This window comes from Blattabacterium cuenoti, from assembly GCF_014252255.1.
In the GTDB taxonomy this organism is placed as follows: Bacteria; Bacteroidota; Bacteroidia; order Flavobacteriales; family Blattabacteriaceae; genus Blattabacterium; species Blattabacterium cuenoti_J.
In genome coordinates this window covers 1-57,671 of the sequence record NZ_CP059213.1, presented here as the reverse complement: position 1 = coordinate 57,671, position 57,671 = coordinate 1, and the positions used below count along the sequence as shown (strand labels likewise).

The window sequence follows — 57,671 nt, the reverse complement described above, 5'->3', positions numbered from 1 at the left end:
TACAGGTCTTTCCATAATTTTATGCATTCCTAATATAGCACTTTGTGGTGGATTTATAATTGGAGTAGATAACATTGATCCAAAAATACCTCCATTTGTAATTGTAAAAGTACCTCCTGTCATTTCTTGTATAGAAATTGTTCCATTTTGAACACGTATTGATAAATTATTAATTTCTTGTTCTATACCTCGAAATGATAAATGTTCCGCATTTCTTATGACAGGAACCATTAACCCTTTAGGTCCAGATATTGCAATACTAATATCATAATATTCAAAATTTATTTTTTCTTTTCCATTAATCATAGCATTAACGTCTGGATACATTTTTAATGCTCTAATACAAGAAATAGTAAAAAAAGACATTAATCCTAAATTAACTCCATGTTTTTCTTTAAAAATATTTTTATATTTTTTTCTTATAAAAAAAACTTCTTGCATATCGACTTCATTGAAGGTTGTAAGTGTAGCTGTTTCATTTTTTACAGATATTAATCTTTCAGAAAGTTTTCTTCTTAAAGAAGAAAGAGCAGTTATCTTTTTTGATCTATATATTGGAATATGTCTACTCATAGACTTAAAATTAGGATTCTTATCAAGAAAAACAATACAATCTTCTTTTGTAATTCTTCCATATTTTCCTGTTCCTTTAATAGATTCTATAGGAATATTATTTTCTTTTAATATTTTTTTTGAAGATGGAGAAGGAATTTTAATATTTTTATTATCCTTATCCTTATAAATTTTTTTTGTATCTATTTTTATAGATTTTTTAGAAGTGTCAATTAAGCATAATATATCTCCAACTTGTATTTTTTCTCCTTTTTTTACCATTGAGGTAATTATTCCATTTTCTTCTGCAGAAACTTCTAAAGTTGCTTTATCTGAATCTATTTCTGCTATTGTTTGACCTTTATTAACATAGTCTCCATCTTTTACAAACCATGTGGAAACTTCTACTTCTGTAATTGATTCTCCTGGAGAGGGGACTTTTACTTTTGTTATCATAAAAAAGCTTTTTTTAATATTTCATTTTGAATTTTTAAAAAATCTATATAAGATCCTGTAGATGGACTAGAATTTTCAGATGGAGAAATTAAATTAAATGATATTATATTTTTCAATTTTCTTAAAATAAAACTCCATAATCCCATATTTTCTGGTTCTTCTTGTACCCAATAAATTATTTTTTTATTTTTATATTTAATAAGTAAATTTTCAATTTTTTCTATTTTTAATGGGTAAATTTGTTCTATTCTAATTAATGCTGTATTGTTATTTTTTAAAGATTCTTTTTTATTTAATAAATCATAATATATTTTTCCAGAGCAAAAAATTAATTTAGTTATTTTATTAAAATCTTTTACATAAGGATCATCTATAATTTCTTGAAACTTTCCTTCAGAAAGTTTATCTATTGTAGATAAGCATTTAGAATTTCTAAGTAAACTTTTTGGCGTAAAAATTATAAGAGGTTTACGATATTTTAATTTCATTTGTCTTCTTAAAAGATGATAAAAATTAGCTGGAGTAGTACAATTAACTACAAATAAATTATTTTTAGCACAAAGTTGTAAATATCGTTCTATACGTGCAGAAGAATGTTCTGGACCTTGACCTTCATATCCATGAGGGAGTAATAAAACTATTCCATTTCGAATTTTCCATTTATTTTCTCCTGATGAAATATATTGATCTATTATAATTTGTCCTCCATTTCCAAAATCTCCAAATTGAGCTTCCCATAAGGTTAAAACATAAGGAGAATACATAGCATATCCATAATCAAAACCCAATACTCCATATTCTGAAAGAGGTGAATTAAAAATTTGTATTTTTCCTTGTCCTATACGTATATTATTTAAAAGAATAATTTCTTCTTCTTCTTCTGTTTTAATAATAGCATGACGTTGAGAAAATGTTCCTCTTGCTACATCTTCTCCTGATAAACGAATATGAATTCCTTCATCTAAAAGTGTTCCATAAGCAAGTAATTCTGACATACTCCAATCTACTAATTTATTAGTAATCATTTTTAATCTATTTCTAAAAATAGATTCCGTTTTTTTAAAAAATTTTTTATCTTTTGGGAGAGAAAAAATTTTATGAGATATATCTATAATTTTTTTCATTGAAATTCGAGTATCTACCATTTGAAAAATATCTTTATTAGTAGATACTACAGGAAAATTTTTCCATTCTTCTTCTAAAAAAGAATTCAAAACATTCCATTTTATATTTTTTGCTTCATTATATCCTACATTTAGAATATTTTTATATTCTTTTTCCATATTTATTATATCATTATTATTAATGATTCCATTTTTTTCTAATTTTTTTTTATATAAATTATAAGAATTGGTATGTTTAGAAATAGCTTTATATAAAGATGGTTGAGTAAATCTAGGTTCATCTCCTTCATTATGTCCATATTTTCTATATCCAAGTAAATCTATAAAAATATCTTCATGATATTTCATTCTAAAATCTACAGCAAAATAAATTGCTTTTATAACAGATTCGACATCATCTGCATTAACATGTAATACTGGAGAAAGAAGAACTTTTGCTATATCAGTACAATAAATACTAGAACGTCCTTCAGTATAATTTGTAGTAAAGCCTATTTGATTATTAAGTACAATATGAATTGTTCCTCCCGTTTTATATCCTTTTAATTTAGATAATTGAATTACTTCATATACAATTCCTTGCCCTGATAACGCGGCATCTCCATGAATTAAAATAGGAATAATTTTTTCTGAATTACTATTTTTATTATAAACTATATCTATTTTTGCACGTGTAATTCCTTCTACAATTGCATCTACAGATTCTAAATGTGAAGGGTTAGGAACTAAATGTAGTCGAATATATTGTCCTTTACGAGTTTTTCTAATTTTAGAAAATCCAAGATGATATTTTACATCACCAGAAAAAGTTTTTTCTTTATATTCTTTTTCTTGAAATTCACTAAATATTTGAGAATAATTTTTTTGAAAAAAATTAGAAAGAATATTTAAACGACCTCTATGTGACATTCCTATTATAAAGTCTTCTGATAAATATTTACTAGAAGTATATTCTATCATTTCTTCTAATCCAGGTAATAAAGATTCATTTCCTTCTATAGAAAACCTTTTTTGACCTACGAATTTTGTATGAATAAAATTTTCAAATGAAACTGCTTCATTTAATTTTTTTAAAAAAAATTTTTTTTCTTCTGCAGAAAATTGCAATTTTTTTTTTTGAAACCATCTTTCAATCCATTGAATTTTTTGAGGATTAGAAATATACATATATTCTATTCCTATAGATCTACAATAAATATTTTTTAAATAAAAAATTATATTTTTTAATGAACTTTTTCCAATTCCTATTAATTCACCAGCGTAAAAAGACATATCAAGATCTTTATCAGATAGCCCAAAATTTTTTAAATCTAAAGAAGGAAAATGTTTTCTTCTTTCTCGTATAGGATTTGTATTAGTAAAAAAATGACCTCTTTGTCTATAAGTATTAATTAAGTTATATACTAAAAATTCCTTATGAATAATCTCTTTATTTAAATTAATAAATGTTTTATCATTTTCTTGATTTATTGATTTATCATAAGTTTTATAGTTTTTTTCTCCAAAATCAAATCCATTAAAAAAAGCACTCCAACTTAATTCTATTGAATTAGGATCTTTTTTATACTTATTATATAAAAATTCTAAATTTTTAAAATGTATGGTATTTAAAAAAGAATATTTATCACTTATAGAGTCACTCATATACTATTTTTTACTTTTTAAATTTCAAATTTAAACATTTTAAATATCTATCAAAGTTTATTTGATTTTTTATATTTTTTGTATTTTTTAAAATCAAATTCAATCCATTTTTTTCAGTTCCTATAGATGTAGCAAAAAAAGATTTCCCCCAATATTTTCCTTTTATATAATATGCAATTTTATCTATTATTTTATGGGCATGAATATTTTTTTTTTGAATTATGGAATCTGAAATAGATATAAAAATAATTGGTTTTTTTTCTTTTATAAATCCAATAATCATAAATAAATCAGGTATTTCATGTCTTAAATCTAAAACTATTTTTTTAATAATATTTATATCTAATTTTTTTTCTTGAATTGGGTCTATATCACATATATAATTCATTGAAGAAAATGAAATTTTTTTTAAAAAAAACTCTTTTTTTATTATTTTTATTTGTTGTAAACGTATTTCTGATATTTCTTTTTTTAATTTTTTATTAGATTCTTGTAAAAGAAGGAAGCTTTTTAAAGGATATTTTGTATATTTTTTTAAATATTGATATTGATCATGAACTGATTTTAAATATTGTATTGCTATTTTTGAAGTAATAGCTTTAATTCTTCGTATTCCATATGATATAGAAGATTCTGATATAATTTTAAAAACTTGAATTACTCCAGTATTTTTTACATGTGTTCCAATACATAATTCAGAATTTTTATCAAAAGTTATTACTCGTACTTTTTTTTCATATTTATTTTCAAATGTTTCATTTGTATGAAAAAAAATATTTTTTTGAGCTTCTTGAAAAGAAGAAAATATTTTTTCTTTTAAAAAAATATCAGAAAATATGAGTTCTTGAACTATATTTTCTATTTTATTCAATTCTTCAATAGTTATTTTTTGATAATGAGAAAAATCAAATCGTAAATATTCATCTCCTATATAAGAACCTTTTTGTTGAATATGATTTCCTAATATTTTTTTTAAAGCAAAATGTAATAAATGGGTAGATGTATGATTTTTTTCAATTTTTTCTCTTCTATTTTTATTAACTATAGCTTGAAAAGAAGAATAAATATTTAAAGGTAATTTTAAAGCGTAATGTATAATAATAGAATTTTCTTTTTTAGTATCAAAAATATTAACTTCATCAGTTTTACTTTTTATAATACCAGTATCTCCTAATTGCCCCCCTCCTTCAGGATAAAAAGGAGTTTTTGAAAATACTAATTCATAATAATGATTTTTTGTTAATTTATTTTCTATTTTTCTATATTGTATAATTACAATATCACATTTTATAATATTATATCCTATAAAATTTATATTATCATGAATAAATTGGTGATTATGTACTTTTATCCAATCTTTTTTTATTATTATATTATTTTCTTTTTTAGATCTATTTTTTTGTTCTAATAATTTTTTATGAAATAATTTTTCATCAATTGATAAATTATTTTTTTCAACTAATATTTTAGATAATTTTATAGGAAAACCATAAGTATCATATAATTGAAAAATAGTTTTTCCATCAATAATTTTTTCTTTTTTTTCTTTAGTTTTTTCTATTATATATTGAATTTTTTGACTTCCTTTTTCAATAATTCTTAAAAAAGATAATTCTTCTTCTTGAATAACATTTTTTATATATTCTTTTTTTTTTTCTAATTCTGGAAAAGAATTTTTCATTCTTTTTACTAAAGAATCTACAAATTGATAAATAAAAGGTTCTTTTTTATAGAAAAAACGATTTACATAAATTACAGTTCTTCTAAGAATTTTTCTTATAATATAACCAGATCCATTATTTGATGGTAATACACCATCTGATATAGAAAAAACAATAGATCTTAAATGATCTGCTATTATATGTATAGATACTTTTTGATGAAAATCTTTTTTATAAATTTTTCCCAAAGATTCTTTTATATTTTGAATAATTGGATAAAAAATATCAGTTTCATAACTAGAAAATTTTCCTTGCAATACTGTACATAATCTTTCTAATCCCATTCCTGTATCAATATGTTTTATAGGAAGTTTTTCTAATTTTCCATCTGATTTACGTAAATATTCTATAAAAACAAGATTCCAAATCTCTATAACTTTTGGATGTTTTTTATTAATGAGATATTTTCCATGTAAAATTTTTTTTTCTTTTTCATTACGTAAATCTATATGAATTTCGGAACAAGGTCCACAAGGACCTGTTAATCCCATTTCCCAAAAATTTTCTTTTTTTCCAAAAAAAAGAATATTATCTTTATTAACGAAATTTTTCCAATATTGAAAAGTTTCATTATCCATGGATAATCCTTCTTTTTCGTCTCCAGTAAAAATTGATATATAAATATTTTTTTTTGGTATATTATATACTGTAATTAATAATTCCCATGCCCATTCTATTGCTTCTTTCCTAGAATAATCTCCAAAAGACCAATTTCCTAACATTTCAAACATGGTATGATGATAATTATCATATCCTACATTTTCTAAATCATTATGTTTTCCAGTTACTCTCAAACATTTTTGAATATTAACTATTCTTGAATGGTTTGGTTTAACATGTCCTAAAAAATAATCCTTAAAAGGATTCATTCCTGCATTAATAAAAAAAAGTGTTGGATCATTTTTTGAATAAATAGGAAAAGAAGGAATAATTTTATGTTTTTTTTTTTGAAAAAAATTAAGAAAAGTATCTTTTACTGATTGATATTTCATATCATTTATTTATGTATTTATGAATTTTTTTTTCTATAATATTTAGGAGATTGTTCTATAGCATCCATAATTTTTTCCATAATATTTTCAGTAGTATCTTTTTTTAAATTTAATGGAATAGGTTTTTTAAATTTCATTTTTTGTAAAACACCTTTTTTTTTAATTTGAATTCCTTTTTTATCATAAGCTTTTTGAAATCCATCTATTACAATAGGAACAACAATAGGATTGTATTTTCTAATTACATGAACAATTCCTCTTCTTCCAGGGGCAAATTCTTTAGTAGTTCCTTGTGGAAAAGTAATTAACCATCCATCATTAATAGCTATACCCATACGAGTTATTTCAGATATATTTACGGTACGATTTACTTTTTTATTTCCTTCTCTCCATGTTCTTTTTACAGTTATTCCTCCAGAATAAATAAATAATTTTGTTAAAAAACCTTTATTCATAGTTTCTTGAGCTGCTACATAATATAAATTTACTTTTGGATTTAAAAGATAAATAGGATTTTTTATACTATTAATAAATCCATTTTTCACACTACAAAATACATGAAACATAGCAAAAATATCTGCAAAATATGTTTGATGATTTGAAACAAATAGAACTTTTTTATCAGGTAAATCTTTAATATACTCCGTTCCTTTTAATTGTAATTTATTAAATCCATTATAACGATTATAAGAAATACAACCAAAAGTAAAAATTAGAAAACGTTTTATAAAATGTAAATTGCCAAATGCATCTCTAAATAAAGTACTTTCTTTTTTTTTCAAATTTTTCTTTTTTGTTTTTTTAAAAAAAGATAAATGAAAATTCACTGTTTATTTATTTTTTCGTAATGTTATGAAATTTTTCAGAATAATAAGCAAAACTTGTTACAATAAACAAGATTATTAAACTATAATATATCCAATAAGGAACAGATATAGGATCTTCTTTTGCATAAGAATGCAACCCAGATAAATAATAATTTACACCAAAATAAGTCATTATAATAGAACTTATTGAAATAATACTATAAAAATTAAAAATAAATATATTTTTCATAGATGGTATTAAACGAATATGTAATACAAATGCATAAATCATAATACTAATTAAAGCCCAAGTTTCTTTTGGATCCCAGCTCCAATATCGTCCCCAACTGTTATTTGCCCAAACAGATCCTAAAAAAGTTCCTATTGTTAATAAAAAAATACCTATAATAAGACACATTTCATTAATAATAGTTAATTTTTCAATATGATTTTGAATTTTTTTTCTATAAAAACGAAGATATGCTTTTAATATATATAAAAGTAATACAAAAAATCCTAAAAAAGATCCTGTAAAAAAAAAACCATAACTTGTTGTTATTGTTGCTACATGTATAATCAACCAGTGAGATTTTAAAACTGGTACTAAGTTTGTTATTTCTGGATCCATTTTATTCGATATCATTAATAAAATAGATGCTATTAAAATTGTTATTCCTAAAACAAATCGATTTCTATAAAATAGAAAACCTATTCCTACTAAACAAAAACTAATAAAAATAGCTGATTCATATCCATTAGTCCATGGAGCGTGTTCTGAAATATACCATCTAAAAATTAGACCTAAAAAATTTAAAAAAAATAATAATAATGAAATTAGAAAAAATATTTTAGATAAAAAATTTAAATATTTTTTTTTGAAAAAAATTTGAAAAAAAGAATTAATAATAATAAATATTCCTAAATAAGCATATAAAAAAGATAATAAATTAAATATGTTTAATTTATTATAAATAATTTCTATAGATATTTTATTTTCTGAAGGTAAAATATCTTTTGCATATTTTTTTTGATAAAGTCGTATTTTTTCTATTTCATGATCTGCTATACTCCAATTTTTTTCATTTTGAGCATATAATAAAGATTTTAAATAATTATTATACATAGATAAACCAGAATAATTGAATTTATTTGAATCTGATATCATCCAACTAGACCAAGTATTATTGACATCATTTGGTATAGGAAATATACGAAGATATTTTCCCTGAAAAATTTCATGAATAATTCCTACACATTCACTAAGTCTCAGTACGGATTTATCATATTCATTTCTTTGTATTGGATTTTTAGAAAAAGCTTTTTCATAATCTTTTTGAAGAATAAATTTTAAACTTGATGTTTTTATATCTAAAGTATAAAGATCTATCAGAGATACATAACATTCTTTATTTGCTTTAACTTTATTTAAAAATTTATATCCTCCTTTTTTATCTACTTTAATAAAAGGAATTTTTGTCCAAAATATATTATCTTGAAGAATAGATATAAACCATTGATTAGCATCTAAATTCTCTAAATAATTTTTTTTATATATTCTTCTAAGAAGTTCAATAGCTATAGTATTAATCGGTTTTATTCTTCCTTTATTATCTTGTACTAATAAACGACCAAAGTTTTCACTATGTTTTTTTGGAATATGAATAGCTTCAGAAATATTTTTTAATGAATCTTTTTTAAGATTATGTATTTGAGCAAAAGAAACATAATTATTTCCTAAAAAAAATAATAATATAAAAAATAATATTATATAATTGTTTTTATATAAATTTTTTAATTTATTTATTAAATAATGAAATCTAGTCCCTTTCCAAAATAAAGTCATCAACATACCTATACTCATAAAAATATAACCTATATAAGAAAAATAAGTTCCTAAATAATCATTATTAACAGAAAAATAAGTTCCTTTTCCATCTGGATCATATCCAGATTGAAAAAATCTATATCCCTTATAATTTAAAACATTATTCATATAAATCAAATAATTTTTTCTTTTATCTTTATCTATAAGTGTAATATCACTCATAAAAGATGAAGGAAACCCAGATCCTGGATAATTTTTTATTTTAAAATTATTTAATCGTAATAAAAAAGGAAGATTAAAAAAAATAGATCCATATCCAATAGATATTTTACAATCTTTAAATAATAAGGAATCACTCATTTTTAATGTATTTTTTCCTCCTAAAAATGTTACAAATTTAGATTGATTCAAAAAAGATATTTTTACTGTAATAGCATTTAATAAATTATTATTATTATCTTCATCTTTTTCACATGATTGAATATATTCTAATTTTCCTTTAATAATTCCTTCAGGAATAACCCAATGAATCATACCATGATCTGTTTTTATTCGATATAAATATTTTTTTCTTAAAATATAAGATGTATCCTTTAATAAAAAATTAGTTTTTCTATTAATCATATTTATATATTCTCCTGAATAAGAAGATTTAAAAAATAATTTATTTTTTTTTTCAAAAATTTTTATACCAAAAGGTATTTCTTTATTTAAAGAAAATATTATACCATTTATTTTTAAAATATTGCCATTTTGAATAAAATTTTCGATTCGACCTATTTTATTATTTGAAATAATTTTAATAAATTTATTTTCTTTTTTTCTTTTAGAAAGTATAACCTTAGCACAAGGAATATAATCTATAATTTTTATTTCTAAAGGATTATTATTAAAATAAAATTTTTTTTGATATTTTTTATGATAAGGGGAAATAATATAATGATCATGATAATATGTAGTATAATTACCTTGATTAATTTTTAATTTAATATAATTTTTTCTAGAAATAATTTTTTTATTGATTTCTCCTTCTCTTATAGACATAATACCTTCAAAACTATAATATCTAGAAAAAATTCCTCCTATAAAAAGAAATATAAATGATAAATGAAAAATAAAAAGAGGAATTTTATGATAATTCCATAATTTATATTTCCATATATTTCCCATTAAATTTATTACAATTAATAACATTACAAATTCAAACCAAATAGATTCATAAATGAATATTTTAGCAACATTTGTTGAATATTTTTTTTCTAAAAAAGTAGCTATAGCCATAGATATGGCAAATAATAAAAATAAAAAAGAAGTTATTTTAGTAGAGAAAAAAAATTTTTTTAACGATTGCATATTATATTAATTATTTTTTTAATATAAAAACGAATTATTTTATTAAATTATATTTTAAAATCAATTTTTTATATTTTTATAAAAATGTTATATATATATGATTAAACCATCATAAGCTAAATAAACATTTTTTGGTAATTGTATTTCAATTTCTTCATGAAATCCTAATATATGACTAATGTGTGTTAAATATGTTTTTTTAGGACAAATTTTTTGGATTACATTTAAAGATTCTAAAATAGCAAAATGAGAAGTATATTTTGATCCTTTTTTTAAAACATTTAAAATTAAAATATCTAATCCTTTTAATTTTTGAATTGTTTGAATAGGTATATTACTAGCATCTGTAATATATGCAAAATTTTCTATACGAAAACCTAAAATTGGAAGATTCCCATGCCATATTAATAGAGGAAAAATTTTAAAATTTTCTATAAAAAAAAAATTGATACAATCATCTAATTCATGTAAAAATATTTTTGATTTATAATTTTTTTTTGTAAAAATATAAAAAAATCTTTTTTTTATAGTTTCTAAAACTCTACGTAATCCATAAAAATGGATAGAATTATTCATTGTAAAAAAAATATATTTTATATCATCTAATCCACCTATATGATCATTATGTTCATGTGTAATAAAAATAGCATCTATTTTATCATGATAACTCCGTAACATTTGATAACGAAAATCTGGACCACAATCAATTAAAAAATATTTTTGATTTTTTTCAATCAAGACGGAACTTCTCAATCTTTTATCTTTTGGATTTTTAGATAAACATACTGGATGTTTAGATCCAATAACTGGAATACCTTGAGAAGATCCAGTTCCTAAAAAAATAATTTTCATATAATCAATTTTTATTTTTTTTGAATATATTGATTGATTATATTTGTTTGTATTTCATTAATAAGATTTTTTTTTTCTTTTAAAAATGCTTTAACAGAATCTCTTCCTTGACCTAATTTAATATTTTTATAACTAAACCAAGATGCATTTTTTTTAATAATTCCTAAATTTACTCCTAAATCTAAAATTTCACCAATTTTTGAAATTCCTTCACCATACATAATATCAAATTCAGCCGTTTTAAAAGGAGGTGAAAGTTTATTTTTCACTACTTTTACTTTTGTTCTATTTCCTAATATTTTTTCTCCATTTTTAATTTGATTTCCTTTTCTTATATCTAATCGTATTGATGAATAAAATTTTAAAGCATGACCTCCTGTAGTTACTTCTGGATTTCCATATACACCTATTTTTTCTCTTAATTGATTAATAAATATGAGTATACTTTTTGATTTTCCTATACTAGAAGTTAGCTTTCTCAAAGCTTGAGACATTAATCTAGCTTGTAATCCTATTTTAGAATCTCCCATTTCTCCTTCTATTTCACTTTTAGGAGTTAAAGCGGCTACAGAATCAACTACTATCATATCAATAACACTAGATCTAATTAAATTATCTACTATTTCAAGTGCTTGTTCTCCATTATCTGGTTGAGATATTATTAATTCTTTAATATTAACTCCTATTTTTTTAGCATAAATACAATCAAAAGCATGTTCAGCATCAATAAAACTAGCAAAACCTCCTAATTTTTGAGATTGATTTATTGCATGTAATGCTAAAGTAGTTTTTCCAGAAGATTCTGGTCCAAATATCTCAATAATACGACCTTTTGGAAATCCTTTTATACCTAAAGCTATATCTAAACTTAAAGATCCAGAAGAAATAATTTCTAAATCTTCTATATGAGAATCTCCCATTCGCATAACAGTTCCTTTTCCATATATTTTATCCATTTTTTCTAAAACAAGTTCTAATGATTTTCTTTTTTTATCAATTTTTTCGTTCATAATTTTGAAAATATTAAGGGAGATTTATAAATATAAGTCTCCCTTTGTCTATAATAATCAATTTTTTAAATTTTTTTTTTATTATATGTATGATGATGATAATATGTATATATATAAATATTATGTTTTTTATAATAATTCATAACATAATTAATAGCAATAAATTTTGGAATATAATTTTGAGTTTCTTTTGGAAAAAATTCCCATAATTCCCAAAAATTTTTTATATTTTTATTATTTTTCAATATTTTATATACAGTACCTGGACCACAATTATAAGCAGCTAAAACTAATTCCCAATTTTCTATTCTTTTATATAAAAATTTTAAATAACGAAAGGCTGCTTCAGTTGATTTTATAGGATCGTTTCTTTCATCATAAATTTTATTAATTTTTAGATTATATATTTTACCAGTTTTAGGCATAATTTGCCAAATACCTTTTGCTCCTGCTTTAGAAATAACAATAGGATTTAAATTTGATTCTATAATAGATAAATATTTTAATTCTTTTGGAAGATGATATTTTTCAAGTTTTTTTTCGAACATAGGAAAATAAAAATTTGATAATGAAATAATTTTTCCTATATATTTCCCCATACGAAGATAACTTTCTACAGCAGCATGTACTATGCTAGTATATTTCAATATTTTCATTTTAGATTTTTTATTTAAAAAATAAAATCTTCTTTTTAATTCTTCAGTATTGATATTAGTAATAATAATATTTTTTTTATATTTATAAGGATTATGATGAGAATGAGGGTGATGATGATAATAATGAGGATGATGATGATGATGAGGGTAATTATAATGATGAGAATGATGAGAATGTCGATTATGACGATAATTATGACGATAATTATGACGATAATTATGACGATAATTATGACGATAATTATGACGATAATTATGACGATAATTATGATTATGATGAGGAGGATGATGTTGAGGATGATGTTGAGAATGATGAGGAGAATGATGAGGAGGATGATGAGGAGGATGATGAGGAGGATGATGAGGAGGATGATGAGGAGGATGATGTTGAGAATGATGAGGAGGATGATGTTGAGAATGATGAGGAGGATGATGAGGAGGATGATGAGGAGGATGATAAGGAGGATGATGAGGAGGATAATGAGGAGGATGATGAGGAGGATGATGAGGAGGATGATGAGGTAATTTTTTTATCAAAAAAAATCTTTTCTTTTTTAGAAGCATTTTTTCCAAAAATTTTTCTATGTAAATATTATTATAATTATTATTATTATAATCATTATTATAATCTAATTTATCTAATTTTTGATTATAAGTTTTTTGATAAAAAAATGGTGATAAATATGGAATAATCAAGCTTTTTAATATTAACATAAAAAACATAATATTTCTTATCGTTATCGTTTCCATTATTAATTTTTCAAATTATAGAAAAAAAGTATTAATGAACAAACGCAAAATGAAAGAAATTTTTTTATTTTTCTTCAGTTTCGGAATCTTTTCCTTCAGAAGCTTTTTTAAATTCTTTCAATCCTGTTCCTAATCCTTTCATTAATTCTGGTATTTTTTTACCACCAAAAAGTAAAAGTGCAAGAATGACAATAACCACTATTTCTGTCGTTCCAAAAGTTCCAAGTAATATTAAAAAGATCAAAAGTAAATCCATTTAATGGGATATTTTATCAAATATAAAAAAAATTATCTATTGTAAATTTATTTGATATTAATTTTTTTTAACTAAAAATAGAATAATCTCCTAAACTAACTTCTTTTGTTTTTCCAATATAAGAAGTATGATTTCCTATCATAGAATTATGAAAATTTGCATATTGAATTTTTGTATAATTCTGAATTAAAGATATTCTTATATTACTATTTTTAATTTTTGTATTTTTTCCTATTGAAACATTAGGACCTATTATACTATTTTCAATACTTGTATTTTTATCAATAGAACATGGTTCTATAATTAAACTGTTTTTTATAAAAACTTGTTTATGAATTAATGGAATATTATTATATTCAATAGATAATATTTTAGAATTAGAAGAAATAGTTCTTTTTTTATTTCCAAAATCCATCCAAATTTGAACTTGTTTACTAGTAAATTTTTCTCCTTTTTTTCTCATATTTTCTAAAACAGATGTTAATTGATATTCCTTTTCATTTTTATATTTATTATCATATGACATAGATTTTAATTCTTTTTTTAATAAAAGACTATTTTTAAAATAATAAATACCTATAATGGCTAAATTGGAAACATAATTTTTTGGTTTTTCTATAAAATGAGTAATATTTCCATAACAATCACATTTTACTACTCCAAATAAATGAGGATTTTTTACTTTTTTTGTCCATATGATATTATCTACATTATTAATAATTTCCTTTTCTAAAGAAGTATTATAAAATAAAGTATCGGAAAAAACAATCATTACTGGTTCTCCATTTAATGAATTTTTAGCCTTTAATAAAGCATCAGCTGTTCCAAGTGGAATAGGTTGATAATATATAATAGGTTTAATTTCAAAATTATTAGCTAATTTTATTAATTTATTTTCAATATTTTTATTTTCTCCATAATTTCCTATAATAAAAATAATTTCTTGAACGGAAAAATTTTTTATAAATTTATATAAACTTTCTATTAATCTTTTTAAAATTGTTTTTCCTGCAATATATATTAATGGTTTTGGTGTACATAAAGTATGCGGATACAAACGAAATCCTTTTCCAGCCATAGGAATTATAATTTTCATAATCACATTTTATATATTTTAATTATTTTTTTTATATTTTTATATTCCAGTACTTCCAAAACTATTATTTCCTCTTATGCTAGTATTTAAAAAAATACATTTTTCCCATTTTATTTTATTTTTTTCTTGAAATATATTTAATATAACTAATTTTTCATTGGATTGAATTTTTATAGTTTTAAATAAAACGTTTATTATAAGAATTTTAATTTCTTTATATAAAAATAAATTAGTTTTATTTTTTTTCTCTTGTGTAAGATGAATAATACAAATAGCTTCTATTAATTTTTTTTTTATCCAAAAATTATAAATCATTTTTGGATAAAATTGAATAAAAATACCTGTTGATATCAATTTTCTTTCTAAAAATTTAATAGAAATAGATTTTTCTATATTAGCAATTAAAATTAATTGATATCCATTTTTATTTTTGTTATACAAAATTTATTTTATTATTTATTTTTTAATGAAATTAATAAATATTTTTTTTTCCAATAAAAAAATAATTATTAAATAAATAAATTGAAAAATAAAACTAAATATTATTTTTTTTTGATTATTTATTATAAATACTAATAAAATTGCAAATAAAAAATGAATTATAACATTTATTTTTTTTTTAAAAAATTGAAAAAAAATTGTTTTACCCCAAAAATATAAAATAATTAACATAGATCCATATGAAACAAAAGTACCCCAAGCAGGAATTATAAAATTATTATTCTTATAAGGAAGAAAAATAAAAATTATATTAAATAAAAAAGTAATTAATACTCCTATTAAAGATATATAAGTACCAATAATAGGTTTGTCTATTATTTTATAAAAAATAGATAAATTTGTATAAATTCCTAAAAATAAATTTGCCATCATTATTATAGGGATAATAGACATGGCAAAATGATATTTTTGATCAATAAAAAATCCTATAAAAATAGGAATATTTCCACATATTAATACATAAAAAATTAATCCAAAAAGAATAAATATATAATTTATTTCTTCATAATAATATTTTGCATTAGAATCACCAGATTTTTTAAAAAAAAAAGGTTCAATTCCTAAACGAAAAATTCTTATATATAAACTCATAAAAGAAGCTATCTTATAACAAGCAGAATAAGATCCATTAATTTCATCAGATACCCATCTTTTAATCAAAATTTTATCAAGATTTTCATTAATAGAAAAAGCAATAGTTCCAAACATAATAGGAATACCATATTTTAACATTTTTTTAGCAAGAATTTTATCAAATTTTCTAATAATTACTTTTTTAAAAAAAATAGGAAATACTAAAAATAAATTACTTAAAGATGATATCATATTTGCAAAAAAAATATAACCAGTTCTATCTGTATAAGAATTTATCCATTCAAAAATAAAAAAAAAATAAGTTTTTTTTATAAAAAAATTATTAGAATAAAAAAACATATAAATTGTTAAAAATGATTGTATTAATATTTTTATTAAATTTATAATAGTATATTTTAATGGTTTTTCATTTGCACGAAGCCAAGCCATAGGAAGGATGCAAACTGTATCCAAAAATATAATAAAAAAAAACATAAAAAAATATTCTGGATGATTATGATATCCAGCAATAGAAATTAAATATTTAATTGAATGAATAGAAATAATTAAAAAAAAAGATGTAATAAATAATTGAATTATAACACCTGTTGAAAATACAGTTTCTTGATTATAATTTTTTTTATATAAAAATCTAAAATAAGTATTTTCTAATCCAAAAGAAATAAACCCGATAACTATAAAAGATAAAGAATACATATCTGTATAAAGAGAAAACTCTTCTTTTTTCAAAGAAATAGTAAAAAATTTTAAAAAAGCATAATTAATAATTTTAGGTAAAATTGATCCAATGGAATAAATAATTGTTTGTTTTGCTAATCTTTTATACAAATTAAATACAAAATTAAAAATTAAAAGTTTCTAATTTCTATATTTTTTTTTATGCGTGTGTTAATTTTTTTATAAAATTTTGCATATTAAATGGATATTAATTATTAAGTAACTTTAATAAAATATTTACATATAAAGAAATGTACTATAAAAATAATTCAGAAGAATTTATATTATATGCAACTAAGCATAAAAAAATTAACAGTTTAACGATAAATAAATATATTCAATCAATGACACCTTATATCGTTGAAGAAAGAAAATTAAATGTTGCTCAAATGGATGTTTTTTCTCGTTTAATGATGGATAGAGTTATTTTTTTAGGAACTCCTATAGAAGATCAAATAGCTAATATTGTACAAGCTCAATTATTATTTTTACAATCTGTAGATTCTATAAAAGATATACAAATTTATATTAATTCTCCAGGAGGAGATGTTTATGCAGGATTAGGAATATACGATACAATGCAAATTGTAGAACCTGATGTAGCTACTATTTGTACTGGAATGGCGGCATCTATGGCTGCTGTTTTACTTTGTGCAGGTGTGAAAAATAAGAGATCTGCATTAAAACATTCTAGAATCATGATTCATCAACCTATAGGAGGGACACAAGGACAAGCTTCAGATATTGAAATTACAGTTCGTGAAATTGTAAAATTAAAAAAAGAACTTTATGAGATTATATCAAAACATTCAGGAGTTTCTATGGAAAAAATAGAAAAAGATTCAGATAGAGATTATTGGATGACTTCTAAAGAAGCAAAGGAGTATGGAATGATAGATGAAATTTTAGAAGGAAAAAAATGATCACGACAGGATTCGAACCTGTAACCTACTGCTTAGAAGGCAGTTGCTCTATCCATTTGAGCCACGTGACCTTTATAATTATAATCGGGGTAGCAGGATTTGAACCTACGATCTCCTGGTCCCAAACCAGGCGCGATAACCAAACTACGCTATACCCCGTTTTTTTACATTTTACATTGCGGAGAATGTGGGATTCGAACCCACGCGGTATTATATATACCGACAGTTTAGCAAACTGTTCCGTTAACCACTCCGGCAAATCTCCAAAAATAACAATCTAAAATAGATATATTATATTAAATAAAAAAATAATTAAGTATTAGGATATTCTATTCTAGTATGATAAATATTTATTAATTTTTTTTTTAAAACTTTTTTTACTTTTTCTATTTCTTTTAAAGTAATATCTGCATTAGAAAATTGATTTTCTTTTTTTTGTTTATTAATAACATTTTCTACTAATTCTTCTAAAATTTTATAAGATGGATTTTTTATACTTTTAGAAGCTGCTTCTACAGAATCTGCAATCATAACAATAGCTGTTTCTTTAGAAAATGGTTTAGGTCCAGAATATTGAAACTGTTTTTTATCTATTTTAATATTTGGATATTTTTCTATTTGTTTTTTATAAAAAAAATGAATAATACTATTACCATGATGAGTACGTATAAAATCAGTAACAGAATCAGGTAAATTATATTTTTTTGCTAAATTAATTCCAATTGAAACATGCGATAAAATAATTTTAGCACTTTCTTTTGGACATAATTTATGATGTGGATTATTTATATTATGTTGATTTTCTATAAAAAAATTAGAATTTTTTATTTTTCCTATATCATGATAAATAGATCCTATTTTTACTAATAAAGAATGAGCTCCAATAGCTACAGCTGCTTCTTCTGCAAGATTTGCTACCGTTAAAACATGTTGTAAAGTACCTGGAGCTTTTTGATATAATAATCTTAATATTGGAGTATTAGTATCAGATAATTCTAATAATGAAATATCAGAAGTAATATTTAATAATTTTTCAAAAAGAAATATTAATGGATGAACAAATAAAGTTAAAATTCCATTAAAAAAAAATAAGTAAAAAGTATTATAAGAAATTTTTTCTAAAGAACCTTCACGTATTAAAGTGAGTAAAATAAAAATAATTATATAAGTAAGAATAATTTTAATCACAGCAATAAAAAGATTTGCCATTTTATAAATATTATTTTTTGTTAACATTACCATAAATCCTGTAGTTACTTGAATAAAAAAAAATTCAAAACTATTCGGAATTATTAAGGATAATAATAAAATTGTTGTCATATGAATAATGATACTCAAATGAAAATTGAAAAAAGCGCGTATACTTATAGGAAGTATACAAAAAGGAATTATATATAATATTTTAGAATGATATTTTAAAATTAAAATAGTAATTAATGATATGAATAATATATTAATAAATAAAAAATTTATAATCCTATTATTTCTAAATATTTTATTATGAAAATAAAAAATATATAATATAAATAAAGTGAATATAATACTTATTATAAAAAAATATCCTATAATAAGACAATAATCCTTTTTTTTATTCCATATTTTATTTTCATATTCTTTTTTGAAAGAAGATAAAATTTGAAATTTATTTTCATTTATTATTTCATTTTTTCCAATAATTTTATCTCCTTTTAAAAAGGAATATTTTATATTATTGATAGATTTAATTTTTTTATGAAAAAAAAATTCAGTATAATTTTTATTATAAAAAAAGTTTGGAGTAATAATTTTTTTCAAAATTTTTTTTAAAGTATAAACATGATAATTTTTTTTTGATAAATTTTTATTAATAATATTACTTACTTTTTTATAAGTGTATATTTTTTTATATAAAATGGGAATCCATTTTTTATTTTTATAAAAAAAAATTATATTAATTTTATTATTTTTTATATTATATGGAATATAATCTATATATCCATATTTATATATAGTATTTATTATTTTAAAAACAATTTGATAATTTTTCTTATTTTTATTTATAAATGAAATTTTTTGAATCTTTTTTTTTATATTATTAACTATTTTATTCTTTTTAAGAAAAAATATTTCTTTATTATTTTTCAATATATTTATTTCAAAATCAATATCTTTACTATTTTTTTGAATAATAAAATCAAATGGACAAAATAAATCTTTATAAATCCAATTTTTTCCTTTTGAAAATTTATATTGAAAAATATCTTTTTTTGGGAAAAAAAATGTTAATGATAAGACTGCAATAATTGGAACTAAAATCTTATATGCAATATTTTTATGTGTATAAAATTTTAAGAAATTAGTCATTACCTAAAAATTGAAAATATGCAATTTTTTCGGAAGGATAAAATTTATATTTCAAGAAGAAGTATTATAAAATAATTATAATAATTATAAATTATAAATATAAATTTATATTTATATGATGAAACATTATTAGATTATATTTTTTTTTTATAAGATGAAGATGATTGATTTTTTTGTAAAATATTAGATAATAATCTATTTTCATCATTGATACTTTCTTCTAAACAAATAGTAGATTCTGTTCTAAGAACTCCTTTAATTTCTCCAATTTTAGAAATAACATCTCTAGCATCTGAAGGATCTTTAGCAATAATTCTACAGAAAAGATTGTATTTACCCGATGTAATATATAATTGTACTATATTAGGAATTTTTTTTAATTCTTCTTTTACCAATTTAGATTCACGAGAATCTGATAAAATTCCTACAAAAGCTATTAGATGAAATCCTAACGATTCATATCCAATAATCAAAGTGCTTCCTTTTATAATTTCTGCATCTTCTAATTTTTTAACTCTAACATGAACAGTTCCAACAGATAGTGGTTTTATTTCTTTACTAATTTGTTTACTTATTTCAGTATATGGAGTTCTAGCATTTATATTTAATTTTCTTATAATAGTATTGTCTATTTCATCGGTATTATATCTTAAAATCATTGTTTTATATTTTTATTTTTAAATAAAGGTATTAAAAATACCAAGATACAAAACTTTCTTTTTAAGAAATATATTCTTGTTTTTCAATTAGTAATATGATAATATCAATGATATTATTTTTTTTATTTTTAATATTTAATTGGTTTATTAATTGGTTCATATATATATGAATATAATAGTATTTTTTTTAATTTTTTAAAAAAAATTTTAAAAATAGAAAAATAAAAAAAATTATTTATAATATTATTTTTTACAAAAAATTTTCCTAAAATTAAAATATATATAAATTGTATTGTTTTTTCTTCAAAAGAATTTAATTTATTTAATAATTTTTGTTGAATTTTTTCATTACTTTTAGGAAATAAAATATCCATTTTTATATTAAGTTTATTTATTTTTCCATAAATATGAATTATTAATTCTGTAAAAATCATATTCTTATTATTTTCTGAAAATTTTTTTAAATGAATATAATCATTTATGTTGAAAATATATTTATTTTCATAAGCAATTAAATTTATATTAGATTGATTAAAATTTTTTTTCCAAGAAATAAATCCTCCTGGTTTTATTTTAAATTTTTTTTCTAGTTTAATAATTGGTATTTTTTCTTTTTTAGAAAAATGATATAATCCATCTATTATAAAATATTTTCCATTAGTTTCAATATTTTTTTTATATTTTTTTCTTAAAAAAAGATAACCTTCTCCTTTTAATTCAAAAAAATTTTCTAAATTTTTATTTAGAAAAATTGATACTTTTGTATTTTTTTTTATATTTATTTTTAGATTTATATCTATTAATAAATAATTTTTTTCTTCTATTTTGTAATTTTTATTTGGTATACTTTTATGTTTTTTTTTATAATTAGGATTAATATATAAATGAGAAGAATTTAAAATTTCTCCATTTTTCATCAAAACATTAACTTTATTTTCTTTTTTTATTATTTGAATTTTTCCATTTATTAATATTTTTCCAAATAAAAAACGATTTTGTTTTTCATTTGTGTCTAAAACAAGTAAATTTTTTGTATTTATAAAAAATTTAAAATCCCATTTTATAAAATTTTTATGTAAAAAATATCCATTTATATATCCTTTAGTATTATATTTAGTATCCTTAAAAAAAGAAGAAGACAATAATATGCAATATTTAGAATAAATATTTATATAAGCATTATTTATTATTTCATAATCTATATTAATTGAATTTATTTTTATTCCAAATTTTTTAATTTTTATTCTTCCACAATAATGTGGATCTTTTATATTTCCAAATATTCTTATCTTTCCTGTAAGAAAACCTCTTATTTCACTATTAATTTTTTTATAAAAAAAAGAAAAATTATCTATTCTGAAATTGATAATATCAATATTAAAATCTATTTTTGATTGATTTGTGTATTTATTATTGATATTTCCATATATTTTTAAAATATCTTGATTATTTTTTTTCAAGTATCCATTAATATTATAATTTTTTATATTTTTATTATAAAATGAATGAATATAAAAATTTCCTAAAAAAATTTTTTTAATTGAAAAATTTGTAATTTGTATATGGATATTAGGTTTTATTTTATTATAGTTGTAATCGCTTTGACATAAAAAAAATCCGTTAACTAAACCATCTGTATTATTTATTATTTTTTGTAATTTTATATTTTTAAAATAAAAATGAAATATTTTTGTTTTATTTTTAATAAAAAATGCATTTATAATAATTTTTTGTTTTTCTGAAAGAAAAATAATATTATGAATGATATATATTTTTTTAATAAAGTCTATTTTTATTTTTCCTAAATTATTATTATCTATATTAATATTCCAATTATATCCATTAATATTTAATTTAGAATATAAAGGTAAAAAAAGAAAAAAATTTTTTTCTTTTTTACAAAAAAAATTTAATATTTGTTTTTTATATTCTTGTTCTTTTAATTTGAATAAAAATTTCAAATTAATAATCCAAAAATTACCTTGATTTTTTAAAAAAAATATATTTATTTTTTTACAAAAAAAATTTTTATAAATAATTTTTTCTGCATGAATTTGTATTTTCTTTTTTAAAGAAGAATCAACTATTATAAATAATTTATGAAAAATTATTTTATTTGATTGAATTTTTTTTATAAAAAAAATATTTTCAAATTTATCATTATTTTTTTTTCCTGAAATTATAATATCAGAAAAAATTTTTATGTTTTTTTTATATTTTATGAATTTATAAAAATATTTTTTTATTATAAAATTATAATTTATAGAAAAAAATCCTCTTTTTTTATAGGATTTTTTTAAATAAAAAATTTCTTTTTTCATTATATGAAATAAATCTTTCCATTTAAAATATCCATTAATATTACCAATAATAATATCATATATATTAATATTAATTTTTTTGAATTTTTTATTATTAATTAATATTATTTTGATTTTTTTATTTATTTGATTTTTTTTATTATTTTTATTATTATTTATTATTATATCTATTTTTTGATATTGTAAATTAATTTTTCCTTGAAAATTAATTTTATAATCTTCTGAATGAGATGAAAATAGATTTATAAAAATTTTTGATAAATTTTCTTTAATTTTTAATAAAATCCATAATTTATAAAATGAATATTTATTTGTAAATAGTGGAATTTTTGATGGAATGAAAAAAAAATTTTTTTTATTTTTATTTAATAAAATTTTTAATATATATTTTTTTTCTATTAAAATTTTACCTATATATTGAATATTATGATTTAAAAAATTAATATAAGTTGATATTTTTGCTATTAAAAAATTTTTTTGAATAATTCCTTCTATTTTTAAACTTATTTTTTTTTTTATTATAATAGTTAAATTACCTTTATATATCCATGGTTTAAAATTAGAATTAACTTTTTTGAAATTTAATTGAGAATAAAAATTATATGGAATAATTTTATGAGGATAAAATTGAATAAAAGTTTTAAAAAATTTAATTTTTTTACATTTATTATTAAATAAATAAACATGAATTTTTTTTGCAAAAAATTTATTTTTTTGTGAATATTTGATAAAAATATTAGATAAAAAAAATTTATTATTTATACCATGAAATTTTCCATTTATATTTCCTTGAAAAAATAATTTTAAATTTAAAAACCATTTTTTATAAAAAAATCCTCCTAAATCATATCCTAATTTTGATCCTTTAAAAATTTTACATTTTATATTTTTTTGTAAAATATCAATATAAAAAATACCTTTTAAAAAACTATTAGATGTTTTTATAAAAAAATTATGAATTTCTAATCTTTTTGGATAAAAATATATTAAATTACAAAAGAAATTTTTTATAAAAAATTTCTTTTTATTTATAAAAATTTTAGATTGAAAAGATAAAATAGAAGCTTTTATTTTTTTCTTTTTTATTATAATATTTTTTATATAACTAGAAAAAAAATAATTAAATTCTTTTTTAGAATTTATATATCTAAAATGAGATTTATTTATTTTTAACTTAGAACAAGTAATAATTTTTATTTTATTAAATTTTTTATTATTTAAAAAATTTTTAATAAAATAAAAGATATTATTTTCTTTTTCTTTAAAATATTTTTTTACAAAGAAAGAAGAATTTTCAATAACTATACTTTGTATACTTAAATATTTATAATTAATAAAAATTAAAAAAAATAAATTATTAATATATATTTTACATTTATATAAATGAATAAAAGGAAAATAATGATGATCTTTTATTTTTACATCATATAAAATTAATTCTTTTTTAAGAAGATTAAATGAAATATGTTTTATATAAATTTTATTACCAAATTTTTTTTTTACTTTTTGTAATAAAAATGTTGATACTTTTTTTTGTATTATTTTTTGATCATAAATATTTATAAAATAAATAAATACACATAAAAAAAGTAAAAAAAAGAGTATTATTTTTTTTTTTGTAAAAAATTGATATAAAAAAACATTATTCATTTTCAAATATATTCTTATTTTTTTATGAAAAAAAAACCTATTATTATTGGTATAGAATCATCATGTGATGAAACAGCTGTTTCTATCATTCAAAATAGATATGTATTATCTAATATTGTTATTCATCAATATATTCATAAAAAATATGGAGGTGTAGTTCCAGAGTTGGCTTCAAGATTACATGATAAAAATATGATAATTGCAGTACATAAATCTATTCATTCAGCAAAAATTAAAAAAAATGAAATTGACGCTGTATCTTTTACTTTAGGCCCAGGATTAATAGGGTCTTTATTAGTAGGGGCTTCTTTTGCAAAATCATTTTCAATGGGATTAGATATACCTTTATTAACTGTAAATCATATACAAGCTCATATACTTACTCATTTTATAAAAAATTCTAATATTAATAACTATTGTCCTAAATTTCCATTTTTAAGTTTAGTAATAAGTGGAGGTCATACTCAAATAGTTAAGGTAGATGATTTTTTTCAAATGAAAATATTAGGATCTACTTTAGATGATGCAATAGGAGATACGTTTGATAAAATAGCTAGAATATTGGGATTTCATTATCCTGGAGGACCTATGATAGAATTATTTTCTAAAAATGGAAATTATAAAAAATTTTATTTTTCAAAACCATTAATTAATGGTTTAAATTTTAGTTTTAGTGGATTTAAAAGTCATATTTTACAATTTATTAAAAACAAATTAAAAAAAAATCCATTGTTTATAAAACAAAATATATCTGATATTTGTGCATCTATTCAAAGAACAATAGCAGAAATACTTTTAGAAAAAATGCAAAAAGCGACTCTAAAAACTAATATTTTTAGAATCGCTTTAGCTGGTGGAGTTTCCGCTAATTATGAAATTAGACGAATGTTTATATCTTTTGCAAAGAAGAACAAAAAATGGGAGATATTTATTCCTAAAAAAGAATATACTACAGATAATGGAGCAATGATAGCAATTACAGGATTATTAAAATATGAAAAAAAATTATTTGATAATATTTACGTTTCTCCATATTCAAAATTTAAAGAATTTTAAAAAAAACAATGTTGTAAACTATTTAATTACATGTACATATTAAATTTCTATCTCCGTATCCATCATTAATACGATTTACGGATGGCCAAAATTTTCTAGACCTAACCCAATATAATGGATATGCTGCTTTTTCTCTACTATAAGAATATTTCCAATCATTATTGGTTAATAATTCTATACTGTGGGGCGCATTCTTAAGAACATTTTCTTTTTGAGAATATTTTCCATCTTGTATTTCTTGAATTTCTTTACGTATATTAATTAGTGTTTCAATAAAACGATCTAATTCTTTTTTAGATTCACTTTCCGTAGGTTCTATCATCATACATCCTTCTATAGGAAAAGATATAGTAGGAGCATGATATCCATAATCCATCATTCTTTTTGCTATATCTAAAACATCTATTTCTAAAGATTTAAAAATCCTACAATCTATAATTAATTCATGTGCAACTGTATCATTTTTTCCTACATATAATATATTATAAAATTTTTTTAATTTTTCTTTTATATAATTAGCATTCAATACGGATATTTCTGTACATTTTTTAAGTCCATCTGGACCTAATAAACGAATATAAGCATAGGAAATTGGAAGTATTAAAGGAGATCCATATGGAGAAGAAGATATTGTTAATTGATTCTTTTTATTTTCTTTTTTTTCTAATAAAAAAGGATGATCAGGAAGAAAAGGTTTTAAATGCGAAGATACGCAAATAGGACCCATACCAGGTCCTCCTCCTCCATGAGGAATAGCGAAAGTTTTATGAAGATTTAAATGACAAATATCTACACCAAAATGTGCTGGTTTAATTAAACCAACTTGAGCATTCATATTTGCTCCATCCATATATACTTGACCTCCATTTTTATGAATAATATCTATTATTTCTTTAATATTTTCTTCATATACACCATGAGTAGAAGGATAAGTAATCATTAATACAGATAAAAAATCTTTATATTTTTTTACTTTTTGGAGTAAATCCTTTATATCAATTGATCCATCATTTTTTGTAGAAATCAAAATAATTTTCATTCCTGCCATATTTGCTGAAGCAGGATTCGTTCCATGAGAAGAAGTAGGAATTAATGCTATATTTCTTTGAAATTCTTTTAATGAATAATGATAATATTTAATAACCATTAATCCAGTATATTCTCCTTGAGCTCCAGAATTAGGTTGTAAAGAAACACCAGAAAAACCAGTTATTTCTTTTAAATATTTTTTTAAATTACGAATGATAAAATGATATCCCTTTGCTTGTTTATTAGGACAAAAAGGATGAATATTTCTCCATTCATATTGACTTAAAAATAATAATTCTGTAGCAGCATTTAGTTTCATTGTACATGATCCAAGAGGTATCATAGAATGATTTAAAGAAAGATCTTTTTTTTCTAACCTTTTTATATAACGCATTATTTCATTTTCCGAATGAAATTTATGAAAAACTTCATTTTCTAAAAAATTAGAAGTTCTTTTTAAAGAATTAGGAAATTTATACTTTTCATTAATTTTTTTTTTGTTATTAAATTTTTTTCTTTTTTCATTTTTATAAACTTCATAAAATATGGATAATATATGATCTATATCTTTTTTACATGTAGTTTCATCTAAAGTAATAGTTAAATAATTTTTATTGACATATCTAAAATTTGTTTTTTTAATTTCTGAAAATTCTTTTAATTTTTTAATAGAATTTGTTTTAATTCTAATAGTATCAAAATAAAATGAGTTTACTTGAGAAATATTATTTATATTATTAATTAATAAAAATTCTAATTTCTTAGAAAATTTATGAATACTTTTAGCTATTTCTATTAATCCTTCTTTTCCATGATATACGGCATACATAGAAGCCATAATGGCTGGAAAAACTTGTGATGTACAAATATTAGAAGTTGCTTTTTCTCTTTTAATATGTTGTTCTCTAGTTTGTAAAGCCATACGAAATGCTTTTTTATTTTTTTTATCTACAGATATTCCAATAATTCTACCAGGTAAAAAACGTTTATATTTTTCATGAGTGGCAAAAAAAGCGGCATGAGGACCACCATATCCCATAGGAATACCAAAAGATTGGCTAGATCCTATAACAACATCAGCGCCCCATTCTCCAGGAGGTTTTAATAAAGATAGAGATAGAATATCTGTAGAAACAATTACTGATATATTTTTTCTTTTTGCATATTCTATTATATCACTATAATCATATATTTCTCCTAAACATGAAGGGTAAGATATGATTAATCCAAATATTTTTTCTCCATTATATTTTTTTTTTAGTAAATTTTTATGATTATCTTTTATAATAGGTATTCCTAAACCAAAACATCTCGTTTTTAAAACTGAAAAAGTTTGTGGAAATATTTCATCTGAAATAAAAAAACAATAATTATTATTAATTTGTTTTTTTTTTATTTTTTCTTGATAAATCATAAACATTGCATCTGCTGCAGCTGTTGATTCATCTAACATGGATGCATTACTTATTTTCATTGCAGTAATATCTGAAATCATAGTTTGAAAATTAATCAAAGCTTCTAAACGACCTTGAGATATTTCTGATTGATAAGGAGTATAAGGAGTATACCAACTTGGATTTTCTAAAATATTTCGTTGAATAACACTTGGAGTAATAGTATTTTTATATCCTAACCCTATATAGGAACGGTAAATTTTATTTTTTTTACTAATTTTATTAATATGATTTAAATATTGATATTCAGAAATAGAATTAGGAATATTTAATTTTTTTTTAAAACGTATTTCTTTAGGTATAACTTTTTTAATAAAATCATTAATAGAATAATATTGCAATTCTTTCAACATATCGTTAATTTCATTAGAAGATGGTCCTATATGTCTAGAATAGAATTTTTTTTTTTAATGTAATCTTCTTTCATAAAGAATAGAAATTGTGTTTATATTTAAATATTACAAATTTAGGTAAATATTCAAGTAAATAAGATAAATTAACATATAAAAATAACATGAAAATTACTATTATTGGAGCAGGAAATGTAGGATCTTCTTGTGCTAGTCTATTAGCTCAAAAAGATATAGTTCAAAAAATTATTTTATTAGATGTTAAAGAAAAATTTTCTGAAGGAAAAAGTTTAGACATATCTCAAATGCTTCCTATTATAGGATCAAATACTAAAGTTATTGGAATTACTAATGATTATTCAAAATCCAAAAATTCTGAAATAATTGTTATTACTTGTGGTATACCTAGAAAACCTGGAATGAATCGTGATGATCTTGTTCAAATCAATGCGAATATTATTCGATCTGTAACGAAAAAATCTATTATTTTTTCTCCCAAAGCTAAATTTATTATTGTATCAAATCCATTAGATATTATGGCTTATGTTAGTTATATAACTGCTGATATTGATTCTTCTCGTGTAATTGGTATGTCTGGAATCTTAGATTCTACAAGATATCGTTATTTTTTATCCAAAAAATTAAAATTATCACCTAATGATATTCAATCTTTATTATTAGGAGGACATGGAGATACAATGGTTCCTTTATATAGATATACTTCTATATCTGGAATTCCTATACAAGAATTTATATCAGAAGAAGATAATAATATTATTATTGAAAAAACAAAAAAAGGAGGAGAAGAAATAGTAAATTTATTAGGAACATCAGCTTGGATGGCTCCAAGTGCTTCTGTTGTTAAAATGATAGAATCTATTTTAAAAGATTCTAAACGTATTTTTTCATGTTCAGCATTTTTAAAAGGAGAATATAATTTAAAAAATATATACTTAGGAGTTCCAGTTATTTTAGGAAAAAATGGAGTAGAAAAAATTATAGAATTACAATTAAATAAAAAAGAAAAAAATCTTTTAATTCAGTCTGCTAATCATATAGAAAAAATGATAAAAAAATTTAAATAAAAATTTTTATTTTTCTATAAATATTAATAATTCTCCTTTTTTATAATTTATTTCTATTTTTTCTCCATTAGATTCGTTTCTTATTCCTATATTTTTACCTATTTTTAAAAATCCTTTATAAATAGGATATTTAAGTCCATGAGTTTGTAAATTTTCTACTTCTGGAAATGGAAATAAAGATATTTTCTTATTTTTTTTTTGATAAAAAAAAGTTTTTTTATCAGAAAAAAAATAAGAATGATATTTATCATGAAATATAATAGATAATTTTTTTTTATATTTTAAAGCTGTAGATAAATTTCCTAAAAAATGATCTTGTTCTTTTCCACTCCCTCCCCAAACATTAATATTAAAAAAACCTTTTTGATAAATTATATTTAAAGCTTTATCAAAATCAGTATATTTTTGATTATACGTAATAAAAAACTTATTTACATAAGTAAATTCTTTAATTGTAATTGAATCAAAATCTCCTATTATATAATCTACTGAAATTCCTAATTTATTTAAATAATAAAATGCTCCATCTACAGCAAATATTTTTTTATAAAAAAAAATTTTTTTATCTAAAAAAGTAGGAGGAGTTCCATTAAGAAATAGTCCAACTTCTGGTCCTTTAAAACGATGATTCATTTTTTTTTTTTTATAAAATGATTTCCTAAATAAACTTTTCTTACTAAAGGATCTTGCATTAGATCAATAGTAAGACCTTGTTTTAAAATAACTCCTTCAAAAATTAAATAAATTCTATCCGTAATCATAAAAATTTCTTGTACATTATGATCCGTAATTAATATTCCTATATTTTTTTTTTTAAATACAAAATAATTTTTTGTAATTCTTCTATGGCTATTGGATCTATTCCAGAAAAAGGTTCATCTAAAAGAATAAATTTAGGATTTATAGCTAAACATCTAGCAATTTCCGTTCTTCTTCTTTCTCCTCCAGAAAGAAGATCCCCACGATGATTTCGTATATGTTGTAATCCTAATTCTTCAATCAATTTTTCCGTTATTTTTTTTCTTTTTTTATAAAATTTTTTTTGCATTTCTAATATGCATAAAATATTATCTTCTACAGATAATTTTCTAAAAATAGATGGTTCTTGCGACAAATATCCAATTCCTTTTTGAGAACGTTTATACATTGGTTTTTTTGTAATATTTTCTTCATAAAGAAATATTTCTCCTTTATCAGGTTTAATTAATCCTACAATCATATAAAAAGAAGTTGTTTTTCCAGCTCCATTAGGTCCAATTAATCCAACTATTTCTCCACTATTTAATTGAAAAGAAACATTATTAACAACATATTTATTTTTATATTTTTTATATAAATTTTTAGCTATTAAAGTCATAATATTATAATTTTTTTGTATTATTAATAAAATTAAAATTGTATTTTCATAATTATGATCAATATTAAAAAGTTTTCTATTTTTTTATTATTTTTTTTAATATATCATCTTTCTTATTCATTTGAAAAATTAGGAGGTATTTATGCTATAGTAGGAGATGAAATTATTTTAAATTCAGAAATAAATAATGAAATTCATAATAATAAAAAAAATTGTTCTAATGATATTTTAATTGAAAAATTACTACTTTATTATGCTAAAAAAGATAATAGTATACAAATAAATAATCAAGAATTAGAATTAAAAATTCAAGAATTATTATCAGAAATGAGTAAAAACGATGCAAATAAAGAAGAATTTTTAATACAATTTAAAAATAAAGAATTTATTGAAAAATTAAAAGAAAAAATTAAAAATTATCAGTATATAGAAAAATTTTATCAAAAAATAACAAAAGATATAGAAATTTCACCTAAAGAAGTAGAATATTTTTTTATAAAAAATAAAAATAAAATTCCTTTTTTTCCTAAAAAAATGTGTATTTCTTATGTAGTTTTTTATCCCAAATTAAGTCCAATTAATAGAAGAAAAAATATTGATTTTTTAAAAAAAATAAAAAAAGAAATACATTCTGATATAGATTTTTCTGTTCAAGCTATTTTATTATCTGAAGATAATGATTCAGCATTAAATGGTGGATTAATTAAAGGAGTTAATGTAGAAAGTCTTCCAAAAAAATTTAAAAATGTAATTTTTTCATTATCAGAAAAAGAAATATCAGATCCTTTTGAAACTGATTTAGGATTTCATTTAATTAAATTAGAAAAAAAAAAACAAAATGAAATAGATATAAGACATATTTTTATTAAAAATAAATATTCTAAATATGAATTAAAAAAAACAAAATTATTTATAGATTCAATTAAAAAACAAATATTCAATACAAATTTTGAAAATTTAATGAAAAAAGAAAAAAATAGTAAAATTGTAAGTTACTCAATATGGAATAAAATTTACATTGAAGAAAATAAATTATTAAAAAATATGAAAAAAATATTAAATTCTTTAAAAAAAGGAAATATATCTAATCCTTATCAAGAAATTATAAATGGAAAAGAAGCATTTTTTATAGTAAAATTATTAGATATAATTCCTTCTCGTCCTATTCATTTTGAAAAAGATTACAGTATATTAAAAAATTTTGTTAAAAATATCAAAAAAAAAGAATTTATAAATAATTGGACAAATAAAATGTTAAAAAAAACTTATATAAATTGTACTTAATTAATTTTCATTATTAATTTTCATTATAAAAAGATTCTTTATATAATCCAGAATAATATCCATTAAGTTCAATCAATTCTTTATGAGTCCCCTTTTCAACAATATATCCATTATTAATAGCTAATATTTTATCGGCATTTTTTAATGTAGAAAGACGGTGAGTAATAATAATAGAAGTTTTATGTTTAGTTAAAAAATCTGTAGCAGAATAAATCATTTTTTCTAATTCCTTATTTAAAGAAGCAGTCGCCTCATCTAATATTAATATAGAATAAGGATGCATTTGAACTCTTAAAAAAGAAATTAATTGTTTTTCTCCAAGAGATAATAATCCTCCTCTTTCTTTTACAATATATTTATAACCATTAGGTAATGAAGTGATAAAACTATGAATACCTATTTTTTTTGCCATATTTTTTATTTTTTCCAAACTAATAGTAGGATCTCCTAATGTAATATTATTTATAATTGAATCATTAAATAAAAATGTATCTTGTGTTACTACTCTTATATGAGATCTTAAATTTTCTAATTCTACATCTTGAATAGAATGTCCATCAATCCAAATATCTCCTTTATTAATTTCATATAATCTTGATATTAAATGAGTAATTGTAGATTTTCCAGATCCTGTAGATCCTACTATAGCAACTTTTTCTCCAGGTTTTATTTCAAAAGAAATTCCATTTAAAACCATTTCATTTTTCATATATGAAAAATGAACATTATTAAATACAATATGTCCTTTAAATTTTTTAAAACGTAACTTTCCATTATTAATAATAAATTCATTAGAATTTAATATAGAAAATATTCTTTCTATACCAGCTATTCCTCTTTGAATAATATTAAAACGATCTGCTATTTGTCGCATAGGACGAAAAAGAAGATAAATAAAAAAAATAAAAGCAATAATTTGTCCTGGTTTTATGTTCCCTTTTTCAATTGCATGAAATCCTCCATAAAATATAACAACACTTATTGTAACTGCAGAAACAAGTTCTACTATAGGGAAAAAAACAGAAAAATAAAAAATAGTTTTAAAATGAGCATTCATTAATTTACGATTAATAGATTCAAATTTTGAATATTCTTCTTTTTCTTTATGAAAAAGTTGAATAACAGACATTCCTATAATATTTTCTTGTAAAAAACTATTCAATCGTGAAGTTTGAATTCGTTCTTCATAAAAAGTTTTTTTTAACGTTTTTTGAAAAAAACGAGTAATTATATACATAAAAGGAATAGTAAAAAAAACAATCAAAGATAATTTTTTATGTACAGTAAACATCATTATGATAATCATAATAATTCTTAAAATATCTCCAGAAACAAGTAATATTCCATCATTAAATATTACAGTTATAGTTTCTATATCTGATACAGAATAAGATACTAATTTTCCTATTGGAGTTTTATTAAAAAAAGAATTTCTAAAATGTAATAATTTTTCAAATAAAAGAATTCTAATTCTTCCAATTACATTTTGAGCTAATACATTAGAAAGATATAATAAAATAAAATGAAATATACTTTCTAAAAAAAGAAGAAAAAAAATCAATATTAGTATATTTTTAAGTCCAAAAAAATCTTTATAAAGTATATGAATATCTATTGCTTTTTGTATAAGCTTAGGACGATAAGCCGAAATAAAGGATATTAATATGGAAATAATAATTGTCGCTATAAGTATTAATTTATAATCTAAAGTAATTTTAATAAGTTTTTTTAAGTAAGATCTTTTTATTTTTAAATTTTCTTTCATAAAAAAATGTCTTCTGGATAAATAATTTTAGTAAGAAATAAACCACATGCAGGAACTATTTGTTTACAATAATTAGAATTTTTAGATTCTATAATTTTTACAAATTCTTTAACGCTAATTTTATTTCTTCCAACATTAATAAGTGTTCCAATAATAGATCTAACCATAGATCTTAGAAATCTATTAGCTTCAATAGTAAAACATAAAATATCATTTTTTTCTAACCAAGAAACATAATTTATATTACATATATTATTTCCTTTTATAGAAGTATTTTTTTTACAAAAAGAACTAAAATCTTGATATTCAATTAATTTTTTAGAAGCAAAATTCATTTTTTGAATATTTAATGGATAAAAATAATACCAAGAAAAATCTTGATAAAATGGATTTTTTTTACGTATTAAATAATATTTATACGTTCGTTTTATCGCATTAAATCTTGCATGAATATTTTTTTTTACTGGGAAAATATTTAATATATTAATAGATTTAGGAAGAAAAATATTTAATCTTTCTATTAAATTATTACTTAATTTTTCTTTATAATCAAAATGTGCAAACATTTGTTTAGCATGGACTCCTTTATCCGTTCTTCCAGCTCCTATTACATTGATAGATTTTTTTAATAATTTAGATAGACAATATTCTAAATTTCCTTCTATTGTATTTACTTTTTTTTGGACTTGCCATCCATAAAAATATTTACCATTATAAGATAATTCAATGAAAAATCTCAATTACATTATTTTTTTTTAAGTTTATTTAAACTTTCAATAATTATAGAACATCCTTTTTCAATTTCATTTTCTGTGATAGTTAATGGAGGAGATATACGTAAAAAATGACTATTAAATAAAAAACGAAATAAAATTAGTCCTTTATTAATACAATTTATCAATAATTTTTCTACTAAATTTTTATTTTTTAATTCAAAAGATAAAAACAAACCTTTTCCATTAATACTTTTTATTTCATCATGAATTAAATATTTTCTAAATAATTTTTCTTTTATAGAAACTTTTTCCATTATATTAGAATTTATTATTTGATCTAAAGTAGCTAAAGATGCGGAAGAAGAAACTGCGTTACCTCCAAAAGTAGTTAAATGACTTAAAGGAAAATAATTACAAAAAGTTTTCATAATTTTATCAGATGATATAAAACCACTAATAGGCATACCTCCTCCCATTCCTTTTCCCATTATTAAAATATCAGGAACTATTCCATAATGTTCAAAAGCAAAAAGTTTTCCTGTTCTTCCAAATCCAGTTTGTACCTCATCAAGAATCATTAAAACATTTTTTTTATTACACTCTTCTCTTACTTTTTTTAAAAAAAAATTATCCGGTAATACTACCCCATTAGAACACTGAATAGTTTCTAAAATTATACAAGCTGTTTTTTCTGAAATTGAAGAAATAAATTCATTTATTTTATTAAATGTTATAAATTTTACTAAAGGAATAAGGGGTCTAAAAGGTCTTTTATTTTTTTCATCTCCCATTATACTTATAGATCCATGAGTACTACCATGATAAGCCCATTTACAAGAAATAATTTCTTCTCTTCCAGTATAACATTTTGCTAGTTTTAAAGCACCTTCTACTGCTTCTGTTCCAGAATTAACTAAATAAGTACTAGTAAGTGGATTAGGAGTATTTTCTGCTATTTTTTTACAAAGTTGTACACAAGGATTTTGTATAAATTCTCCATACACCATAGTATGTAAATACTTATCTACTTGTTTTTTTATAGATTTTTTTATCATTTTATTTCCATGACCTAATATATTAACGGAAACACCTGCTACAAAATCTAAATATTTTTTTCCATCTTTTCCATAAATATAGTTTCCATCAGCATAATCAACTATAATTTTCATAGGATAAGGATTTATTTGAGTTTGATATTTTAAAAAATCCTTTTCTAATTTTTTCATCAGAATTTTATTCTATTTTTTTATTATTTTTTTTATTTTTTCTTTTTCTAAAAGAATTTTTTTTTTGTATTTTTCTATTTTTTGATAAAAAAAATTTTTATTTTTTTTTGGTTTTTCTTTCCAAAAAAAATTGGAAAGAAAAATAAATTTATTAGGAGTTTTTTGATTAAAAGGAATTAATTCTGAATAAGCTTGTTCTATACAATAAATATTACTAATTTTTTTTTCATTATCTAATAATAATGATAGTCTTTTACAGGAAGATTTATTAATTAATTTTTTTTCTTTATTATCATGAATAAAAATAATACTATTAATATTTCCTTCAAATAAAATTTTTTTTAAAGTATTTTTATTATTTTCATCATTGTCAAAAAAACCAGTAATTATATCACTTTTTACTTGATTAAATTCTTTTGAATTTATTTTTTCTATATAAAAAGCATTTTTTATAATTTTTATATTTTTCAAAAAAAATTCATTTTTTTTCAACAAATAAATATAAATAGATTCACCAGTTATTTGATTATTTTGAAACCAAAAAATAGGATTTCCATTAAATCGTATATAATCATTAGATGATTCATAATTTAAAATATGACATCTACCTTGAATTGATTCATTCAAAAAAAAACTTTTAACAGAAAAAGCTTGAATAAAATATTCATAATTTTCTTTAAAATTTATTTTTAAAATATTGGAATCAATAATAAAAGAATTTTTTTTTGATATATTTATGATTATTGGATTTTTTTTTAAAATTAAAGAATTATTATTAAAATCAAATTTACCATATCCACCTATTAAAAAATATTTATTTTTTAAATCTTCTAATAAAAAATTTTTAATAAATCCATATTTTTTTTTTTGATTAAAAAATAAATATTCTCCTTTTATAATTTTTTCATTATAATAAATACTGAATTCTTTTTCAAAGAAAAAAAATTTTTTTTTAATAAAAAAAGATGCCTCTTTAACATAAATAAAATTATTAATTTTATTGTTTTGTACTATAACAGAATAATTTTTAAAAATTATTTTATTTTGTTTGAAAAAATATTCCAATATATTAGTATATATCGTATAATCATTACTTATTAATTTAATTTCATTTTTTAATTCTACCTTATCTTTTTTAGGAAAAAAAGAACCTTCTTTACTATGTATAACATAATTATTATAATAAATTATACTATTTTTTCGATAAAATATTTTATTTATATTTAAATTATATTCTAACATATTTGTAGTTAATTTTAATTTATTAAAAATTAAAACAACATTATTAATAGCTTGAAGCGATTTTTTTTTTAAATCATAATTAATTATATCAGATGTTAATTTTAATTTTTTTTTTTCTATATTTAAAATGACTTCATCTGATAATTTAAAATAAGAAAAATTATTTTCTATATATATTTTTTTAGAAAATATTTTATTATTTCCTAATTGGAATTTTACATTTCCATAACCATAAAATTTATTATTTTTTTTATAATAAATAGCATTTTTACAAAAAAGATGATATTTATCATATTTTATAAATACATTACCTTTTAAAAAAATAGCATCATTATGATCATTTTTTTGTATTAAATCAGCATGAATAAGTTCTATATTTTTAGAATATCCTTGATTTATAAATAAAATAAAAAAAAAGAATAAAAAATAATATTTTATAATTGATTTAATAATCAATTTAATTAATCTTTATATATGCAATTAAAGATATTTCTATATTAGCATTTTTTGGCAATCCAGAAACTTGTATAGTTTCTCTAGCTGGATAATGTCCTTTATGAAAAAAACAAGAATATATTTTATTTATTTTAGAAAAATGATTCATATTTTTTACAAAAATAGAAGTTTTAATAACATTTTGAAATCCTATTTTATTTTCTAAAAGAATAATTTTTAAATTTTCCATAATTTTTTTTGTTTCTATTTCTATAGTATCGGAAATTAATTTTCCAGTTTTTGGATCTACAGCTATTTGTCCAGAAACAAATAAAAAATTGTCTACAATTACACATGTACTATATGGTCCATAAGATGGTATTTTTTCTATTGAAAATTTTTTAGGTATCATATTGAATTATTTATTTTTAATTTTTTTCATTATATTGTATGATATTCCTTAAATTTTTATCTTTTATTCCAATAAAAAAATACCAAGAAGGATTTTTTATAGGAATCCAATTAAAACTCATTTCAAAACTTCTTAAATCTCTATAAAAAATAATATTAGCAAATGTTATTTTTTTTTTAAAAAAATCATAATTTGTATGAATATCAATTTTCCAATATTTTGTAATATTAATAGATCCATTTATACTTAAAAAAGTATCTAATGATTTTTTTTGATTAATATTATTGTTATTATTATAATAATAATCAATATTAAAATTTAATGGAATTGAGTAATGAGCATAATTATTTTTATCAAAAAAAAAATAATCATAACGATATTTTCCTTTTTTTTTATATTTATTTTCATTTTTTTTAGATAAAAAATTAGTTTCATAATTACAAAAAAAAGATAAATTAAAATACATATTTTTTTCTTTTAAAAAATTTATTCCCCCTTTATATTTTACGCCTATTCCTTTTGTAAAATCTGCATTTCCTTCTATTTGAAAATTATCCCATTTAATAGAATTATGGTCAATAAGAAATGAATATTTCCAATTTTTAAATATTTTTATTTTTTTATTAAAAATATTTTTTATTTGAATATTTAAATCATTATTTAATATAAAATTTATTTTTTTTTCAAAATGATTTTTTTCGTTATAAAAAACAGGAGGAAAATATTTTACATAAAAAGATAACATAGGTTCCATTTTATGGATAAAAAAAATTGAATTTTTTTTACTTTTGTAAATTTTATTAAAATTCAATGGAATAGATATAATATCTGATGATAAATCTATATTTTGAAAATTTGAAACAAAAGAATAAGGAAATTTCCATATATAAAATTCATTATAACAAATTTTAGGTAAAATTTTTAAATAAAAATTAAAAAAAGAAAGATAAGTATAAATACTCATTTTTTGATTAAATTCAGTATAAAAAGATATTTTTTTATGTTCATGAAAAAAATCTAAAAAATTATGAATTAATATTTTATTTTCAATGTTCATATAACGCAAAAAAAAATTTTTTTTATTATTAAATGGCATATTTTTCATATGAAAAATTAATTCTGGAATTATAAATTTTATTCCTACTTTATTACTATTATTTTGTAACATATAAGCATCCATAAATAATAAATAATTAGAAAATTTTTTTCTCACACTTAAATATGAAATAGAATCATTAAATTCGTTATTTTTATCGTAATTAATTTTTGCATTAAAATTTATACCATTATATGATTTATAATTTTGATGATGTTCCCATTTAAATTGATAATCAATTTTATTATTTAACATATATTGATAATTAAAATCAAAAAAACCATAATAAAAATATTTAAATTTATATTCCATATTTGTTTTAAAAATCCATTTATATCTATTATATATAGAACTTAATATTTTAAAATTTAGAATATTATAAATTGGAAAAGATAATCCTATATTTTCTATATAAATTTTTTTATTTTGAATTCCAATTTTTGGATATATTATTCTATATTTATTTAATTCTTTAATAGGAATATATAAAAAAGGTAAAAATATAGGCATTGGAACTTGATACCAATAAAAAAAAACTGGCCCAGAAAAAATATATTTTTTGGTATGATAATATTTTAAAAAATTTGTTTTTAAATAAAAATCAGGATCATTATCTTTATTTTGTAAATAAAAAGGATCTGATATATATGTAATTTTTTTCATTAAACTTATATTTGGATCCTTATTTTCAATACTATTTGCAATGATCATATAATTTTCTCTTTTTATATAAAAATCTTTCGCTTCTATATTTTTATTTTTTAAATTAAAATGAAGATTTTTAAAAAAATATTTATTATTATCTTTTTGTAAAAAAGAAAATTTTTCCTTTTGAATTGCGTATAAATCTCCACTTTTCCAATTAAATTCAATACAATCCGCTTGAATTTGTATATCATCATACTTTATAAAAGCTTTTCCTTTTAAATAAGATTTACCTTCTTTTATATTATGTTCTTGTATATTGGATTGATATTTTATAATATCTTTAAATACAGAATTATTTTTTTTATCAAAAATATTTTTTTTTTCTTTTTGTTCGTTTGCATAAATGAAAATAGGAACATAAATAAAAATAAATAAAAATAAAATTGTAATAAAAAAATTTTGTTTTTTATATTTTTGTATATTTTTTAAATTTATTAATTTAAATATATAATTTTTGAACATTAAATTTATCTGTACATAATCCTAATATTTCTAAAATAGTCAAATGAAATATTGGATGATATTTATTAGGATTAATTTCACACATAGGTTCTAAAACAAATCTTCTAACATGTAATAAAGGATGTGGAATAGTCAAAATAGAACTAAATATAATAATATCATCATAAAATAAAATATCTATATCTATTTTTCTATCTTTATATTCTCCTTTTATTTTTGAAAAATTTTTTTTTCTTCCTATAATATATTCTATACTGAAAATATTTTTTAAAAGAATCATAGGAGAATGATAAGTTTTTACACATAAAACTCTATTATAAAAAGAAGACGAATTTTTCATATTCCATGCTTCACTTTCAAAATATGAAGATTTTTGAAAAATTTTTCCAATTTTTTTAGAGATCAAAATTAAAGATTGATCTAAATATTCTTTACGATTGTTTTTATTACTTCCTTGTAATAAAAAAACATTATGTTCCTTCAAAAAAAATTTATATAATATATAATATATTTAATATACTAAAAAACTGTAATTTTTATTTAAATTAGGTTAATATTTTCATAAAAAAAATATTAATGGGATTAATAATAGATTTTATGAAGAACCTATTTACTCAAGAAATAGCTATAGATTTAGGAACAGCAAATACACTTATTATGCATAATAATAAAGTTATAGTGGATTTGCCTTCAATAATAGCTATAGATATACGAACAAAAAAAGTATTAGCTGTAGGGGAAGAAGCAAAACAAATGCAAGGAAAAACACATGAAAATATTAAAATATATAAACCATTAAAAGATGGAGTTATTGCAGACTATCAAGTAGCTGAATTAATGATAAGAGAATTTATCAAAAAAATACCAGGTATAAATAATAAATTTTTTACTCCATCATTAATAATGGTAATTTGTATTCCATCTGGAATAACGGAAGTAGAAAAAAGAGCAGTTAAAGATTCTGCTCAACATCTCAATGCAAAAGAAGTTTATCTAATTGAAGAACCAATGGCAGCTGCTATAGGTTCTGGAATTTCAGTTACAAAAGCAGAAGGAAATATGATTATTGATATAGGAGGAGGTACTACAGAATGTGGAGTTATTGCTTTAGGTGGAATAGTTTGTCAAAAATCTATAAAAATAGCGGGAGATGTTTTTACAAACGATATATCTTATTTTCTTCGTACAAAATATAATTTATATATTGGAGAGAGAACTGCCGAAAAAATAAAAATAGATATAGGAGCTGCAATGGAATCTATTGAAAATCCTCCTGAGGATATTCATATACAAGGTCGCGATTTACCAACTGGTAAACCAAAAGAAATGAATATTTCTTATAAAGAAACTATTCCTGCTCTTGATAAATCAATTTTACGAATTGAAGATGCGGTTATGGAAACTCTTTCAAGAACTCCACCAGAACTCGCAGCAGATATTTATAAAACAGGAATATATATGGCTGGAGGAGGGTCTCTTTTGAGAGGATTAGATAAAAGAATTTCCAAAAAAACTGGACTTTCTGTTTTTTTAGTAGAAGATCCTTTAAGAGCAGTTGTTAAAGGTACTGGGGTTGCATTGAAAAATATTGATAAATTTACATTTTTAATGAAATAGGATAGATATAAATCTTATGCGTGAGTTTTTCAGTTTTCTTTTAAAATGGCGTTTTTTTATTTTCTTTTTTATACTAGAATGTTCTGCAATTTTTCTTTCTTTTTCAAATTCTAAATTACATCAATATATTTATGCAGGTTCTTCTAATTTTATAATTGGAAATATTTATGAAAGTATTTATAAATTACGTAGCTATTTTTTATTGGAAATTGAGAATAAAAAATTATTAAATGAAAATAGAAAATTAAGAAATGCACATATACTTTATAAAATAAAAAAAATATCTAAAGATTTTAAAAAAGAAAATATTGATTATCTACAACAGTATACTTTTACTCCCGTAAAAATTATAAATAATAGCATTCATGATCAGGAAAATTATATCACTATAAATAAAGGATATATAGATGGAATTAAACCTGATATGGGAATTATATTATCTAATGGAATTGCAGGAATTATTATAAAAACATCTCCACATTTTAGTATTGCAATTTCTCTTTTAAATCAAAAAATTAAAGTAAATGCTAGATTAAAAAAAAATAAATATTTTGGAACTTTAAGTTGGGATGGAATAGATTATGAATATGTTATTTTGTATGATATACCTAGACATTCTTGTATTCATAAAGGAGATATAGTAGAAACAGATGGAAAATCTTCTACCTTTCCTGAAGGAATTGAAATTGGAAGAGTTTATTCTTATAAATTGGATGAAGAACATTCTAATTATATTATAAAAATTAAATTAATGGCTAATTTTTCTACTATAGAAAACGCTTATGTTGTAAAAAATTTATTTAAAAAAGAGTTGGAAGATATTCAACTTTATAAAGTTGAAAATAAGTAATGAATTTTTTTAAAAGTTTTATTATTTCTATTTTTTTTATTTTTATTCTTTGTTTAATTCAAATATCAATATTAAATCCATTATTTTTAGGATATTATTCTTATATATATGTACTTTTTATATTGGTTTTCCCATATAATAGAAATAAGTATTTATTTTTAATATTATCTTTTTTAATTGGATGGATTATAGATCATTGTATGAATTCTGGAGGTATTCATGCTTTTTCTACTACTTTATCTGCTTTTTTAAGATGTAGTTTTTTACAATTTTTTGATGGTAAAAATTTTATTATAAATAGAAATGGTTTTTCTATTTATGAATTACCTTTTATTAGAAAAATTCTTTATATATTTTCATTAATAATTACACATCATTGTTCTTTATTGATATTAGCAATATTAAAAGAAACTACTTTAAGTAGAATTATTTTTTATAGAACAATATACAGCAGTATTTTTACAACTATTTTATGTATTATATATTTTTTTTTCAGAAAAATTAAACATTGAAAAAATTATATAAATTTTATATTTTATTAATTTCTATAGGTTTTATTTTTACAATTAGATTATTTTTTATACAAATATATACGGAAAAATATATTCTTAATGCTTTTAATACTTCTATAAAACAAGAAATAATTATTCCTGAAAGAGGTTCTATTTTTGATAGAAATGAAAATTTATTAGTTTTTAACAAATCTATTTATGAATTAATTGTTATTCCAATTCTTATTGATGAACATTTTAATATTATAGAATTTTGTAATCTTGTAGGAATTGAAAAAGAAACTTTTTTTAAAAATTTAGAAAAAGCAAAATCTTTTTCTAAATATTTACCATCTGTTTTTATTCCTTTTATATCAAAAGAAAAATTTGCGACTATACAAGAAAAACTTTACAAATACAAAGGATTTGATTGGACAAAACGATCTTTACGAGATTATAAAGTCGAAAGTTCTTCTAATGTTTTTGGGTATATAGGAGAGGTTACTCAAAAAAATATTAAAAGAGAATCTAATTATTATAAAATGGGAGATTTTATTGGTTTAGCAGGAGTAGAAAAATCTTATGAAAAAATTTTAAGAGGAAAAAAGGGTATAAAATATTGGGTTAGAGATAGAAAAGGATGTATTATAGGAAGTTATAATAATAAAAAAAATGATATCAAAGCAGTGAGTGGAAATGATATTTCTTTAACTTTAGATTGGAATTTACAAAAGTATGCAGAAAAACTTATGTTTCAAAAAAAAGGAGGTATAGTAGCTATTAATCCTAAAAATGGAGAAATTTTATCATTGGTATCTAGTCCTATTAATAATCCTAATTTATTTGTAGGAATGAATCGTACTAAAGAATTTAAAAAATTAATGAAAGATACTATAGATACTCCTTTATTTGATAGAACTACACAAGCTCGTTATCCTCCAGCTTCTCCATTTAAATTATTAACAGAATTAGCTGGACTTCAAATGGGTGTTGTAAATACTAATACAACTTTTATATGTTATAAAGGATTTAAATATGGTAGAAAAATAATTCGTTGCCATTCTGGAATTCATGGATATCCTATAGGTGTAGAAACAGCTGTTGCTGTTTCTTGTAATAATTATTTTGCACAAGTATATAAACGTGTTATTGAAAAATATCCTAAAAATTTAACAAAAGGAGTTAATGAATGGAGTGATATTATTAAAAGTTTTGGTTTTGGAAATTATTTATATAATGATTTATCTACAGGAGAAAAAGGTATTATTCCTTCAGGAGATTATTATAATAAAAAATATGGAATTACAAAATGGAATGCTATTACTATTATTTCCAATAGTATAGGACAAGGAGAAATAAATGTAACTCCTATTCAATTAGCTAATATGGTTTGTGCTATAGCAAATAAAGGTTTTTTTTATACTCCACATATTGTAAAACGGATAAATCATAAACCTATATATAATCCCAATTACACTAAAGCGAAATATACGAAAGTAAAAAGTAAATATTTTAATTTAATTATTAATGGAATGGAAAAGGTTTTTATAATTGGAACAGGGAGAAGTTTTAGATCATATGATATTAGAATGGCTGGAAAAACAGGAACATCTCAAAATTTTATTAAAATTAAAAATCAAAAAATAGTTTCTTTACCTGATCATTCTATTTTTATATTATTTGCTCCTATAGAAGATCCTAAAATTGCTATTTCTGTTATTATAGAAAATGGAGGTTTTGGAGCTCGTTGGGCTGGTCCTATTGCTACTCTTATTGCGGAAAAATATATAAAAAATAATGTATATAGAAAAAATTTAGAAAAAAAAATCATGACTTCAGGATTACAAAAAGTATATAATACTATAGCAAAAATGAAAAAATTAAATAATCTTTATATAAAAAATTCTATTGATAAAAAGAAATAAAATATTATTAAGAAATATAGATTGGGTAATTGTTACTATTTATATTTTTATAATTTTTTTTGGATGTATGAATTTATACTCCGTTTCTTCTGAAAAAGCAGAAAAACAACTAATATGGATTTTATTAAGTTTTTTTTTCATATTTTTTATTTTTTTGTTTAAACCAATTCATTATAAAGATTTTACACCATTTTTCTTTTTATTGACATTATTTCTTTTAATAGGAGTATTTTTTTTCGGAAAAAACGTAAATGGATCGAAATCTTGGTATGTATTCGGATCTATTAGTTTTCAACCTTCTGAATTATCTAAAATATCCACATCTTTAATGGTTGCTCATTTAATGAGTCAAAATAACGTTAAAAATAAAAAAATATTAACATGTATTATATTGATAATACCAGCTTTTTTAATATTTATTCAACCTGATCCAGGGTCATCTATAGTTTTTTCCTCTTTTATTTTAACTTTATATAGAGAAGGATTATCTATTTATTTTATACTTTATTTTTTATTTTCTATTTTATTATTTGTAATATCATTATATATATATCCTTGGATAATTGTTTCATTTTTATTGATAATTTTTTTTTGTTTCTTTTTTGTAAAAAAAAAGAATATATCATTTTTTGATTTATTTTATTATATATTTTTATTTATTTTTTTTTCTTTTATTTCTATTTATTCTACATTTTTTTCTCAAAAATTTTTAAAACAACATCATAGAGATAGGATTAATATTTTATTTCAAAATGAATTTGATAGAAAATATAGAGATAATGTAGGATATAATTTATTATACTCAAAAACTGCTATTGGTTCTGGAAAATTTTTTGGAAAAGGATATCAAAAAGGAACTGTTACAAAAGGTAAATTTGTTCCTGAACAACATACCGATTATATTTTTTGTACTGTAGGAGAGGAATGGGGTTTTATAGGAAGTATTATTTTTATTGCATTTTATTTATTTTTTATTAGTCGTATTTATTTTTTATCTGAAAGACAAAAAGATGTTTTTGGAAGAATTTTTGGATATTCTGTTGGAAATATTATTCTTACTCATTTTATAATTAATTTAGGAATGGTAATGGGTTTATTTCCTACAATAGGAATTGTTTTACCTTTTTTCAGTTATGGAGGATCATCACTTTGGTCTTTTACTATTTTATTATTTATATTTGTAAGGATAGATGCATTAGATCAAACTAATTTTATATAAAAATAATAGATATAGGGACTGATTTTGGATTTGACAGCAAGACTAGTAATAAAAGAAAGCATACCGTGTTACGTAAGGATTTACACGTAAAAAAAGCGTTACAAAATAATAAATGGCGAACAACAATACGCTTTTGCTGCTTAAATAAAAAGCTTTTATCTGCTAATAATGCAGAAGTAAAATATCTCTACAGAAATTAATTCCTTATAATTTCTGAATATAGAGGTACAAAAATAATTGTAAGGATAAGAAAATAGATGATTCTAAAATTTTCTGAAATATTTTTTGAATCTTAGTTTTATTCTGGATCCAAAACTTGAATAAATATGGAAAAATACTTTTTGGATAAGTATGTAGAAAACTTTTATTCTACTTGTTTGGACGCGGGTTCGAATCCCGCCAGTTCCATTTTTTTTTAAAAATTTTATATTTTTTTAAAATAAAAAAAATTAAGTTTTTTTTATACAGTATTTTATCAGGACTTTTATTAAGTTTAGGATGGCCTACAGAAGGAAATCCTATTTATTTATTTATAGCGTTTATTCCTTTATTATACGTCGAAAATTCCTTAAAAAATTTTTATATTTTTTTTCTTTCTTTTATTACCTTTTTAATATGGAACGCTACTTCTACATGGTGGTTGTCTTTTGCAAAAAGAATAAATGGAACTTTTGCTTTAGAAGCTTATTTGGCTCCCGTATTATTGAATTCTTTTTTTATGTCACTTGTTTTTACTTTTTTTTCATGGATAAAAAAAAATATAAAAAATAAAAATATAGGATATATATTTTTAATTTGTTTATGGATTTTATTTGAAAAAATACATTTAGAATGGGAATTATCTTGGCCATGGTTAAATTTAGGAAATGGTTTTTCTAATACCATTGAATGGATTCAATGGTATGAATATACTGGTACTTTAGGAGGATCTGTATGGATATGGATAGTTAATATTGGATTAACCAAATCCATTATAAAATATGAAAAAAATAAAAATATATCTTTTTTCTATAGAAGAATATTTTTCAATATAGGAACAATTTTTTTAATGATTTTTATATCACATTTAGTATATATAAAAACAAAATATGAAGAAAAAAAATATAAAAAATTTGTAGATATATTAATATTACAACCTAATATTGATCCATATTATCAAAAATATCATATTTCTAAAAAAGAACTAATTAAAAAATTTAAAAAATTAATGGATCAAAAAATATATACAAAATCCATGATAATATTAGGTCCTGAAACTTCATTTCCTGGAAATGGAAATAAAATTTCAATAGAAAATATAAAAGATAATGAAATTATATCTTCATTTAAATATTATTTAAATAATAAATATAAAAATGCAGTATTTATAACTGGATTTGAATTATTTTCTTTATATAAAGAAAAAAAAAGAAAAACTTCTGTTCCTATTATTTTAAAAAATTCAAAAAATATACAATGGATAGATATTTTTAATTCAGTTGTTCAAATAGGTCCAAATAAAAATATAGAATATCATCATAAATCTAAATTAGTTCCAGCAGTTGAAACTTTCCCTTATAAAAATATTTTTTATCCTATATTAGGAAATATATTATTAAATTTTGGGGGAACTGTAATGGAACTTGGTAAAGAAAATCATCCTTCAATTTTTTATCATCCTCATTTAGGAATAAAAATAGCACCTATTATTTGTTATGAGTCTATATTTGGAGAATATGTATCTAATTTTTTTAAGAAAAAAAATGCAGAATTAATGATTATTACTACTAACGATGGTTGGTGGGGAAATTCAGAAGGTCATAAACAACATATGTATTACGCACGTATAAGAGCTATTGAAAATAGAAAATCTATAGCTAGATCTGCTAATACAGGAATTTCTTGTTTTATTAATGAAAAAGGAGAAATCATATCACAAATTCCTTATGGAAAGGAAGGAATTTTATATAGTAGAATATATATAAATAATAAAAAAACATTTTATATAAAATATGGAGATTTTATTTATAAAATAAGTTTATTAATAATAATAATAATTTTATTATATTTATCATATTTATTTATATATCATAAATTAAAAATATATTTTTAAATATTAATATTTTGATAAGCTTTTCCTATGTAATTAATAATATCACTAGATATAATTGATTCTTTACTTAATTTTTTTAAAGCAATATCTCCTGCTAATCCATGTAAATAAACTCCCATTATGCATGATTTTTTAGGAGAATAACCTTGAGATAAAAAACTTATTATCATTCCAGTTAAAACATCTCCACTTCCAGCTGTTGCCATTCCTGGATTTCCAGTACTATTAAAATATAAATTCCCATAGGGAGTAGAAATAATAGAATGAGCTCCTTTTAATATAATAAATATTTTATATTTTATAGACATTTTTTTTAAAATATCTAATTTATGGTAATCATTTTTCCATGGTCCAAATAATCTGTAAAATTCTTTTGGATGTGGAGTAAGAATAGTATTTTTTGGAAGAATATTCAATAATTCTAATTTATTTGATAATATATTTAATGCATCTGCATCAATTACAATAGATATTTTTTTATATTTTATTTTTATTAAAAAAGATTCCAAAGCATATTCCGTTTTAGGGTTTTTTCCCATTCCTACTCCGATTCCTATAGCATTGATATTTATATCGTTGGATATAATAATATCACTTATCCAATATTTTTTTTTATCTGTTATTACAATAACTTCTGGAATAGAATTTTGAATAATATCATATCCACAATAAGGAACATATACACTTAGTTTACCTATTCCAGTTCGTAGACTAGCTTTTGCAGAAAGTATAACAGAACCTATCATTCCATAATTACCTCCTATAATAATTCCATGACCATAATCTCCTTTATGAGAAAATTTTTTTCTTTCTTTTTTATATATAGAATAAATGTATTTATTATCTATATAAAAATTTTTAGTATGCATTTTTTGAAAAAAATCATTTTTCCATCCAATGTTTAATATATTCCATTTACCAACATATTCTTCATATGTTGGTAAAAAAAAAGGTAATTTTGGTACTTGAAAAGTTAAAGTATGAGTAGCTTTAATTATTCCTGTAAAATCGTAATGATTTTTTTCCATAAAAAGACCAGAAGGAATATCTATAGATACAACAAATTGAAATTTTTTTTCATTAATATAATGAAAAAAAGATTTCCAATATTTATTTATAGAACGATTTAATCCTATTCCAAAAATAGCATCAATTAAATAACTTTTATTATTTAATAAAGGAAATTTATCCCTTTCATGTATTATTTTTAAAGGAATATTATATCTTAATACTTTATTTTTACCAATTAAAAATTCATTTGAAAAATGATTAGAAATATTTACTATATATATAGAAACTTTTGCTCCATATAAATGTAACATTTGAGCTAAAAAAAGTCCATCTCCTCCATTATTTCCTGTTCCTGATAATACTATAAATGAATTTTTTTTATTTTGAAAATATTTTTTTTGTTTAATCCAATTAAAACAGCTTTTAGCTGCTCTATTCATTAATTGAATAGAAGAAATTGATTCGTAATCAATACAGTATTGATCCATTTTTCTGATTTGATTTAAAGAAAGAATTTTCATTTTTTAAAATGAATTTATTATTTTTGATTTTGTAATTTTTCTATTTTTATTAGATTGTAAAATCTGATTAGTATCTACAAATATAAAACGATTAATCTAGATGCCCGAATATAATTTGACCCTTCCATCTATGGGTGAAAGTATAGCTGAGGCTACTATCATTCGTTGGTTAAAAGAAGAGGGGGATTCTATAAAAAAAGAAGACATTTTGGTAGAAATTGCTACAGATAAAGTAGATTCTGAAATTTCTTCTCCAATAAATGGTCTATTAAAAAAGAAATTATTTTCTCCTAATGATGTTGTGAAGGTAGGAAGTCCAATAGCTATTTTAGAAACAAAAGAAAAATTAAAAAATTTTTCTATAAAAGAAGCTAAAACTATAAAAGAAAATAAAAAGCGTTTTTATTCTCCTCTTGTACGGACTATTGCTCATAAAGAAGGGATTAGTTTCTATGAATTAGAAACAATAGAAGGAACTGGAGAAAAAGGACGTGTTACTAAAAAAGATATATTAAAATATATTCAAAAAAATAAAATAATTCAACCTAAATACAGTGATATCTTTATATCATGTAATTCATGTAATACATGGAATAAAAATAATAATATGTTGATAGATAATGAAGAATTTATAGAAATGGATAGGATACGTAGAATTACTGCAGAACATATGATGAATAGTAAAAATATATCTGCACACGTTACTTCTTTTGTAGAAGCAGATGTTACAAATATTGTAAAATGGAGGGAAAAAATGAAAGAATCCTTTCAAAAAAATACAGGAGAAAAATTAACATTAATGTCCGTTTTTGTAGAATGTGTAGTAAAAGCTATAAAAGATCTTCCTATGATTAATATTTCTGTTCATGGTACTAATATAATCAAAAAAAGAAACATACATATAGGATTAGCGACAGCATTACCTAATGGTAATTTAATTGTTCCTGTTATAAAAAATGCAGATTCTTATAATTTAGTAGGATTAATTAAAATTATTAATGATTTGGTAAAAAGAGCCAAGTCTAATAAATTAAAACCTGAAGAAACTCAAGGAGGAACATATACAATTAGTAATATTGGTAGTTTTGGAAATCTTTTTGGAACTCCAATTATACATCAACCACAAGTTGCTATTTTAGCTATAGGATTAATACAAAAAAAATTATCTATTATAGAGACACCAGAAGGTGATTTAGTAGGAATTAGACATAAAATTTATTTATCACATTCTTATGATCATCGTGTTATAGATGGAGTTTTAGGTGGAGGATTTGCTAAAAAAGTTGCTTTATATTTAGAAAAATTTAATTATTATACAAAAATTTAATGTAAAAATTTAAAAAAAATGAAAATAAATTTTGATATTTTAGTTGAAATTCCAAAAGGAAGTAGAAATAAATATGAATTTGATAAAAAAAATAATTTAATTCGATTAGATAGAGTTTTATATTCTCCTATGAATTATCCTACAGATTATGGTTTTATACCAAATACACTTTCTCTTGATGGAGATCCATTAGATGCATTAGTGTTATTAACAGAACCTACAGTTCCTGGTTGTTTAATAAAAGTTAAACCAATTGGTATTTTTTTTATGAAAGATGAAAAAGGAGAAGACGAAAAAATTCTTTGTGTTCCTATTGCGGATCCTAATTATAATACAATCAATGATATTATTGATATTCCTATACATACTAAAAAAGAAATAGAACATTTTTTTTCAGTATATAAAGATTTAGAAAATAAAAAAGTTCAAATAGGAAATTGGAAAAATAAAGATGAAGCTATTTTTGTGTATAAAAAATCTTGTTTACGATACAAAAATAATTTAACGAAAATGTAGTTTATTGAATTTTATTTTTTAAATAAGATGGAGCTTTTATCATTGTATCCATTCCATAATTATTTTTTGGAAAAGCAATAAAATTTTTTATGTCATTATTTCCTTCTAAAAGATTAATTAATCGATCTAAACCAAAAGCTATTCCACCATGAGGAGGAGTTCCATATTGAAGAGCTTTTATAAAAAAACCGAATTGAGATTCTATTTCTTTTTCAGATAAACCTAAATGTTTAAAAATTAAATTTTGTATATTTTTATTATGTATACGTATTGATCCACTACCAATTTCTATTCCATTTATAATCAAATCGTAAGATTTAGATCGAATTTTTTCCGGATTTTTTTCTAAAAAATGAAGATCTTCTTCTTTAGGACTTGTAAATGGATGGTGTAATGATTTATATTTTTTATTTTTTTCATCCCATTCCAAAATAGGTCCATCTATAATCCATAAAGGTTTAAAAATTTTAGGATTTTTTAAATTTAAATGATGAGCTATTTCTAAACGAATTTTTCCTAGTTTTTTTCTAGTATTTTTTTCTTCTCCGTAAGCTATGAATAATAAATCTCCAATTTTCGCTTGAAAATAATTTATGAAAATTTTTATAATTTCTTTATTCATAAAAAATTTATTAGAACTAGAATAAAGTAAAGTTTTATTAAATAAATAATGTATACAAAAAATATTTTTATTTTTTATTTTTTTAAATAAAAAATTAATTTGATTATTATCATGATGATATTTTTTTACTTTTAATCCTATTACTAATTCTTGTTCTTTTAAGAAAAGAATATTTTTTTTGTGAACTAAATTAGTTAATTCTATAAATGACATATCAAATCGAATATCAGGACTATCTGTTCCATACATTTTTATTGCATCATAATAAGAAATGCAAGTAAAAGGTTCTAATTGAATATTTTTTATTTTTTTAAATAAGTGTTTGATAAAATTTTCAAAAAAAATTAATATATCATTTACTTCTACAAAAGACATTTCACAATCTATTTGTGTAAATTCAATTTGTCTATCAGAACGTGAATCTTCATCTCTAAAACATTTTGCAATTTGAAAATATCTATTTATTCCACCTATCATTAATAATTGTTTAAATAATTGAGGAGATTGTGCTAATGCATAATATTTTCCAATATTTATTCTAGATGGAACAATAAAACTTCTAGCGCCTTCTTGTGTATAATTGATTAATATAGGAGTTTCTATCTCTAAAAATCCATTTTTAGAAAGAAAATTACGTATTTCTAAAGAAATATTATGACGAATAATTAAATTATTTTTTATAGGATTTCTTCTTATATCAAGATATCTATAAATCATTCTCATTTCTTCATTTCCATCTGTTTTATTTTCAATAGTAAAAGGAGGAGTAAGAGAAGAATTTAAAATTTCTATTTGATATACTAAAATTTCTATTTCACCTGTAGGTATGTTGAAATTAATAGATGATCTTTCAACTACTTTTCCTTTAATTTTAATTAAAAATTCTTTTCCTAAAAGGAAGTTTTTATTTATTAATTTTTTAGGAAAAATAAGTTGAGTAATACCAAAATAATCTCTAATATCTATAAAACATAAAGACCCTAAATTTCTTTTTTTTTGAATCCATCCAGATAATATGACTTTTTTTCCAATATCCTTTTTACACAATTCTCCACAATTATGTGTTCTATACATTTATTTAATTTTTTTTTCTGTATATAATTCCTCATAAACTTCTACAATATCACCAGATTTTAAATTATGATAATTTTTTAATCCTACTCCACATTCATATCCTTTAGTAACTTCTTTTACATCTTCTTTAAAACGTTTTAAAGAAGTAAATACACCATTGTGTATAACAATTCCTTCTCTAATTAATCTTACTTTTGCTTGACGCAATAGTTTCCCTTCTACTACCATGCAACCAGCTATAGTTCCTATTTTTGGTATTTTAAAAATTTCTCTTATTTCAGCATTACCTAATATTTTTTCTCTTATTTCAGGAGATAACATACCATCCATAGCTTCTTGAATATCATTAGTAACATCATATATTATAGAATAAGTTCGTATTTCTATATTTTCTTTTTTTGCTATATTTTTAGATCCAATATTCGGTCTAACATTAAATCCTATTATAATTGCGTCTGAGGCACTTGCTAATAAAACATCAGATTCTGTTATTTGACCAACTCCTTTATAAATAATATTTATCATGATAGTATTTGTAGATAATTTTTGAAGTGCATCAGCAATAGCTTCTACAGAACCATCAACATCTCCTTTAAGAATTATTTTTAATTCTTTAAAATCTCCTAATGCTATTCTTCTTCCTATTTCATCTAATGTAAGATGTTTTTGAGCTCGTATATTTTGTTCTCTTTGTAATTGTTCTCTTCTAGAAGCAAGTTGTTTTGCTTCTTTTTCATCTTGAAAAACTTTAAATTTATCTCCAGCAGTAGGTGCTCCATTTAATCCTAATATAGTAATGGGTTTTGATGGGCCTGCAAAAGAAATAGATTTTCCTCTTTCATCTAAAATATTTTTTACTTTTCCATGATGACTACCTGCTAGAACATAATCTCCAAGTTTTAATGTTCCTCCTTGTAAAAGTAAAGTTGTAATATAACCTCTTCCTTTATCTAAAGAAGCTTCTATTACTGTTCCTATTGCAGGTTTATTAGGATTAGCTTTTAAATCTAATAATTCAGATACTAAAATAACTTTTTCTAATAATTTATCTATTCCAGTTCCTAACTTAGCTGATATTTCTTGAGAAGGATATTTTCCACCCCACTCTTCTACTAGCAAATTTAAATTTGCTAATTGTTCTTTAATTTTATTAGAATTTGCATTACTTTTATCCATTTTATTAAATACAAAAACAATAGGAACATTAGCAGCTTGAGCATGACTAATAGCTTCTTTAGTTTGTTGCATAACTTGATCATCTGCCGCAATAACTATTATTGCAATATCTGTTATTTGAGCTCCTCTTGCACGCATAGCGGTAAATGCTTCATGACCAGGAGTATCTAAAAAAGTAATACTTTGATTATTAGAACATTCAACGCTATAAGCAGCAATATGTTGAGTAATTCCACCAGCTTCTCCAGCAATAACGTTAGTATTTCTAATATAATCTAACAAAGAAGTTTTTCCATGATCTACGTGTCCCATGACAGTAATAATAGGAGGTCTTGGTTTTAAATTTTCTTCTAAATCCTTATCATCTTGAATAGCTTCTTCTAAATCTAATCCAACAAATTCTACATTATATCCAAATTCATCTGCTACTAATGTTAATATTTCTGCATCTAATCTTTGATTCATAGTAACCATAATTCCTAAAGACATACAAGATACAATGACATCAGTTGCATTTACTTTCATCATTGATGCTAATTCATTAACTGTTGTGAATTCAGCTACTTTAAGTATTTTTTCTTTTTTTTCATTTTCTATTTCATTTTGCAAAAGCTTTTTTTCTTTTTTGTATTGACGTTTTTCTTTTCTAATTTTTGAAGATTTTGATTTTATTCCTTTAGATGATAACTTTTCTAAAGTTTCTTTAATTTGTTTTTCTATTTGTTCATCAGAAATTCTTGATTTTGATAAATTTTTTTTATTTTTATTTTTTTCTATTTTCGTTTCTTTTTTTTCATAAGAATATTTTAAAGAAAGTTTTCTTTCTTTATCCTGTTTTTTTTTAACAGAAATATTTTTCATTTCATCAACAAAAATTTCTTTTTTAATTCTTTTTCGTTTTTTTTTAATTTCTTGTTTTGTTTTCTTTTTTTCAAATTGAGATAAATCAATTCTATCTCCTGTTAACATAACTCCATCTAATTTTTGATAAATAGTATCTATGTGTTCAGGTTTATTTTTATTGTCTTTAAATTTATTTTCTATTTTATTTTTTTTTTCTTTTTTAAAATCATAATTTTTATTTTTATATTTATGTTGAAATATATTAATATTTCCTATTTTTTTGAATCTAATTAAATTTTCTGATTTTGCACGTATAATTTGAGTAGGATGAATATGTTTTGATTTTAATAATTCTTCTTTTATTTTTTCTTTTTCAATTTTTTTTTGTAAAAAAATTTTTTCAGATTCATCTCGTATTTTTTTATGAGGTTGAAATTCTCTAACAAGAAATTTATAAATATTTTCTTCTATTTTTGCATTAGGATTATGTTCTATTTCAATTCCTTTTTTTTGCAAAAAACGAACTACTCTTTGTAAAGAAATGTTGAATTTTGTTAATATTGTTTTTAATCTGATTTTATCCGTCATATTATAAAATGTGTAAAAGCAAAAATAAAAATTTATTCAAAAAATTATTCTGTTAATTATACTACTGTTATGTGTTGATATTTAATTCCTCTTCAAATTCTTTTCTCAAAATAGTAACTACTTTAGTTATTATTTTTTCTTCAAGATTAGTCCGTTTACTGAGATCATTTTTTCCATAATTTAAAACAGATTTTGCAGTATTTAAACCTACTTTATGAAATTTTTCTAGAACTTCTGGTTCTATTTCATCAGAAAATTCTGTTAATTCAACATCATCTTCGTAAGGATAATCTTTAAATATATGAATTTTATATCCAGTCAATTGACTAGCTAATTTTATATTTTGCCCTCCTCTTCCAATTGCTTTCGATATTTCTTCAATTTTTACATATACATTTACATATTTGTGTTCTTCATTCACTTCCATCATAGAAATTTTAGCAGGACTTAAAGATCTTGTAATATATAATTGTGTATTAGAAGTATAATTTATAACATCTATGTTTTCATTTTTTAATTCTCTAACAATAGGATGAATTCTAGATCCTTTCATTCCTACACATGCTCCAACTGGATCTATACGATCATCATAAGATTCTACAGCTACTTTTGCTTTTTCACCAGGAATACGGGCAACTTTTTTTACTATAATTAATCCATCAGAAACTTCTGGTATTTCTAATTTAAAAAGTTCTTCTAAAAAAGATTCATCTTTTCTAGTTAGGATAGCAAAAGGTTTATTATCTTTCCAATCTACTCTTTTTACAAGTGCTCTAACTGGATCACCTTTTCTAAAAAAATCACTTGGAATTTGTTCTTGTTTAGGTAATACCATTTCATTTTTTTCTTCATCTCTCATAATAATATGTTTAGATAAAATATGATAAACTTCAACATTCATGATTTCTCCTACTTTATTTTTAAATTTTTTGTAAGTATTTGTATTATCATATTCATTTATTTTTGATAGTAAATTTTGTCTTAAAGATAAAATAGCTCTTCGTCCTAAAGATTGTAATTCAACTTTTTCCGTTACTTCTTCTCCTATTTCAAAATCAGGTTCTATTTTACGTGCTATAGATAGTTCAATTTCTTTATTTATGTCTTTAACTTCTCCATCTTGCACTACTATACGATTTCTCCATATTTCTAAATCGCCTTGATCTGGATTAACAATAATATCGTAATTTTTAGATGAATCATATTTTTTTCTTAAAACACATCGTATGGATTCTTCTAAAATAGCCATAAGACTTACTCTATCTATATTTTTTTCATATTTAAAATCTGAAAAAGAATCTATTAAAGCTTCATTATCCAT

At 20.9% G+C, this 57,671-nt stretch carries 40 protein-coding genes, 3 tRNA genes, 1 other RNA gene and 1 pseudogene (1 of these 45 running past the window's edge); 13 read left to right on the top strand and 32 right to left on the bottom strand.

What is annotated here, in order from left to right:
* The 12 genes from odhB to H0H41_RS00170 all read right to left on the bottom strand — a co-directional run.
* Window positions 1-1,008 carry the 5' portion of a 2-oxoglutarate dehydrogenase complex dihydrolipoyllysine-residue succinyltransferase gene (gene odhB, locus H0H41_RS00225; RefSeq protein WP_185872255.1) on the bottom strand. Its footprint begins 183 nt before the window's first position, so 1,008 of the gene's 1,191 nt are visible here — the first part of the coding sequence; it begins with the start codon at window positions 1,006-1,008; its stop codon lies off the left edge, out of view.
* Window positions 1,005-3,776 carry a 2-oxoglutarate dehydrogenase E1 component gene (locus tag H0H41_RS00220; protein ID WP_223843732.1) on the bottom strand — a complete coding sequence of 924 codons (2,772 nt, stop codon included), beginning with the start codon at window positions 3,774-3,776 and terminating at the stop codon, window positions 1,005-1,007. Before H0H41_RS00220 ends, odhB begins: the two co-directional genes overlap by 4 nt.
* 10 nt (window positions 3,777-3,786) lie before the next feature.
* Window positions 3,787-6,489, bottom strand: coding sequence for an alanine--tRNA ligase (gene alaS, locus H0H41_RS00215; protein WP_185872254.1), 2,703 nt, complete (start codon window positions 6,487-6,489; stop codon window positions 3,787-3,789).
* A 17-nt stretch (window positions 6,490-6,506) separates the two neighbouring features.
* Entirely contained in the window at window positions 6,507-7,271 is a 765-nt protein-coding gene (locus H0H41_RS00210) for a lysophospholipid acyltransferase family protein (protein ID WP_185872486.1), read from the bottom strand.
* A gap of 52 nt (window positions 7,272-7,323) precedes the next feature.
* A complete protein-coding gene (gene ccsA, locus H0H41_RS00205) occupies window positions 7,324-10,473 on the bottom strand; it encodes a cytochrome c biogenesis protein CcsA (protein ID WP_185872253.1) in 3,150 nt (1,049 codons plus the stop codon).
* A gap of 87 nt (window positions 10,474-10,560) precedes the next feature.
* Window positions 10,561-11,325, bottom strand: coding sequence for an MBL fold metallo-hydrolase (locus H0H41_RS00200; RefSeq protein ID WP_185872252.1), 765 nt, complete (start codon window positions 11,323-11,325; stop codon window positions 10,561-10,563).
* Between the two features lie 11 nt (window positions 11,326-11,336).
* Window positions 11,337-12,335, bottom strand: a complete 999-nt coding sequence (recA, locus tag H0H41_RS00195; protein WP_185872251.1) for a recombinase RecA — start codon at window positions 12,333-12,335, stop codon at window positions 11,337-11,339.
* A 65-nt stretch (window positions 12,336-12,400) separates the two neighbouring features.
* Window positions 12,401-13,741 carry a lytic transglycosylase domain-containing protein gene (locus tag H0H41_RS03055; RefSeq protein WP_223843731.1) on the bottom strand — a complete coding sequence of 447 codons (1,341 nt, stop codon included), beginning with the start codon at window positions 13,739-13,741 and terminating at the stop codon, window positions 12,401-12,403.
* Window positions 13,742-13,805: 64 nt separating this feature from the next.
* Window positions 13,806-13,997, bottom strand: coding sequence for a Sec-independent protein translocase subunit TatA/TatB (locus H0H41_RS00185; RefSeq protein WP_185872250.1), 192 nt, complete (start codon window positions 13,995-13,997; stop codon window positions 13,806-13,808).
* 67 nt (window positions 13,998-14,064) lie between these two features.
* On the bottom strand, window positions 14,065-15,093 hold the full coding sequence (locus H0H41_RS00180) for a sugar phosphate nucleotidyltransferase (protein WP_185872249.1): 1,029 nt from the start codon (window positions 15,091-15,093) through the stop codon (window positions 14,065-14,067).
* A gap of 39 nt (window positions 15,094-15,132) precedes the next feature.
* Entirely contained in the window at window positions 15,133-15,534 is a 402-nt protein-coding gene (locus H0H41_RS00175) for a dUTP diphosphatase (RefSeq protein ID WP_185872248.1), read from the bottom strand.
* Between the two features lie 15 nt (window positions 15,535-15,549).
* A complete protein-coding gene (locus H0H41_RS00170) occupies window positions 15,550-17,016 on the bottom strand; it encodes a lipopolysaccharide biosynthesis protein (protein WP_185872247.1) in 1,467 nt (488 codons plus the stop codon).
* Window positions 17,017-17,156: 140 nt separating this feature from the next.
* Here H0H41_RS00170 and clpP point away from each other — a divergent pair, with 140 nt between their 5' ends.
* On the top strand, window positions 17,157-17,828 hold the full coding sequence (gene clpP / locus H0H41_RS00165; protein ID WP_185872246.1) for an ATP-dependent Clp endopeptidase proteolytic subunit ClpP: 672 nt from the start codon (window positions 17,157-17,159) through the stop codon (window positions 17,826-17,828).
* On the opposite strand, the gene H0H41_RS00160 is transcribed toward clpP, so the two are convergent.
* From H0H41_RS00160 to H0H41_RS00135, 6 genes are all read right to left on the bottom strand, one after another.
* Window positions 17,826-17,899 (bottom strand) — tRNA-Arg (locus H0H41_RS00160). The two genes, clpP and H0H41_RS00160, sit on opposite strands and share 3 nt — an antisense overlap.
* A gap of 13 nt (window positions 17,900-17,912) precedes the next feature.
* Window positions 17,913-17,987, bottom strand: a tRNA-Pro gene (locus H0H41_RS00155).
* Window positions 17,988-18,007: 20 nt separating this feature from the next.
* Window positions 18,008-18,093 (bottom strand) — tRNA-Ser (locus tag H0H41_RS00150).
* A 47-nt stretch (window positions 18,094-18,140) separates the two neighbouring features.
* Window positions 18,141-20,171, bottom strand: coding sequence for an HD family phosphohydrolase (locus H0H41_RS00145; protein ID WP_185872245.1), 2,031 nt, complete (start codon window positions 20,169-20,171; stop codon window positions 18,141-18,143).
* Window positions 20,172-20,305: 134 nt separating this feature from the next.
* Window positions 20,306-20,830 (bottom strand): Lrp/AsnC family transcriptional regulator, encoded by a 525-nt coding sequence (locus H0H41_RS00140; protein WP_185872244.1) that lies wholly within the window; start codon window positions 20,828-20,830, stop codon window positions 20,306-20,308.
* A 128-nt stretch (window positions 20,831-20,958) separates the two neighbouring features.
* Entirely contained in the window at window positions 20,959-24,801 is a 3,843-nt protein-coding gene (locus tag H0H41_RS00135) for a translocation/assembly module TamB domain-containing protein (RefSeq protein ID WP_185872484.1), read from the bottom strand.
* 24 nt (window positions 24,802-24,825) lie between these two features.
* Between H0H41_RS00135 and tsaD the strand changes: the two genes are divergently transcribed.
* Window positions 24,826-25,857 carry a tRNA (adenosine(37)-N6)-threonylcarbamoyltransferase complex transferase subunit TsaD gene (tsaD, locus tag H0H41_RS00130; protein WP_185872243.1) on the top strand — a complete coding sequence of 344 codons (1,032 nt, stop codon included), beginning with the start codon at window positions 24,826-24,828 and terminating at the stop codon, window positions 25,855-25,857.
* A gap of 22 nt (window positions 25,858-25,879) precedes the next feature.
* Here tsaD and gcvP read toward each other — a convergent pair whose 3' ends face one another.
* Window positions 25,880-28,693 (bottom strand): aminomethyl-transferring glycine dehydrogenase, encoded by a 2,814-nt coding sequence (gcvP, locus tag H0H41_RS00125; RefSeq protein ID WP_215905131.1) that lies wholly within the window; start codon window positions 28,691-28,693, stop codon window positions 25,880-25,882.
* A 161-nt stretch (window positions 28,694-28,854) separates the two neighbouring features.
* On the opposite strand from gcvP, the gene mdh reads away from it, so the two are divergent.
* Window positions 28,855-29,775 (top strand): malate dehydrogenase, encoded by a 921-nt coding sequence (gene mdh, locus H0H41_RS00120; RefSeq protein WP_185872242.1) that lies wholly within the window; start codon window positions 28,855-28,857, stop codon window positions 29,773-29,775.
* A gap of 6 nt (window positions 29,776-29,781) precedes the next feature.
* Here the strand turns inward: mdh and H0H41_RS00115 are convergent, their stop codons facing one another.
* Together H0H41_RS00115 and lptB are read right to left on the bottom strand one after the other, a co-directional pair.
* The gene (locus tag H0H41_RS00115) at window positions 29,782-30,408 is read right to left on the bottom strand and encodes a thiamine diphosphokinase (protein ID WP_185872241.1); all 627 of its coding nucleotides are present in this window, start codon (window positions 30,406-30,408) and stop codon (window positions 29,782-29,784) included.
* Window positions 30,405-31,132: pseudogene (gene lptB, locus H0H41_RS00110) on the bottom strand (LPS export ABC transporter ATP-binding protein). Before lptB ends, H0H41_RS00115 begins: the two are co-directional and overlap by 4 nt.
* A 54-nt stretch (window positions 31,133-31,186) precedes the next feature.
* Between lptB and H0H41_RS00105 the strand changes: the two are divergent.
* Window positions 31,187-32,416: a peptidylprolyl isomerase gene (locus H0H41_RS00105; protein WP_223843730.1), complete on the top strand. Its 1,230-nt coding sequence runs from the start codon at window positions 31,187-31,189 to the stop codon at window positions 32,414-32,416.
* Window positions 32,417-32,429: 13 nt separating this feature from the next.
* On the opposite strand, the gene H0H41_RS00100 is transcribed toward H0H41_RS00105, so the two are convergent.
* From H0H41_RS00100 to folK, 7 genes are read right to left on the bottom strand one after another with little or no spacing between them, the layout of a single operon-like run.
* Window positions 32,430-34,181 carry an ABC transporter ATP-binding protein gene (locus tag H0H41_RS00100; protein ID WP_185872240.1) on the bottom strand — a complete coding sequence of 584 codons (1,752 nt, stop codon included), beginning with the start codon at window positions 34,179-34,181 and terminating at the stop codon, window positions 32,430-32,432.
* Window positions 34,178-34,921 (bottom strand): tRNA pseudouridine(38-40) synthase TruA, encoded by a 744-nt coding sequence (gene truA / locus H0H41_RS00095; protein WP_185872239.1) that lies wholly within the window; start codon window positions 34,919-34,921, stop codon window positions 34,178-34,180. Before truA ends, H0H41_RS00100 begins: the two co-directional genes overlap by 4 nt.
* Window positions 34,922-34,926: 5 nt before the next feature.
* Window positions 34,927-36,123 (bottom strand): aspartate aminotransferase family protein, encoded by a 1,197-nt coding sequence (locus tag H0H41_RS00090; protein WP_185872238.1) that lies wholly within the window; start codon window positions 36,121-36,123, stop codon window positions 34,927-34,929.
* A 12-nt stretch (window positions 36,124-36,135) separates the two neighbouring features.
* On the bottom strand, window positions 36,136-37,821 hold the full coding sequence (locus tag H0H41_RS00085) for an OstA-like protein (RefSeq protein WP_223843729.1): 1,686 nt from the start codon (window positions 37,819-37,821) through the stop codon (window positions 36,136-36,138).
* A gap of 1 nt (window position 37,822) precedes the next feature.
* Window positions 37,823-38,212: a Rid family detoxifying hydrolase gene (locus tag H0H41_RS00080; protein WP_185872237.1), complete on the bottom strand. Its 390-nt coding sequence runs from the start codon at window positions 38,210-38,212 to the stop codon at window positions 37,823-37,825.
* A 16-nt stretch (window positions 38,213-38,228) separates the two neighbouring features.
* Entirely contained in the window at window positions 38,229-40,478 is a 2,250-nt protein-coding gene (locus H0H41_RS00075; RefSeq protein WP_220096577.1) for a putative LPS assembly protein LptD, read from the bottom strand.
* Window positions 40,456-40,962 carry a 2-amino-4-hydroxy-6-hydroxymethyldihydropteridine diphosphokinase gene (folK, locus tag H0H41_RS00070; protein WP_185872236.1) on the bottom strand — a complete coding sequence of 169 codons (507 nt, stop codon included), beginning with the start codon at window positions 40,960-40,962 and terminating at the stop codon, window positions 40,456-40,458. Before folK ends, H0H41_RS00075 begins: the two co-directional genes overlap by 23 nt.
* Window positions 40,963-41,054: 92 nt before the next feature.
* Here folK and H0H41_RS00065 point away from each other — a divergent pair, with 92 nt between their 5' ends.
* The 7 genes from H0H41_RS00065 (at window position 41,055) to lnt (ending at window position 48,672) form a co-directional block, all read left to right on the top strand.
* Window positions 41,055-42,095: a rod shape-determining protein gene (locus H0H41_RS00065; RefSeq protein ID WP_185872235.1), complete on the top strand. Its 1,041-nt coding sequence runs from the start codon at window positions 41,055-41,057 to the stop codon at window positions 42,093-42,095.
* A gap of 16 nt (window positions 42,096-42,111) precedes the next feature.
* Window positions 42,112-42,945: a rod shape-determining protein MreC gene (gene mreC, locus H0H41_RS00060; protein WP_185872234.1), complete on the top strand. Its 834-nt coding sequence runs from the start codon at window positions 42,112-42,114 to the stop codon at window positions 42,943-42,945.
* A complete protein-coding gene (locus H0H41_RS00055; protein WP_185872233.1) occupies window positions 42,945-43,457 on the top strand; it encodes a hypothetical protein in 513 nt (170 codons plus the stop codon). Before mreC ends, H0H41_RS00055 begins: the two co-directional genes overlap by 1 nt.
* Window positions 43,454-45,361 carry a penicillin-binding protein 2 gene (gene mrdA / locus H0H41_RS00050; RefSeq protein ID WP_185872232.1) on the top strand — a complete coding sequence of 636 codons (1,908 nt, stop codon included), beginning with the start codon at window positions 43,454-43,456 and terminating at the stop codon, window positions 45,359-45,361. Before H0H41_RS00055 ends, mrdA begins: the two co-directional genes overlap by 4 nt.
* A complete protein-coding gene (rodA, locus tag H0H41_RS00045) occupies window positions 45,345-46,580 on the top strand; it encodes a rod shape-determining protein RodA (protein ID WP_185872231.1) in 1,236 nt (411 codons plus the stop codon). The genes mrdA and rodA overlap by 17 nt, the downstream gene beginning before the upstream one ends.
* A 14-nt stretch (window positions 46,581-46,594) precedes the next feature.
* Window positions 46,595-46,991, top strand: a transfer-messenger RNA (tmRNA) gene (gene ssrA, locus H0H41_RS00040).
* Window positions 46,954-48,672 (top strand): apolipoprotein N-acyltransferase, encoded by a 1,719-nt coding sequence (gene lnt / locus H0H41_RS00035; protein ID WP_223843728.1) that lies wholly within the window; start codon window positions 46,954-46,956, stop codon window positions 48,670-48,672. Before ssrA ends, lnt begins: the two co-directional genes overlap by 38 nt.
* Here lnt and H0H41_RS00030 read toward each other — a convergent pair.
* Window positions 48,669-50,204: an NAD(P)H-hydrate dehydratase gene (locus H0H41_RS00030; protein WP_185872230.1), complete on the bottom strand. Its 1,536-nt coding sequence runs from the start codon at window positions 50,202-50,204 to the stop codon at window positions 48,669-48,671. The two genes, lnt and H0H41_RS00030, sit on opposite strands and share 4 nt — an antisense overlap.
* A gap of 100 nt (window positions 50,205-50,304) precedes the next feature.
* Between H0H41_RS00030 and H0H41_RS00025 the strand changes: the two genes are divergently transcribed.
* Together H0H41_RS00025 and H0H41_RS00020 are read left to right on the top strand one after the other, a co-directional pair.
* Window positions 50,305-51,531, top strand: coding sequence for a dihydrolipoamide acetyltransferase family protein (locus H0H41_RS00025; RefSeq protein WP_185872229.1), 1,227 nt, complete (start codon window positions 50,305-50,307; stop codon window positions 51,529-51,531).
* Window positions 51,532-51,549: 18 nt separating this feature from the next.
* Complete coding sequence (locus H0H41_RS00020; RefSeq protein WP_317168630.1) at window positions 51,550-52,047, top strand: inorganic diphosphatase; 498 nt, start codon at window positions 51,550-51,552, stop codon at window positions 52,045-52,047.
* A gap of 1 nt (window position 52,048) precedes the next feature.
* Here the strand turns inward: H0H41_RS00020 and aspS are convergent, their stop codons facing one another.
* The 3 genes from aspS to nusA all read right to left on the bottom strand — a co-directional run bounded on the left by aspS (window position 52,049) and on the right by nusA (window position 57,671).
* A complete protein-coding gene (gene aspS / locus H0H41_RS00015; protein ID WP_185872228.1) occupies window positions 52,049-53,743 on the bottom strand; it encodes an aspartate--tRNA ligase in 1,695 nt (564 codons plus the stop codon).
* Entirely contained in the window at window positions 53,744-56,350 is a 2,607-nt protein-coding gene (gene infB / locus H0H41_RS00010) for a translation initiation factor IF-2 (RefSeq protein ID WP_185872227.1), read from the bottom strand. It abuts the gene before it with no gap.
* A gap of 67 nt (window positions 56,351-56,417) precedes the next feature.
* Window positions 56,418-57,671, bottom strand: a complete 1,254-nt coding sequence (gene nusA, locus H0H41_RS00005; RefSeq protein WP_194295595.1) for a transcription termination factor NusA — start codon at window positions 57,669-57,671, stop codon at window positions 56,418-56,420.

What these genes read in the sequence shown, in the direction of transcription:
- H0H41_RS00220 (WP_223843732.1), bottom strand. Translation starts at nt 3,776, where the DNA reads ATGAGTGACTCTATAAGTGATAAATATTCTTTTTTAAATACCATACAT.
- H0H41_RS03055 (WP_223843731.1), bottom strand. Translation starts at nt 13,741, where the DNA reads ATGGAAACGATAACGATAAGAAATATTATGTTTTTTATGTTAATATTA.
- H0H41_RS00030 (WP_185872230.1), bottom strand. Translation starts at nt 50,204, where the DNA reads ATGAAAATTCTTTCTTTAAATCAAATCAGAAAAATGGATCAATACTGT.
- H0H41_RS00065 (WP_185872235.1), top strand. Translation starts at nt 41,055, where the DNA reads ATGGGATTAATAATAGATTTTATGAAGAACCTATTTACTCAAGAAATA.
- aspS (WP_185872228.1), bottom strand. Translation starts at nt 53,743, where the DNA reads ATGTATAGAACACATAATTGTGGAGAATTGTGTAAAAAGGATATTGGA.
- infB (WP_185872227.1), bottom strand. Translation starts at nt 56,350, where the DNA reads ATGACGGATAAAATCAGATTAAAAACAATATTAACAAAATTCAACATT.
- tsaD (WP_185872243.1), top strand. Translation starts at nt 24,826, where the DNA reads ATGAAAAAAAAACCTATTATTATTGGTATAGAATCATCATGTGATGAA.
- H0H41_RS00200 (WP_185872252.1), bottom strand. Translation starts at nt 11,325, where the DNA reads ATGAAAATTATTTTTTTAGGAACTGGATCTTCTCAAGGTATTCCAGTT.
- H0H41_RS00140 (WP_185872244.1), bottom strand. Translation starts at nt 20,830, where the DNA reads ATGATTTTAAGATATAATACCGATGAAATAGACAATACTATTATAAGA.
- mdh (WP_185872242.1), top strand. Translation starts at nt 28,855, where the DNA reads ATGAAAATTACTATTATTGGAGCAGGAAATGTAGGATCTTCTTGTGCT.
- clpP (WP_185872246.1), top strand. Translation starts at nt 17,157, where the DNA reads ATGTACTATAAAAATAATTCAGAAGAATTTATATTATATGCAACTAAG.
- H0H41_RS00025 (WP_185872229.1), top strand. Translation starts at nt 50,305, where the DNA reads ATGCCCGAATATAATTTGACCCTTCCATCTATGGGTGAAAGTATAGCT.
- ccsA (WP_185872253.1), bottom strand. Translation starts at nt 10,473, where the DNA reads ATGCAATCGTTAAAAAAATTTTTTTTCTCTACTAAAATAACTTCTTTT.
- H0H41_RS00020 (WP_317168630.1), top strand. Translation starts at nt 51,550, where the DNA reads ATGAAAATAAATTTTGATATTTTAGTTGAAATTCCAAAAGGAAGTAGA.
- H0H41_RS00055 (WP_185872233.1), top strand. Translation starts at nt 42,945, where the DNA reads ATGAATTTTTTTAAAAGTTTTATTATTTCTATTTTTTTTATTTTTATT.
- H0H41_RS00105 (WP_223843730.1), top strand. Translation starts at nt 31,187, where the DNA reads ATGATCAATATTAAAAAGTTTTCTATTTTTTTATTATTTTTTTTAATA.
- H0H41_RS00080 (WP_185872237.1), bottom strand. Translation starts at nt 38,212, where the DNA reads ATGATACCTAAAAAATTTTCAATAGAAAAAATACCATCTTATGGACCA.
- nusA (WP_194295595.1), bottom strand. Translation starts at nt 57,671, where the DNA reads ATGGATAATGAAGCTTTAATAGATTCTTTTTCAGATTTTAAATATGAA.
- mreC (WP_185872234.1), top strand. Translation starts at nt 42,112, where the DNA reads ATGCGTGAGTTTTTCAGTTTTCTTTTAAAATGGCGTTTTTTTATTTTC.
- H0H41_RS00100 (WP_185872240.1), bottom strand. Translation starts at nt 34,181, where the DNA reads ATGAAAGAAAATTTAAAAATAAAAAGATCTTACTTAAAAAAACTTATT.
- H0H41_RS00075 (WP_220096577.1), bottom strand. Translation starts at nt 40,478, where the DNA reads ATGTTCAAAAATTATATATTTAAATTAATAAATTTAAAAAATATACAA.
- H0H41_RS00135 (WP_185872484.1), bottom strand. Translation starts at nt 24,801, where the DNA reads ATGAATAATGTTTTTTTATATCAATTTTTTACAAAAAAAAAAATAATA.
- alaS (WP_185872254.1), bottom strand. Translation starts at nt 6,489, where the DNA reads ATGAAATATCAATCAGTAAAAGATACTTTTCTTAATTTTTTTCAAAAA.
- H0H41_RS00115 (WP_185872241.1), bottom strand. Translation starts at nt 30,408, where the DNA reads ATGAATCATCGTTTTAAAGGACCAGAAGTTGGACTATTTCTTAATGGA.
- H0H41_RS00090 (WP_185872238.1), bottom strand. Translation starts at nt 36,123, where the DNA reads ATGAAAAAATTAGAAAAGGATTTTTTAAAATATCAAACTCAAATAAAT.
- recA (WP_185872251.1), bottom strand. Translation starts at nt 12,335, where the DNA reads ATGAACGAAAAAATTGATAAAAAAAGAAAATCATTAGAACTTGTTTTA.
- gcvP (WP_215905131.1), bottom strand. Translation starts at nt 28,693, where the DNA reads ATGTTGAAAGAATTGCAATATTATTCTATTAATGATTTTATTAAAAAA.
- H0H41_RS00185 (WP_185872250.1), bottom strand. Translation starts at nt 13,997, where the DNA reads ATGGATTTACTTTTGATCTTTTTAATATTACTTGGAACTTTTGGAACG.
- H0H41_RS00180 (WP_185872249.1), bottom strand. Translation starts at nt 15,093, where the DNA reads ATGAAAATTATAATTCCTATGGCTGGAAAAGGATTTCGTTTGTATCCG.
- H0H41_RS00145 (WP_185872245.1), bottom strand. Translation starts at nt 20,171, where the DNA reads ATGACTAATTTCTTAAAATTTTATACACATAAAAATATTGCATATAAG.